General features: G+C 63.2%; 55 protein-coding genes (2 of these 55 running past the window's edge). 37 read left to right on the top strand and 18 right to left on the bottom strand.

Annotated elements, in window-relative coordinates; translation table 11 throughout:
- Positions 1-1002: the 5' portion of a BMP family ABC transporter substrate-binding protein gene (locus AC0L2Y_RS02255; protein WP_473553489.1), read on the bottom strand. It extends 120 nt beyond the left edge of the window; the window shows 1002 of its 1122 coding nt (coding positions 1-1002); it begins with the start codon at positions 1000-1002; its stop codon lies beyond the left edge, outside the window.
- Between the two features lie 27 nt (positions 1003-1029).
- Complete coding sequence (gene add, locus AC0L2Y_RS02260) at positions 1030-2070, bottom strand: adenosine deaminase (RefSeq protein WP_473553490.1); 1041 nt, start codon at positions 2068-2070, stop codon at positions 1030-1032.
- A 223-nt stretch (positions 2071-2293) separates the two neighbouring features.
- Here add and AC0L2Y_RS02265 point away from each other — a divergent pair, with 223 nt between their 5' ends.
- The 21 genes from AC0L2Y_RS02265 (at position 2294) to AC0L2Y_RS02365 (ending at position 25017) form a co-directional block, all read left to right on the top strand.
- Complete coding sequence (locus AC0L2Y_RS02265) at positions 2294-2596, top strand: hypothetical protein (RefSeq protein WP_473553492.1); 303 nt, start codon at positions 2294-2296, stop codon at positions 2594-2596.
- On the top strand, positions 2593-3315 hold the full coding sequence (locus tag AC0L2Y_RS02270; RefSeq protein WP_473553494.1) for a Rieske 2Fe-2S domain-containing protein: 723 nt from the start codon (positions 2593-2595) through the stop codon (positions 3313-3315). Before AC0L2Y_RS02265 ends, AC0L2Y_RS02270 begins: the two co-directional genes overlap by 4 nt.
- Positions 3312-3947 carry a glutathione S-transferase family protein gene (locus tag AC0L2Y_RS02275; RefSeq protein ID WP_473553495.1) on the top strand — a complete coding sequence of 212 codons (636 nt, stop codon included), beginning with the start codon at positions 3312-3314 and terminating at the stop codon, positions 3945-3947. The genes AC0L2Y_RS02270 and AC0L2Y_RS02275 overlap by 4 nt, the downstream gene beginning before the upstream one ends.
- 36 nt (positions 3948-3983) lie before the next feature.
- Entirely contained in the window at positions 3984-5786 is a 1803-nt protein-coding gene (locus tag AC0L2Y_RS02280) for an adenine deaminase (protein ID WP_473553497.1), read from the top strand.
- Positions 5787-6707: a LysR family transcriptional regulator gene (locus AC0L2Y_RS02285; RefSeq protein ID WP_352489696.1), complete on the top strand. Its 921-nt coding sequence runs from the start codon at positions 5787-5789 to the stop codon at positions 6705-6707. It begins immediately after the preceding gene.
- A 90-nt stretch (positions 6708-6797) separates the two neighbouring features.
- Positions 6798-7298, top strand: coding sequence for a thiamine pyrophosphate-binding protein (locus AC0L2Y_RS02290; RefSeq protein ID WP_023674235.1), 501 nt, complete (start codon positions 6798-6800; stop codon positions 7296-7298).
- A complete protein-coding gene (locus tag AC0L2Y_RS02295) occupies positions 7295-7903 on the top strand; it encodes a thiamine pyrophosphate-dependent enzyme (RefSeq protein WP_352565710.1) in 609 nt (202 codons plus the stop codon). The genes AC0L2Y_RS02290 and AC0L2Y_RS02295 overlap by 4 nt, the downstream gene beginning before the upstream one ends.
- A 7-nt stretch (positions 7904-7910) precedes the next feature.
- Positions 7911-9479: a GMC family oxidoreductase gene (locus tag AC0L2Y_RS02300; protein WP_352489698.1), complete on the top strand. Its 1569-nt coding sequence runs from the start codon at positions 7911-7913 to the stop codon at positions 9477-9479.
- Between the two features lie 39 nt (positions 9480-9518).
- Positions 9519-10892 carry an amidohydrolase family protein gene (locus AC0L2Y_RS02305; protein ID WP_352489699.1) on the top strand — a complete coding sequence of 458 codons (1374 nt, stop codon included), beginning with the start codon at positions 9519-9521 and terminating at the stop codon, positions 10890-10892.
- Positions 10893-10906: 14 nt separating this feature from the next.
- Complete coding sequence (locus tag AC0L2Y_RS02310; protein WP_352489761.1) at positions 10907-11773, top strand: aromatic ring-hydroxylating dioxygenase subunit alpha; 867 nt, start codon at positions 10907-10909, stop codon at positions 11771-11773.
- The gene (locus tag AC0L2Y_RS02315) at positions 11770-14919 is read left to right on the top strand and encodes a molybdopterin cofactor-binding domain-containing protein (protein WP_473553500.1); all 3150 of its coding nucleotides are present in this window, start codon (positions 11770-11772) and stop codon (positions 14917-14919) included. The genes AC0L2Y_RS02310 and AC0L2Y_RS02315 overlap by 4 nt, the downstream gene beginning before the upstream one ends.
- Positions 14920-15165: 246 nt before the next feature.
- Positions 15166-15405, top strand: coding sequence for a (2Fe-2S)-binding protein (locus AC0L2Y_RS02320; RefSeq protein WP_473553502.1), 240 nt, complete (start codon positions 15166-15168; stop codon positions 15403-15405).
- Positions 15402-16907 (top strand): aldehyde dehydrogenase family protein, encoded by a 1506-nt coding sequence (locus tag AC0L2Y_RS02325; protein ID WP_473553503.1) that lies wholly within the window; start codon positions 15402-15404, stop codon positions 16905-16907. Before AC0L2Y_RS02320 ends, AC0L2Y_RS02325 begins: the two co-directional genes overlap by 4 nt.
- A gap of 249 nt (positions 16908-17156) precedes the next feature.
- The gene (gene dgoD, locus AC0L2Y_RS02330) at positions 17157-18287 is read left to right on the top strand and encodes a galactonate dehydratase (protein ID WP_473553505.1); all 1131 of its coding nucleotides are present in this window, start codon (positions 17157-17159) and stop codon (positions 18285-18287) included.
- 5 nt (positions 18288-18292) lie between these two features.
- Positions 18293-19069 carry an SDR family oxidoreductase gene (locus tag AC0L2Y_RS02335; protein WP_473553506.1) on the top strand — a complete coding sequence of 259 codons (777 nt, stop codon included), beginning with the start codon at positions 18293-18295 and terminating at the stop codon, positions 19067-19069.
- Between the two features lie 30 nt (positions 19070-19099).
- Positions 19100-20083, top strand: coding sequence for a substrate-binding domain-containing protein (locus AC0L2Y_RS02340; protein ID WP_473553507.1), 984 nt, complete (start codon positions 19100-19102; stop codon positions 20081-20083).
- 97 nt (positions 20084-20180) lie between these two features.
- Complete coding sequence (locus tag AC0L2Y_RS02345; protein ID WP_473553509.1) at positions 20181-21701, top strand: sugar ABC transporter ATP-binding protein; 1521 nt, start codon at positions 20181-20183, stop codon at positions 21699-21701.
- Between the two features lie 53 nt (positions 21702-21754).
- Positions 21755-22699 (top strand): ABC transporter permease, encoded by a 945-nt coding sequence (locus tag AC0L2Y_RS02350; protein ID WP_473553511.1) that lies wholly within the window; start codon positions 21755-21757, stop codon positions 22697-22699.
- A 2-nt stretch (positions 22700-22701) separates the two neighbouring features.
- Positions 22702-23502, top strand: coding sequence for a FadR/GntR family transcriptional regulator (locus tag AC0L2Y_RS02355; protein WP_473553513.1), 801 nt, complete (start codon positions 22702-22704; stop codon positions 23500-23502).
- A gap of 4 nt (positions 23503-23506) precedes the next feature.
- Positions 23507-24382 (top strand): aldose 1-epimerase, encoded by an 876-nt coding sequence (locus tag AC0L2Y_RS02360; protein WP_473553515.1) that lies wholly within the window; start codon positions 23507-23509, stop codon positions 24380-24382.
- A 170-nt stretch (positions 24383-24552) separates the two neighbouring features.
- Positions 24553-25017 carry a cupin domain-containing protein gene (locus tag AC0L2Y_RS02365; protein ID WP_473553517.1) on the top strand — a complete coding sequence of 155 codons (465 nt, stop codon included), beginning with the start codon at positions 24553-24555 and terminating at the stop codon, positions 25015-25017.
- Between the two features lie 65 nt (positions 25018-25082).
- On the opposite strand, the gene AC0L2Y_RS02370 is transcribed toward AC0L2Y_RS02365, so the two are convergent.
- The 6 genes from AC0L2Y_RS02370 to AC0L2Y_RS02395 form a co-directional block, all read right to left on the bottom strand.
- Positions 25083-25586 (bottom strand): sarcosine oxidase subunit gamma, encoded by a 504-nt coding sequence (locus tag AC0L2Y_RS02370; RefSeq protein WP_473553519.1) that lies wholly within the window; start codon positions 25584-25586, stop codon positions 25083-25085.
- Entirely contained in the window at positions 25579-28533 is a 2955-nt protein-coding gene (locus AC0L2Y_RS02375; protein WP_473553521.1) for a sarcosine oxidase subunit alpha family protein, read from the bottom strand. The genes AC0L2Y_RS02370 and AC0L2Y_RS02375 overlap by 8 nt, the downstream gene beginning before the upstream one ends.
- The gene (locus AC0L2Y_RS02380; protein ID WP_473553523.1) at positions 28530-28826 is read right to left on the bottom strand and encodes a sarcosine oxidase subunit delta; all 297 of its coding nucleotides are present in this window, start codon (positions 28824-28826) and stop codon (positions 28530-28532) included. The genes AC0L2Y_RS02375 and AC0L2Y_RS02380 overlap by 4 nt, the downstream gene beginning before the upstream one ends.
- A gap of 14 nt (positions 28827-28840) precedes the next feature.
- Positions 28841-30097 (bottom strand): sarcosine oxidase subunit beta family protein, encoded by a 1257-nt coding sequence (locus tag AC0L2Y_RS02385; RefSeq protein WP_473553525.1) that lies wholly within the window; start codon positions 30095-30097, stop codon positions 28841-28843.
- Positions 30098-30107: 10 nt separating this feature from the next.
- Positions 30108-31256, bottom strand: coding sequence for a M24 family metallopeptidase (locus tag AC0L2Y_RS02390; RefSeq protein WP_473553527.1), 1149 nt, complete (start codon positions 31254-31256; stop codon positions 30108-30110).
- Positions 31257-31329: 73 nt separating this feature from the next.
- On the bottom strand, positions 31330-32520 hold the full coding sequence (locus AC0L2Y_RS02395; protein WP_473553528.1) for a M24 family metallopeptidase: 1191 nt from the start codon (positions 32518-32520) through the stop codon (positions 31330-31332).
- Positions 32521-32761: 241 nt separating this feature from the next.
- On the opposite strand from AC0L2Y_RS02395, the gene ehuB reads away from it, so the two are divergent.
- From ehuB to AC0L2Y_RS02420, 5 genes are read left to right on the top strand one after another with little or no spacing between them, the layout of a single operon-like run.
- Positions 32762-33631 (top strand): ectoine/hydroxyectoine ABC transporter substrate-binding protein EhuB, encoded by an 870-nt coding sequence (gene ehuB, locus AC0L2Y_RS02400; RefSeq protein WP_473553530.1) that lies wholly within the window; start codon positions 32762-32764, stop codon positions 33629-33631.
- Positions 33632-33685: 54 nt separating this feature from the next.
- Entirely contained in the window at positions 33686-34414 is a 729-nt protein-coding gene (gene ehuC, locus AC0L2Y_RS02405) for an ectoine/hydroxyectoine ABC transporter permease subunit EhuC (protein ID WP_352489716.1), read from the top strand.
- Positions 34411-35070 carry an ectoine/hydroxyectoine ABC transporter permease subunit EhuD gene (gene ehuD / locus AC0L2Y_RS02410; protein ID WP_352489717.1) on the top strand — a complete coding sequence of 220 codons (660 nt, stop codon included), beginning with the start codon at positions 34411-34413 and terminating at the stop codon, positions 35068-35070. The genes ehuC and ehuD overlap by 4 nt, the downstream gene beginning before the upstream one ends.
- A complete protein-coding gene (gene ehuA, locus AC0L2Y_RS02415; RefSeq protein ID WP_473553532.1) occupies positions 35067-35846 on the top strand; it encodes an ectoine/hydroxyectoine ABC transporter ATP-binding protein EhuA in 780 nt (259 codons plus the stop codon). Before ehuD ends, ehuA begins: the two co-directional genes overlap by 4 nt.
- Positions 35843-36571, top strand: coding sequence for a GntR family transcriptional regulator (locus AC0L2Y_RS02420; protein ID WP_473553534.1), 729 nt, complete (start codon positions 35843-35845; stop codon positions 36569-36571). Before ehuA ends, AC0L2Y_RS02420 begins: the two co-directional genes overlap by 4 nt.
- A gap of 132 nt (positions 36572-36703) precedes the next feature.
- On the opposite strand, the gene AC0L2Y_RS02425 is transcribed toward AC0L2Y_RS02420, so the two are convergent.
- Positions 36704-37135: a VOC family protein gene (locus tag AC0L2Y_RS02425; RefSeq protein ID WP_473553536.1), complete on the bottom strand. Its 432-nt coding sequence runs from the start codon at positions 37133-37135 to the stop codon at positions 36704-36706.
- 108 nt (positions 37136-37243) lie between these two features.
- On the bottom strand, positions 37244-38095 hold the full coding sequence (locus AC0L2Y_RS02430) for a helix-turn-helix domain-containing protein (protein WP_473553692.1): 852 nt from the start codon (positions 38093-38095) through the stop codon (positions 37244-37246).
- 201 nt (positions 38096-38296) lie between these two features.
- Here AC0L2Y_RS02430 and AC0L2Y_RS02435 point away from each other — a divergent pair, with 201 nt between their 5' ends.
- A complete protein-coding gene (locus AC0L2Y_RS02435; RefSeq protein WP_352489762.1) occupies positions 38297-38662 on the top strand; it encodes a VOC family protein in 366 nt (121 codons plus the stop codon).
- Positions 38663-38681: 19 nt separating this feature from the next.
- On the opposite strand, the gene AC0L2Y_RS02440 is transcribed toward AC0L2Y_RS02435, so the two are convergent.
- Positions 38682-39074, bottom strand: a complete 393-nt coding sequence (locus AC0L2Y_RS02440) for a GFA family protein (RefSeq protein ID WP_352489722.1) — start codon at positions 39072-39074, stop codon at positions 38682-38684.
- 167 nt (positions 39075-39241) lie between these two features.
- On the bottom strand, positions 39242-40090 hold the full coding sequence (locus AC0L2Y_RS02445) for a beta-keto acid cleavage family enzyme (protein WP_352489723.1): 849 nt from the start codon (positions 40088-40090) through the stop codon (positions 39242-39244).
- 96 nt (positions 40091-40186) lie between these two features.
- Here AC0L2Y_RS02445 and AC0L2Y_RS02450 point away from each other — a divergent pair, with 96 nt between their 5' ends.
- The 10 genes from AC0L2Y_RS02450 (at position 40187) to AC0L2Y_RS02495 (ending at position 52230) form a co-directional block, all read left to right on the top strand.
- The gene (locus tag AC0L2Y_RS02450) at positions 40187-41092 is read left to right on the top strand and encodes a MurR/RpiR family transcriptional regulator (protein ID WP_352489724.1); all 906 of its coding nucleotides are present in this window, start codon (positions 40187-40189) and stop codon (positions 41090-41092) included.
- On the top strand, positions 41089-42420 hold the full coding sequence (locus tag AC0L2Y_RS02455) for an aspartate aminotransferase family protein (protein WP_473553538.1): 1332 nt from the start codon (positions 41089-41091) through the stop codon (positions 42418-42420). Before AC0L2Y_RS02450 ends, AC0L2Y_RS02455 begins: the two co-directional genes overlap by 4 nt.
- 94 nt (positions 42421-42514) lie before the next feature.
- The gene (locus AC0L2Y_RS02460; RefSeq protein WP_023674270.1) at positions 42515-43468 is read left to right on the top strand and encodes a TAXI family TRAP transporter solute-binding subunit; all 954 of its coding nucleotides are present in this window, start codon (positions 42515-42517) and stop codon (positions 43466-43468) included.
- A 56-nt stretch (positions 43469-43524) separates the two neighbouring features.
- On the top strand, positions 43525-46125 hold the full coding sequence (locus AC0L2Y_RS02465; protein WP_473553540.1) for a TRAP transporter permease: 2601 nt from the start codon (positions 43525-43527) through the stop codon (positions 46123-46125).
- Positions 46126-46213: 88 nt separating this feature from the next.
- Positions 46214-47119, top strand: a complete 906-nt coding sequence (locus tag AC0L2Y_RS02470) for a DMT family transporter (RefSeq protein WP_473553542.1) — start codon at positions 46214-46216, stop codon at positions 47117-47119.
- Positions 47120-47312: 193 nt separating this feature from the next.
- The gene (locus AC0L2Y_RS02475) at positions 47313-48032 is read left to right on the top strand and encodes a FadR/GntR family transcriptional regulator (RefSeq protein WP_473553544.1); all 720 of its coding nucleotides are present in this window, start codon (positions 47313-47315) and stop codon (positions 48030-48032) included.
- A 51-nt stretch (positions 48033-48083) separates the two neighbouring features.
- The gene (locus AC0L2Y_RS02480; protein WP_473553546.1) at positions 48084-49058 is read left to right on the top strand and encodes a sialic acid TRAP transporter substrate-binding protein SiaP; all 975 of its coding nucleotides are present in this window, start codon (positions 48084-48086) and stop codon (positions 49056-49058) included.
- Between the two features lie 143 nt (positions 49059-49201).
- Entirely contained in the window at positions 49202-49774 is a 573-nt protein-coding gene (locus AC0L2Y_RS02485; protein WP_473553548.1) for a TRAP transporter small permease, read from the top strand.
- Positions 49775-49777: 3 nt separating this feature from the next.
- Positions 49778-51184 carry a TRAP transporter large permease gene (locus AC0L2Y_RS02490; protein ID WP_352452150.1) on the top strand — a complete coding sequence of 469 codons (1407 nt, stop codon included), beginning with the start codon at positions 49778-49780 and terminating at the stop codon, positions 51182-51184.
- The gene (locus AC0L2Y_RS02495) at positions 51181-52230 is read left to right on the top strand and encodes an L-idonate 5-dehydrogenase (RefSeq protein ID WP_473553550.1); all 1050 of its coding nucleotides are present in this window, start codon (positions 51181-51183) and stop codon (positions 52228-52230) included. The genes AC0L2Y_RS02490 and AC0L2Y_RS02495 overlap by 4 nt, the downstream gene beginning before the upstream one ends.
- 123 nt (positions 52231-52353) lie before the next feature.
- On the opposite strand, the gene AC0L2Y_RS02500 is transcribed toward AC0L2Y_RS02495, so the two are convergent.
- From AC0L2Y_RS02500 to AC0L2Y_RS02525, 6 genes are all read right to left on the bottom strand, one after another.
- Positions 52354-54093, bottom strand: coding sequence for a relaxase/mobilization nuclease domain-containing protein (locus AC0L2Y_RS02500; protein ID WP_473553552.1), 1740 nt, complete (start codon positions 54091-54093; stop codon positions 52354-52356).
- Positions 54083-54340: a hypothetical protein gene (locus AC0L2Y_RS02505; protein ID WP_473553554.1), complete on the bottom strand. Its 258-nt coding sequence runs from the start codon at positions 54338-54340 to the stop codon at positions 54083-54085. Before AC0L2Y_RS02505 ends, AC0L2Y_RS02500 begins: the two co-directional genes overlap by 11 nt.
- Positions 54337-55020, bottom strand: a complete 684-nt coding sequence (locus AC0L2Y_RS02510; RefSeq protein ID WP_473553556.1) for a lytic transglycosylase domain-containing protein — start codon at positions 55018-55020, stop codon at positions 54337-54339. Before AC0L2Y_RS02510 ends, AC0L2Y_RS02505 begins: the two co-directional genes overlap by 4 nt.
- Before the next feature lie 382 nt (positions 55021-55402).
- A complete protein-coding gene (locus AC0L2Y_RS02515) occupies positions 55403-55729 on the bottom strand; it encodes a DUF736 domain-containing protein (protein WP_473553558.1) in 327 nt (108 codons plus the stop codon).
- 23 nt (positions 55730-55752) lie between these two features.
- On the bottom strand, positions 55753-56334 hold the full coding sequence (locus AC0L2Y_RS02520; protein WP_473553560.1) for a S26 family signal peptidase: 582 nt from the start codon (positions 56332-56334) through the stop codon (positions 55753-55755).
- A 432-nt stretch (positions 56335-56766) separates the two neighbouring features.
- A protein-coding gene (locus tag AC0L2Y_RS02525; RefSeq protein ID WP_473553562.1) for a helix-turn-helix transcriptional regulator crosses the window boundary here: on the bottom strand, positions 56767-56783 show its 3' portion. Its footprint extends 274 nt past the window's final position; 17 of the gene's 291 nt are visible here — the last part of the coding sequence; the start codon falls outside the window, past its right edge; it ends in the stop codon at positions 56767-56769.

Genomic DNA, 56783 nt, shown 5'->3' on the forward strand with positions numbered 1-56783 from the left:
GAACGGGCTCCAGCCACCGAGAATCTTGTCGCGCACGACATCTGCCTGCTTTGCGACCTCCGGGGGCACCGTCTCGCCCCAGGCATCGCGGTCGATACCGCCGCCCATCGGCAGGATGGTCTGCGAGGGCGTCCACTTGCCTTCGAGCCGCAGGCGCACCTGGTCGACATAGAATTTCTTGAAGTCGATGGCGATCGAGGAGACGTAGGCCTTCGGCCCGTAGCGGCGGATGTCGGTATTCCACATGACGGCCTTCGCGCCGCGCTGCTCGGCCACCTGCAGATAGCCGGCTTCGTCCATGATGCCAAACAGAAGGTCGGCGCCGTTGTCGATTAGCGCGGTGCCGGCCTGGGTGGCCGCCTGCGGATCGAACCACGAGTTGATGACGATGGTCTGCATCGTGGCGTTGGGATTGACCGAACGGGCGCCCATCAGGAAGGCGTTGGTGCCGGAAAAGACCGACGGAACCGGGAAGGAGGCGACGTAGCCGAGCTTGCCGCTCTTGCTCATCAGGCCCGCGGCGACACCGGTGACGTAGGTCGGATACCAGTGGGCAAGGTAATAGGTCGAGAGATTTTCGAGCGGGTTGCGGCCATCGCATTCATAGAAGGCGACGTCCGGCGAACGCTTGGCCACGTCGTAGAGGAAGTCGCCATAGTTGGAAGTGGCAAACACCATGTTGGCACCTTCCGAGACAAACTGGCGGAAAGTGCGGGTCGCGTCGGCCGAGTAGGGGATGCTTTCGACGAACAGCGTCTTCAGCTTCGGGAACGCTTCTTGCACGGCCTTCATGCCCTGGTCGTGGCTCCAGGTCCAGCCTTCATCGGTCACCGGACCGGTGTGGCCGAAGGCGATGACAGCGTTTTCCTCGGCGACGGCGGCGAGCGGCGTTTGTGCATGCGCGGGCGTGATAAGGCCGGATTTCGGCAGGAGCAGCGAGGCGCCGGCTGCGGCGCCCATGTTGAGGAAGCCTCGGCGGGAGAGATTGCGCAGGTCGATCATGCGTCGGTCCTTTGTTCCGTGTTATGTTCAGTTCGGGAGAGACAGTTCGGTTTCCATGAGGCGGTCGATTTCTGCCGACCAGTCGGCCAGCCATGCCTGTTTGATGTCGTCGTCGAGCCATGCGGCGGACACGCCGGCCAGCGCGATCTGCTTCAGTGCTTGCGGCCCGAGCGCAAAATTTTCGGCGATCAGCGCGTATTCGCGGTCGAGCGTCGTGCCGAACATGGGCGGATCGTCGGAGTGGATCGTCACGGTAAGCCCGGCCTCGATCATGCGGCGGATCGCGTGGTCGGGCGCGGAAAGGTCGCGCCAGACAGTGGTGGCCAGCGTCGTACTCGGACAGCAGGTGAAGACGATGCCCATCTCCCTGCACTGTTCCATCAGCGCCGGGTCGTCGACCACGTGGTAGCCGTGGTCGATCCGTCTTAGGCCGAGGACGTCGACGGTATCGCGGACGTAGCCCGCCGGGCCGTCCTCGCCCGCATGGTTGGTGACATTGAGCCCGGCCGCCCGCGCCCGCTCGACGATGCGCGCGAACATCGGCGGCGGGTTCGGGCGTTCCTCGTAATCGAAGCCGATGCCGATCACCTCTGCCGGGCGCTCGGCCAGAACCATGTCGAGGAAGCGCTCGCCACCTGCCGCGCCGAGCGGCTTCGCATGCGCCGGTATCAGCTTTGCTATAAGCCCATAGCGCTCCTTCGCGCGGTGAAAGCCGTCGAGGATGCCTTCGAGCATAGTCGAATAGGCCACGCCATGAGCCAGATGCGCATGCGGGCTGAAGAACAGTTCGACGTAGCGCGCACCGGCCTTCGCGCAGCGCTCCAATGCCTCGAACGTGATGCGAGAGAAATCGTCCGCGGTCCTGATCGAGGCGCAAACCAGATCGTAAATCTTCAGGAAATCCAGCAGGTTGCCGTAGCTGTAGAGCTCCGATGTCGGTCTGCCGTCCGGCAGCGGCACCGCGTTCAGCGCCGCCAGCTCGGCGAATGTCTCTGTGGAGACGGCGCCCTCGAGGTGCAAGTGCAACTCGACCTTGGGTATAAGCTGAATGAAACTTGACAACGACATCGACGCTCACCCGCCCGGACCGGCAATCCCAAGCCGTACCTGGTTTTCTTGGGCGACGGACGGCTGCCGAGTTGTTCGATAATCGCGGCTTTTTCCAACTGTCCGATCACCTGATACGCAACAGATGTCAGGGAAACGGGGCTTGCACAAGCCAAAAAATGATGCCTAACTAGACACATTCTAAAACTGCATAAAAAATGTGCAGGCCGGGAGAAATATAGGCATGAAGCACCTACTGGAAGCGCAGAACCTTGCGCCTCCGCCTCAAACAACGTGCCTGCGCTTCGTCGGCCAACTGGTGTCGTCGAGCTTTAGCGAGTTCGCCGACAGGCGTGCCGCTCGGCTCAATCTCGATCTGCTGGTGCACGAAGCCGCGGACGATCTTTTTGTCGTCCAGGTTTCGGGCCAGCCCGATCTCATCGATGCCTTCGAGATGGCATGTAGCCTGGGACCAATCGACTGTCTGGTGATGGACTGCGAACGGGCCGAAATTCGGGAATATTCCAGAGAGGAAGACGCAGAATGACGATACAGGCTGGATGGCACCCAGTGGCGCTGTCGGGGTCGATCGAACCGGGCAGTTCGGCGGGGGCGCGCCTTTGTGGAAACGAACTGGTGGTGTGGCGCGACAACAGCGGCGCAGCGCATGTGTGGGAGGATCGCTGCCCGCATCGCGGTATGAAGCTGAGCTTCGGTTTTGTCCGCAGCGATCATATTGCCTGTCTTTATCACGGCTGGCAGTACGATGCGGCCGGCCAGTGCCGATACATTCCGGCCCACCCCGATCTCAGGGTGCCGGCGTCCATTACCGTGTCTGCCTACATCTCGGCCGAAGCGGCTGGCATGGTCTGGACGGCGCTGGACCCGGCAGCAGCATTGCCAGAACTGCCTGCCTTGCCAGAGGAGGTGGTGCCGGTCCGCAGCCTGTATCTCGACAGTCCCGCCGCAATGGTGATCGATGTCGTGAAGGCCATGCCGCCTTCGCCCTCCTCCAGCGGATCCGGGGTGGCCGATCTGAAGGTGCTGAGCGGGATGCTGTTCAGCCTGACGGCCGGCGAAGACACGCTGCTTCTTGGCCTGCAGGAGCTGACCGGCAAACGATCGGCCCTGCACGTCGTGATTGACGGACCGGCAGCCAAGTATGCCGGCAGGGGGCAGGAGCACTTCTTCGCTTGGACGAGCGAGCTGCGTCATCATCTCGAGACCGGGCGTACCGGCGCGACCTCGACGACGCGGGCCGCATGATGGCGGGGATCACGCTCTACAACTACGAGCTGGACGAAAACTGCTACAAGGTGCGGCTGGCGCTTTCCATGCTCGGCCTGGAATGGCAGACCGTTGCAGTCGATGCATTTCCGGGGGCGGAGCAGAAGACGCCGCCATTCCTGGCCATGAACCCGGCGGGCAGCCTGCCCATTCTCCGCGACGACGAGGTAACGATGTTCGGCGCCGAGTCCATCGTCGTCCATCTGGCGCGCAGCCACGATTCAACGGGTGCATGGCTGCCGGCGGATGGTGCGGATTTCGCCAAGGTGATGCAGTGGCTTTTCTTCGCGGCCGGCGATCTTGGCGTTGCAGGCGCCGCGCGCCGCCATGCCATGTTCGGTGCCGCCGGCGACGAGGCTACGCTGCGCGCCGGTGCCGCGCACGCGCTCCGCGCCATGGACGACCATATGACCGCGCGGGGTTTCGAGAAGAAAGAATGGTTCGCTGCTGACCGCCCGACCATCGCCGACATCGCACTTTTTCCGGCTTTTGCGCTGAGCCGCGATTTCGGCGTCGACCATGACGAGTATCCGGCGCTGCGCCGCTGGGCGCGGCGCTTCCGCGTGCTTCCCGGCTTCATGACCATGCCGGGCATCCCCGACTACCATTGACGCCCAACATTCAACGAGAACGAGGCTGGCAGCAAAATGACCTTTCTCACGCGCTTTTCCGTCCAGCCGCTCTCGTCCATGACCCGGCGGCTGGCCGGCGTCGCTTCCGGGCGAGCCGATCCCGATCTGGTCATTGCCGGCGCACGCGTGTTGTCGACCTACTCGGAGCGCGTGCTTCCGGGCCGCGAGATCTGGTTGTGGGGAGGGCGGATCGCCGCTGTGAAGCCGGCCGGCACCTATAAGGGCGGTACCGCCAGGATATATGACGCCAGGGGCGGCATCGTCGCCCCCGGCCTGGTCGATCCGCACATCCACATCGAATCCTCGATGGTGACGGCCTGCGCCTATGCCGAGGCGGCGCTGCTCAACGGCACCACGACCCTCTTCTGCGACAGCCACGAGATCGGCAACGTCATGGACGTTGCTGGCATCGAGGCGATGCTGGAGGACGCACGCCTGGCGCCATTGTCCATTTTCCTGACGGTTCCGAGCACCGTCCCGGCAACTTCGCCGTTGCTGGAAACGGCCGGTGGCGACCTGACAGCCGAGAAGGTGGGCGCATTGTTCGACAAATGGCCGGAAGCCGTGGCGCTCGGCGAGAAGATGGATTTCGTGCCAGTGGCTATGGGCGATGAGCGCAGCCATGCCATCCTCGCTGCGGCGCTGAAACGCGGCCGTCCGGTGTCGGGCCACGTCTATGGACGCGAATTCGTGTCGGCCTATGCCGCGTCCGGCGTCACCGATACGCATGAGGCGATCGACCGCGAGATCGCTGACGACATGCTCGAAGCCGGCATCTGGCTGTTCCTGCGTGGCGGCCCGCCGACGACGCCCTGGCACAGCCTGCCCGCAGCGATCAAAACGATCACGGAACTCGGAGCCTCGCACAAGCGCGTCGCGGTCTGCACCGACGACCGCGATGCTGACGACCTGATGCTCTTCGGCCTGGACTGGGTGACGCGCGAGGCGATGAAGGCCGGCATGACGCCGGAGCAGGCCTGGGCGATGGGCTCGCTGCATGGCGCGACGCGCTTTGGTATGGAAGGCGAAATCGGAGGCCTCGGTGGTGGCCGCCGTGCCGACCTGGTGCTGCTCGACGACGGCTTCGATCCCGTCAGCACGTGGTATGGCGGCGAACTCGTCGTCGATGACGGCAAGATCACGCCGCTGCTCGACCAGGCCCTGTCGACCCGCTACCGCTATCCGGACGCGGCCTACCACACAGTGAAGCTGCCGAAGCAGATCAAGCTGACGCCGGACCTGCCAACCGGCAAGGTGGTGGCCCATACCATCCGCACCGAACTGCCGGGGATCACGCTCGGCCACCAGAAGATCACGCTCGATCCGGCCAACGGCTGGCAGAACCATTTCGACCGCCACGGCCTGTGCTTCGTCACTGTGGTCGAGCGCCATGGCAAGTCGGACGGCAACGTCGCCTACGGGCTGCTCAGCAATTTCACGCTGCGACGCGGCGCCGTCGCATCGTCTGTCGGCCACGACAGTCACAACATCATCATCGCCGGCCTCAACGAGGCCGACATGCAGGTGGCGCTGCGGGCCATCGAGGAAACGCAAGGCGGCGTCTGTGTCGTCGTCGACGGCAAAGTGACTGCCATGGTTGAACTGCCGATCGCCGGCCTTTTGTCCGACAAGCGCGTCACCGAGGTCGCGGAGGAGGTGAAGATCCTCAAACGGGAATGGGAGGCGGCCGGCTGCTGCATTCCCTATATGGGCTTCAACCTCATCCCGCTCTCGGTCATCCCCGAAATTCGTATCACCGACAAAGGTCTCGTGCTGGTGCCGGAAATGGAGATCGTCCCCGCCTTTGAGGCCGCCTGAGTGGATCCCTTCCGACTTGGGCTGGTCTCACCGCGCATCCATTATTTCCAAATGGTCGCGCGGCTGGGCTCGGTTCGCCAGACCGCGCAGGCGCTCAACGTGGCGCCATCCTCCATCAGCCGCGTCATCAAGGGCCTGGAGGACGAACTGGGCACGCCGCTCTTCGAGCGTGTGCGCCAGCGACTGAAACTGACCAGCGCAGGCGAGCTTCTGCTCTACCACGCGCGTCAGAGCATCACCGAGTTGGCGCGCGCCTCGTCCGAGATCAACGATCTCAGTGGCCTCAACCGCGGCTCGTTGTCCGTGGCGATCGTGGAGAGCGCGGCGCGCGGGCTGGTGCCGAACGCGCTGAAGGAATTCTGGAAGCGCCACCCGCAGATATCGGTCGATGTGCATGTCGCCGGGTCGCAACGCGCCTGCGATGCGGTTGCCGACGGCGAATGCGATCTGGCGCTTGCTTTCGACGTGCGCGTGCCGCGCAACGTGCGCAAGATCGCGAGCACGCCTCTGCCGCTGGGCGTCGTCGCTCATCCGGACAGCCGCCTTGCCGGCCGCAAGGAAGTGAAGCTGTTCGATCTTGCCGGCGAACAGGTCATCGTCTCGGACAACAGCCTTGCGCTGGGGATTTCGATCGACGATGCGATCGGGCGCTCCATGATCGACCTCACGCGACGGTCACGGACCAACTCGATCGGACTGATGACCGAGATGGTGCGCCTCAACCTCGGCGTGGTGCTTCGCACCAAGCTCGGCATCGAACCGGAAGTGGCTGACGGATCGCTCGTTTTCGTGCCGTTGCGCGATTCTCGCATGAATCCGCACCGGCTGATGCTGCTCGCCCGACTTGAACGCGAAATGTCGGATGCGGCCTCCGCATTCGCGGCGCTGCTGGCCCGCATGGTCGAGGCGTTGCATGATTAGTTGTTGCATTTTGCGCATCGATAGAGAGAGAAATTTGTCTCTATCTCGAACAACTGAGCTTTGCGAGACTTCCCGGCCGAAGGGGATGTCATGAAGCAGAGTGCGGTCGACGCGGTCATTCGGGGGCTGAAACGGGCAGGAGTGAGCATCGTCTGCTACCTGCCCGATTCGCTGTTCAAGGAGCTCTACCCGGCCCTTGATGCCGATCCGGATATCCGCACGATCCGCGTCACCAACGAGGGTGAGGGCGCGGCGATCTGCGGCGGGGTCTTCCTGTCGGGCAAGCGCGCGGCGCTGGTCATGGAAAATTCCGGCTTGCGCGCGTCGGTCGAGCCGCTGGCCCGCATGGGCCTCGGAGCCGGCATCCCGGTCGTGATGCTGATGAGCTATCGCGGCGAGCTCGGAGAGAACAACTGGTGGGCAATTCCGCATGGCATCACCATGGAGCCGGTGCTGAACGCGCTGCGCGTGCCCTACCGGATCGTCACCGAGGAGGCGAAGATCGAGCGCGCCATCGTCGACGCCTATTCCTGGTCCTATGCGTCCTACTACCATTCGGCCGTGGCTCTCGGCGGCGAGGTGGTGCGATGAAACGCTTCGACTGCATGAAGGCTCTTGCCGCGCGGCTGAAGGATGAGCTGGTGATCCTTTCGCTCGGCGGCAGCGTCGACGAGTGGTACAACGCCGCGCCGCATATGCGCGAGGCGAGCCTGTTCCAGCAGCAACTCGGCTGCGTCACGCCGCAGGCCTTCGGGCTCGCCGCCGGGTTGCCGCACCGCCGCGTCGTTTCGCTTGATACGGATGGCGGCCTGCTCTTCAATCTGGGCATCCTGGCCACGCTCGGCAACGAACAACCGAAAAACCTCTTCATCGTGGTCTGGGACAATGAGTGCTACCAGTCGATCGGCGGGCCGCCGACGCATACGGCGCTGGGCCGCGTCGACCTTGCTGCGATCGCGCGCGGCGCCGGTGTCGAGAACGCCCATACAGTGCGCACGGTGGACGAGTTCGACGCGCATTGCGCAAGGGGGCTCGCGATGGAGGCACCCTATATAGTGGTCGCCAAGGTCTCGGGAACGGTCCAGCCGGACATCAAGCGCAAACACAGCGACGGCCGCGAGGACAAGTATATCTTCGTCCGCCACGTCGAGGCGAGCGAAGGCATCGTCATCATGGGCCCGAGCGAGCACAACTGACGAGATCATGGGCATCCTCGGACCTGTCGTCCCCCGACGCGTGTTGAAACGCAGCTACGATTACGTGGTGGTCGGCTCGGGTTCCGGTGGCTGTGCGGTGACGCGGCGACTGGTCGATGCCGGCGCCGACGTCCTCCTGATCGAGGCCGGCCCGACGGGTCTTGGGATCGAAGAGATCGAGGACCCCGGCAAGTGGGTGCCGCTTGGCCGCGGCACCTATGACTGGGGCTATGACTATGCTCCGACACTGAGCATGAACGGGCGTACTATCGGCATCCCGCGCGGGCGCCTGCTTGGCGGCTCAAGCGCCATCAACGCGATGATGTGGTATCGCGGCCATCCGCATGATTACGATGCCTGGGAGGCTGGCGGCGCCAAGGGCTGGAGCTTCGCCGACGTGCTGCCCTATTTCCGGCGCTGCGAGGACTGGCGCGACGGTGCAAGCGAATTTCGCGGAGCGGGCGGTCCGCTCCGTATCGAGCGCCCGGCGGCACTGCACCCGGTCGCGCAGGCGCTGATCGATGGCGCGGCCGAGATCGGCATCCCGGTGATCGACGATCCGAACGGCCCGAGCAACGAGGGGGCGGCGGCCGCGAATTTCAACATCTTCGACGGCAAGCGCTGGAGTTCGGCGACGGGCTATCTCGTGCCGATCCTGGATCACCCGATGCTGACGGTGCTGACCGGATCCGCGGCCATCGGCCTGACGGTCGAAGGCAGCCGATGCGTCGCGATCAAGCACCTCGTCGGCGGCGAAATCCGCGAGACGCGCGCGCAACAGAGCATCGTGCTCGCGGCAGGGGCCATCGACACGCCACGCCTGCTGATGCTGTCGGGCATCGGCGATCCGGTCGAACTGCAGCGGCTTGGTATTGCGGTCATTTGCGCCCTGCCGGGTGTCGGCCGGAATCTTCAGGACCATCCGCTGGCGCAGGCCTGCGTCTTCCGCGCGAAACGACCGATCGGACCGATAGTGGGCAATGGCGGTGGCTCGATGGTCAACTGGAAGTCACGGCCGGACCTGTCGCAGCCCGACCTGCATGCCTTCCCCGTCCAGGGCAACAGCGCCGAACCGGCGATCCGCGCGCGCTACGATACATCCGGCGATGTCTTTTCCTTCGGTGCGGGCCTGATGCGCTCGAAGAGCGTCGGGCACTTGAAGCTGCTCGACGGCACGCCCGGCGGGCGGCTCGAAATCCAACCGAACTTTCTGGCGGAACCGGAAGACCTCGACGCCATGGTCACTGCGGTCGAGATGGTGATGGAGATGGCGGCTGCAAAGGCGAACGCCGGTCTCTTCCGCAACTTTGCCGCACCTGACCGCCGACTGACCCGCACCGAGACCATCGCCTTCATCCGCGAGGCGTGCTCGACGTTCTTCCACACCTGCGGAACCGCCAAGATGGGCGAGGACGCGATGGCCGTCGTAGACAGCCGTCTCGCCGTGCACGGGCTGGACGGCCTGCATGTCGCCGATGCCTCGGTGATCCCGACGATCCCGACCTGCAACACCCACGCGCCCGCCACGATGATCGGCGAGCGCGCCGCCGATTTCCTGCTCGCGGCGGCAGCTTGAGGATGCCATGACCGACGGAACGCACACAGGGTACCCGCGATGACCCCAAGCCTCATCCTTGCTGCCGACACGCTGCTCACCATGGATGAAGATAACCACGTGCTGCCTGACGGCGCCGTGCTGGTCGAGGATGGTCGTATCGCCGCGGTCAGCGCACTCGCAGCATTGCGCGCTGCGTATCCGGCCGTGGCCGTGAAGAAGCTCGACAATGCGGTGCTTCTGCCCGGGCTGGTCAACGCGCATGCGCATTCCGGCTTTCTGCGCGGCACGGCGGAGCACCTGCCGGTCTGGGACTGGCTGACGCTCCATATCAATCCAATGCATCGCGTGCTGCAGCCGCACGAGGCCGAGGCGGCATCGTGGCTCTGCTACGCGGAATCCGTGCTCGGCGGCACGACCACCGTCGTCGACATGTGGCGGTTCATGGAAGGAAGCGCCAGGGCGGCCGAGGCGATCGGCAACCGCCTGGTCGCCGTGCCTTACGTCGGCGAGCATCCCGACTACAACTACTTCGACACGCTCGACATGAACGAGGCGATGATCGAGGGCTGGCATCGCAAGGCGGGCGGCCGCATCAATGTGTGGGTCGGGCTGGAGCATCTGTTTTATGCCGACGAAGCCGGCCAACGCCGGGCTATCGAACTCGCAAGGAAACACGACACCGGCTTCCACACCCATTGCAGCGAGGCCGAGATCGAGATCGCGGAATTTGAGCGGCGCTACGGCAAACGCCCGATGTTCGCGCTGGACGACCTTGGCTTCTTCGAAACGCCGCGCGCCATGATCGCCCACGCCGTCTGGCTCGATCGAGAAGAGATCGAGCTTATTTCCAAGCGCCGCGTTTCGGTGGCCCACAATCCTGTTTCCAACATGAAGCTGGCAAGCGGCATCGCGTTGGTGGCCGAGATGCTGAAGGCCGGCGTGCCTGTCGGGATCGGCACCGACGGCGAGAAGGAGAACAACAATTTCGACATGTTCGAAGAGATGAAGGTGACTTCGCTGCTGGGCAAGCTGAAGGACCTCGACGCCGCCGCCATGGATAGCTGGCAGGTGCTGCGGATGGCCACCATTCTCGGCGCCAGAGCGATCGGCCTCGACCACGAGATCGGCTCGATCGAAGTCGGCAAGCGCGCCGACATCATCGCGGTCCGCACCGATACGCCGCGCATGACGCCCGTCTTCCGCGACGGACCTTATTTCAACTTCCATCACAATCTTGTCCACGCTGTGCGCGGCAGCGACGTGTCTTTGACTATGGTCGATGGCGAAATCCTGGCCGAGGACGGCGCGTTGCGCACCGGCGACCTGCGCGAGATCATCGCCGAAATCCATCGCGTCGCGCCTGGTCTGTTCGCCCGGCGCGCCGCTTTCCTTGCCGAGAATTCCGGCGGCAGCCTGCAATGGACCCAATAGGGCGGGCCTCGGTGATGAAGACGACGGACAGGGCGGCACTGGACGATTGGTACGCGGTGGAGACGGTCGCCGATCTAGATGGCGCGCCGAGCCGCACGCGGCTGCTCGGCCAGGACATCGAACTGGTCCGTGACATCACGGGTGCAATCACGGTTCGGGAGATACTGGACGACGGCAACCGCGGCCCCGCGCTGCCCGTCCGGCAGCGCTACGGCTGCGTCTGGACGACGCTGGGCCGGCCCGGGAAGGAAATCTTCGAGATCGCCGAGGCATCGGAGCCCGACCGCCGATACGTGCCCTGCGGCTGGGTGACGATGCGGGCTTCGGGTTTGCGCGTCGTAGAGAATTTCCTCGACATGGCGCATTTCCCCTTCGTGCATACCGACATTCTCGGTTCGGAGCCGCACACGGAAGTGCCGGCCTATCTGAGCGAGATACGTCGCGAGGTGGACGAGGTCTGGGCGACCAACTGCACGTTCTTCCAGCCGCGCATTGCCGCAACGGAAAGCTCCGGCGCGTTTGTGCATCTGACCTATCGTGTGCCGAGCCCATTCGTTGTGATGCTCTACCGTGTATGCCCCGGAGCGCCCGGTCGGCTCGATGCGATCGCGCTGTTCATCCAGCCCATCGAGGAAGACCTCTGCCGCGCCCAGCCGGTCATGTATCTTGTCGACTCCGCTTCGACGCAGACGGCGTTGCTCAACTTCGAACAGGTCATCTTCCTGCAAGACCGGATCATCGTGGAGAACCAGCGGCCGCTGCGCCTTCCGCTCGAGCCGCGGATGGAAATCCCGACACGCGCCGACGGTTCCTCCATTGCCTATCGCCGCTGGCTGAAGGAAAAAGGCATTCGTTTCGGCACGACCGCGGTAGCCACATGACCGGGCCGGATCTCCAGGTGCTTCGCCCGGCCTCCGTTGCCGAGGCGCTGTCGTTGGCAGGGGAGTGCGCATCGCAACTGGTCGCCGGAGGCACGGCGCTGCAACTCTGCTGGGCCAAGGGCCTGCCAAAGCCGCGGTGCCTCATCGACATCGGCCGTATCGCCGGCCTGAAGGGCATCCAACCGGCCGCCGATGGGTTTCGCATCGGCGCACTGACGACCCTGGGTGCCTTGGAGCGTGACCGGGCAATAGGCGAGAATTTGCCTCTGCTCGCCGCCGCCGTCCGCGCCACGGCGGGACCTGCCGTCCGCAATCTCGGAACTCTGGGCGGCAACGTCGCCGGGCGCATGGGTTGCCTTCTGCCGGCCCTGCTCGCGACCGACGCGCAGCTGGAGATCGTCTCACCGGCCGGGCACGCCGTCGTGTCGCTCGCGCAATGGCTGGCCGCCGCGCCGTCCGCGGGCCTCATCAAGGCGGTGATTGTTCGACCGCAACCAACTGCCGCTCGCTGGACCCATCGCAAAGTCGGCCTGCGCGCCGCCTTTACCCGAAGCGTGGCCGGTATCGCCGGGCTGATCGAAACGGCGCATGATCGCATCATCGTCGCGCGGCTCGCGGCCAGCGGCGGCGGGCAAGCGGCCCGTCTCGACCGCGCTGAAGCGCTGCTTGTCGGCCGGCACCTGCGGGAGATCGATTGGGCCGAGCTGCACGCCGCAATTCTCGAAGAGGCGCCGGCGATCGATGATGCATGGCGGTCCGACCGCTATCGGCGCAGTGTCGTGGCGAATGCGCTGGTCTTCGGGCTCGGCGGAAAGTTGTCCCAAGGAGCACATTCGCCGCGCCGGCGGACCGTACCGTCCGGAGACCCACCTGCCGAAATTCTCGTGTCCCGATCGGAGACCGGTGCACGCTGGTACCAGCGGCCGGACGGTGCGCCGAAAATCGCAGGCAGGCTCGAATACCTGACCGACCATCGCGAGCCCGGCATGCTGGTCGGGCGCATTCGGCGTGCCGGCGTTCCCCATGCAAGGATCGTTTCCATCGATACGAGCGCGGCCGAGGCGCTGCCCGGCGTCGCGGCGGTTGTAACGCACCGCGACATCGCCGGCAGCAATGCCTACGGCATTGTCGTGCAGGATCAGCCTGCACTGTGCTTCGACAAGGTGCGCTATATCGGCGACGCTGTTGCTGCCGTTGCCGCTGTTGACACGAAGACGGCCGAACGCGCGCTTGCTCTCATCAGGGTCGAATACGAGCCGCTGCCAATTGTGAGCGATCCCCAACAGGCACTCGCCGCTGGAGCCGAGCCGGTCCACGTCTCAGGCAATCTGCAGTGCAGCTTCGAGTTCATACGTGGCGATGCCGCCGCGGCTTTTGCCAAGGCGGCTCATATCGTCGAGGCTGTCTACGAAACGCCGAGCCAGATGCACGGCTTTATGGAGACGGAGGGCGGCTACGCTTTCGTAGGTACGGATGGCACCCTGAACGTCTTTGCCGGTGGGCAGCATGGCCGCCGCGACCGCATGCAGCTCTCGCGCATCCTCGGCATGCCGCAAGAGCAGATACGGGTGGTCACCAGCCCGACTGGCGGCGCTTTCGGCGGCAAGGACGAGCTGACCGTGCAGCCGGCCCTGGCCCTGCTGGCACTAAAGACCGGACGCGCCGTGCGGCTGCATCTCGGCCGGGCGGAATCCGTCATCGCGGGTACCAAGCGCAATGCGATGCGCATCCATATGCGCACCGCCTGCGACGCCGAGGGTCGGCTGCTCGCCCAGCAGGTGGATGTGATCGCGGATGCCGGCGCGTATGCGTCGCTCGGCCCGGGCGTTCTTGAGACAGCGCTCGAACACGCCTGCGGGCCATATGTCGTTGCCAACATCCTCAGCTCGGGCCGGCTCGCCTACACCAATAACGGCGTCTGCGGCGCGTTTCGTGGCTTCGGTGCCAACCAGATGGCCTTTGCGGTAGAGTGCCAGCTGGATCGGCTGGCCGAAGCCGCCGGCATCGAGATTATCGAGATACGGCGCCGCAATTTGCGCGAGCCTGGCACGCGAGGCCATCTCGGCCAGCAGGTCGCGCCGTCCGAACGTCTGGCCGAGATGCTGCAAGCCGCCGCTGCTGACCCGATCTGGGCCAAGGCGCGCGGCCCGTCGTTCGACGGCTATGAGACGATCGGCGTCGGCATGGCGATGAACTATCAAGGCAACGGACTCGGCACGCTGCCGCCGGACCCGGCCGGAGGCGCGTTGCGCCTGGCTCCGGATGGCATGATCGAAGCTCTCTACGGCCTGGACGAGATGGGACAGGGCCTGCTCACCTCGGTGAAGGCCGCGGTCGCCGGAGCGCTCGGCTGCGGCCGCGACGATGTCCGGCCGGTCACCGGCGATACGGCGGCGACGCCCGAATCCGGTTCCTCTACCGCCTCGCGCGGCACTCACGTGGCCTGGCGGGTCGCGGCAGTCGCCGCACCACCTTTTACGCGCGACCTGCTGGCCGCAGCGGGCCAGTTGCTTTGCCGCGAAGCCGGGACGCTGGCGCTGGCGCCCGGCGGCATCGTCGAGCGACATTCCAACAGCGGCTCACGGCTCATGAGTTTCGCCGAGCTTGCCAAGGCGTTGCCTCCGGACCGGCTGCCAGCTGCTGCCGTCAGCTTTGAGTTTCCGAAATCGGACTATCTGGAAGGCAATGCACGTCTGATCTTCGCCTTCGGCGCGACACTGGCGCGCGTTGCCGTGAGCCGCATCACTGGGCAGGTACGCGTGCTCGAGCTCCATCAGCACACCGCGGCCGGACCGATGCTCGATGCTGCCGCCTATCTTGGCCAGATCGAAGGCGGCGGCGTCCAGGGGCTGGGCTTCACCCTCACTGAGGACGCGGCGATGCGGGATGGCCGGTATCTTGCCGGCAACCTCGATTTCTACATGCTGCCAGGCATTGCCGACACGCCGGAAAGCCTCGCGACCTTCGCGTTGGAGGATCTGGACGAGAACGACCCGTTCGGTCCGCGCGGAGTTGGTGAGCTTGGCATTGGCGCCGTGACGCCAGCCATCGTCAACGCGATTGCGGATGCCACAGGAGCTTGGCCCGAGCGCATCCCGGTCGATCCTGAATGGGTACTCGACGCCCTGCAGAGGAGTGCAGCGTGAGTGCCGAGATCGAGATTACCTTTAACCTCAACGGCTGCCGCCGGGCGCTGGCCATGCCTGCCGAGTTACGCCTGATCGACCTGCTACGCGACCATTTCGGCATGACTGCCGCCAAGATGGCTTGCGGCATCGGCCGCTGCGGCGCTTGTTCCGTGCTGATGGATGATCGCGCGGTCAATGGCTGTCTGGTCATGTCGTGGCAGCTCGACGGGGCCACCATCATCACCCCGGAAGGTTTCGACGTCGTTGCCGAAGCCGTTGTCCTGCGCCGAGGCTCTGGCGGCCGAAAACGCCTTCCAGTGCGGCTACTGCGCACCCGGCATCACTGTTGCGCTGACCGCTCTGCTGCTGGAGAATCCGGCTCCAGACGTGTCTCAGATCCGCGCTGCGCTCGAAGGCAATATCTGCCGCTGTACCGGCTATCATTCCATCATCCGCGGTGCTCTCGCCGCGGTCGAGGCGCTCGCTTGCGGGATACGGACATGACGATCATCATCCGAAATGATGAAGCCAGACATGCAGGCGTCAAGGCGTTCCTGGCCAAACCCAGAATGCGGCACCTGATCGGCGGCGGCTGGTGCGACGCCAGCGATGGCGCAACCTTGCCCGCGACCGATCCTGCGAATGGCGACACGCTCGCGCTGCTGGCGCAAGGCACAGCCGATGACGCCGGGCGCGCCGTTGCTGCGGCGCGTGCTGCTTTCGAAGGCGAGAGCTGGCGCGACATGACACCGTCGGCACGCGGCAAGCTGCTATGGCGCATCGCCGACCTGATTGAGCGCCATGCCGATGAGCTTGCAGAGCTCGAGACGCTTGACCAGGGAAAGCCGTTGAAGACCTCGCGCTTCGCCGAGATTCCCGCCTCGGCCGAGCAGTTCCGCTATTTTGCCGGTTTTGCCACGAAAATCCTCGGCACGACCATCCCCACCTCCATCAGCTACCAACCGGCGGGCAGCAAGATTTTCGCCTATACGGTGCGCGAGCCGATCGGTGTCGTGGCAGCCATAACGCCATGGAATTCGCCGCTGCTCATGGCCTCGATGAAGCTCGCCCCGGCACTTGCCGCAGGCTGTACGATCGTGCTCAAGCCGGCTGAGGAAACGTCGCTCACCGCGCTCAGGCTCGGCGAACTGATGATCGAAGCCGGCTTGCCGGACGGCGTCGTCAATATCGTGACCGGTCTCGGTGAAACTGTGGGCGCAGCATTGGCTGCAGATTCCGATGTCGATAAGGTCGCCTTCACCGGCTCGACGGAAGTCGGAAAGATGATCGTCTCCGCAGCGCGCGGCAATCTGAAGAAGCTGACGCTCGAACTGGGCGGCAAGTCGCCGGCCATCATCATGCCCGATGCGGACATGGGGCTCGCAATCCCCGGAGTGGCCCGGGGGATCTTCGCCAATGCCGGCCAGGTCTGCGTCGCCGGCTCGCGTGTCTATGCGCATCGCTCGATCTACGACCGTCTGGTGGAGGGTCTGGCGGAAGAGGCGCGAAAGCTGCGTCTCGGACACGGGCTTGACCCGAACACCGACCTTGGTCCGCTGGTCAACGGAACCCAGGCTGCGCGCGTCGCCTCCTATGTCGGCGATGGTGCTTCCAGCGGCGCCGAGATCATCACCGGTGGCCGGCGCTTCGACAACTTCTTCGAGCCGACCGTGGTCACCGGCGTCCGCCCGGACATGCGCATGATGCGCGAGGAAATCTTCGGCCCGGTGGTTGCCGTGACACCGTTCGACGATGTCGCGGAGGCGGTAAGCCATGCGAACGACTCGCCCTACGGCCTCGCCGCAAGCGTCTGGACCCGCGACCTTTCCACTGCGCATCGCCTTGCCGCACGTGTCCGGTCGGGCACCGTCTGGATCAATTGCCATTCCTACTTCTCGCCGGAATTGCCGAAGGGCGGCCACAAGCAATCCGGTTGGGGCTATGAGAACGGCGCACCGGGCCTGGAGAACTATCTCGAGACGAAAACGGTCTGCGCGGTGATCTAGCCGCGCCTTCGCCGCGATGTTCGCGGATCGGCGGCTGACAGCCTTTCCATCCGCGCACAAGGATTGATCGAAAATTGCCAGGACCCTCCTAAGGACCAGTTCCTTGACGGCGCTGGTCCACATCGACGTTGCGCTTGACTCGTCCATATTATTCATAATAAATCATACATATTGCTTCGAAAAAAGACGGCAGGTCTGGGAGGACCAATGAAAATCACGGCCATCAAGGCGCGCGTCTGCAATGCGGAAATGCGCAACTGGGTTTTCGTTCGCGTCGAAACCGACGAGCCCGGCTTGTTTGGCTGGGGTGAGGCTACGCTGGAATGGAAGACCCGAGCCGTCGTTGGGGCGCTTCAGGACCTTGAGGCCCTGCTCATCGGGCAAGATCCGCGCAATGTGGAGCAGTGCTACCAGATACTTACGCGCCACGGCTTTTGGCGCCTCGGCGTCGAGGGAATGTCCGCCGTCAGCGGCATCGAGATCGCGCTCTGGGACATCCTGGGCAAGTCATTGGGCGTCCCCGTCTGGCGCCTTTTGGGCGGTCGGGTCCGCGACTATCTGCGCACCTATACGCATCTCGGCCTCGGGGACATGAAGGCGGTCTATGAGACCGGATCCGCGGATGCCATCGTGGAACGCGGACGCATCGTGACGCAAGCAGGCTACGACGCGGTCAAGGTCGTCTGCATTCCCTACACCCACTACGTATCGCCCGCCAAGGCAGTCGACTCCGTTGCCAATATGGTTGGCTCGCTTCGCGAGGCGGTGGGCCCGGATATCGACATCATGGTCGATTTCCACGGACGCCCTGCATCGGTTAACGCTGCGATGGATTACCTCAAGGCAATCGAACCGGCCCGCATCATGTTCGCGGAAGAGCCCGTTCCACCCGAAGATGTTGCCGGACTGGCGCATATCACGGCGCGATCGGCCGTGCCGATCGCGTCCGGCGAACGGCTGATCGGGCGCCGCGAATTTACGCACTCGATCGCAGCCCGCGCCTTCAACATTGCCCAGCCTGATATTTGCCACACTGGCGGTCTGCTCGAGACAAAGAAGATCGCGGCCATGGCGGAAACCGCAGGCATCGGCCTTGCGCCGCACAACCCGCTCGGTCCGATCGCCGGTGTGGCTGCTCTTCATTTTGGCATATCGACGCCAAACGTTGTCATTCAGGAGGAGATGTCCGGTGCCGTCGCCTGGTACGACGACGTCGTCACCTGGCCAATTCAGCGTAACCCAGGCCGCTGGGATCTGCCCGAACTGCCGGGCCTTGGCGTCACCGTCAATGAGGACGTGATCGCGCGCCACCCCTTCAAGCAGGAAGTGCTGCATGCCCGCAACGCCGTCATGCCGGACGGCACCGTGGTGGACTGGTGAATGCAATGGCAGGTCGGCTGCAAGGAAAGATCGCAATCATCACGGGCGCCGGCCAAGGCATCGGTGCCGCCACCGCCCGCGCCTTTGCAACACATGGGGCAAAGACCGTCATTGCTGAACTGAATGCGGCAAGCGGGAAAGCGGTCGCCGACGAATTGCGTGCCCAGGGCGCGGACGCCCTGTTCATCGAGACGGACGTCACCGACGCATCCGCGGTCGCGGACATGGTCTCCCGGACGATCACGGCCTATGGCGGCGTCGACATTCTGGTCAACAATGCCGGCGCCAACGTCTTTTACGAACCGCTGGCGATGCCGGATGAGGAATGGGAGCGCTGCCTCAAGCTCGACCTCCAGGCCGCGTGGTTCTGCGCCAAGGCGGTTTTGCCGACGATGCTGGCGAACGGCTCAGGCTCTATCGTCAACATAGCGAGCTGTCACGCGTTCCAGATCATTCCCCATACATTTCCATACCCGGTCGCCAAGCATGCGCTTCTGGGCCTGACCCGTTCGCTCGCCATCGAATATGCCGCGCGTGGCATCCGGGTGAACGCGATAGCACCCGGCTATATCGAGACGCCGATCGCGGAAGCCTACTGGAACACATTCCCGAACCCCGCCGAGGAGAAGCGGCGAGCCTACGACCTCCATCCGCCTAAGCGTATTGGCCGGCCGGACGAGGTTGCAATGACGGCGGTTTTCCTCGCCTCGGACGAAGCGCCGTTCATAAATGCCGAGACGATCACCATCGATGGTGGGCGCTCGGTTCTCTACCACGACTAGCAACCACCATTGAGCTCAGGGAGGATCTTCATGAAAACCACAACAAAGGCTTTGGCGACATTTGCGGTACTGGCTGCCGGACTGATGAGTGGCGCAGCAAGCGCAGACGACATCAAGATCGGCTACATCAACAAGATGGGAGACCACCCATGGTTCGTCGCCGAAGTCGGCGGCGCCAAGAAAGCGGCTGAGGCGGCAGGGGCTGCATTCGTGTCACAGGACGTTCAGTTTGACGCCAATTTGACGATCACGACCTTCGATACGATGGTCGGCGATGGCGTGAAAGGCATCGCCATCGTTGTCCCCGACAAGGCGCTGGGACCGGTCATCGCGGAGAAAGCAAGGGCCGCAAAAATTCCCTTGGTGGCGGTGGACGACGATATCTACTACCAGGATGGCACCCAGGTCCCCTATGTCGGCATGAATGCCTACAACATCGGTGCGCGGGTGGGCGAAGAGCTTGCCAAGCTCTACAAGGCTGAAGACTGGGCCGGCAAAGAGGTGCGCATCGCCTCGATCGAGGACCGCAAGGCCGATACCTGCATGCAGCGCAACAAGGGCGCGGAAGAAGCGTTCCTGAAGGCGGTGCCCGATTTCAAGCCGGGCAACATCGTTCGCGTCCCCTACGACAATACGATGGTCAACGCCATCGATGTGATGACCACCACATTGACGGCCAATCCCAGCGTCACGAACTGGATATTCTATTCATGCAACGATGATGGCGTGCTGGGTGGTGCGCGAGCACTGGAGAATGCCGGCTATTCCGCAGACCAGGGCATGGGGATCGGCATCGACGGGAGCCGCGCCTGCGACGCCTTCGGATCGGGAAAGCCATCGGCGTTCCGTGGTACGATGTGGCTCAATTCGGAAAATCATGGCGCGCTGGCGGTGAAGATTCTCTTGGCATCCATCAAGGACGGAACGAAGCTTCCCGTTCAGTCCTTCACTGACCCGGAATACATCACCGCCGACAATTTTGCGTCGGACTACAAAGCCAAGCTCTGCCACTGAACCAGATATGCGTCATGCGCAGCAGGGCGCATGACGCTCTTTGGGCCGGCAGTTCGTCGGCAGGCACACGGGATCGATCCTCGGGAGGGAGCTTTTGATGCAATCGGATTTCTTCTCGCTCGATAGGATTTCGAAGCGCTTCGGCGTCGTGCAGGCGCTCGACAATGTCTCGATTACCTTTCGGCCAGGAGAGGTGCTTGCCCTGGTTGGCGAGAATGGCGCCGGCAAATCGACAATGATGCGAATTCTCGAGGGCGTGTTCGCACCGGACACCGGCACCGTGCTGCATGGCGCCACGCCGATCGTTTTCGGCGAACCGCGCGACAGCCACAGAGCCGGAATACGCGTCATCCATCAGGAGCCGGAGATCGTTCCGAACCTGACCGTGGCCGAGAACATTTTCGTCGGCGAACTGCCGCGGCTGGCAGGCGTCCTGCTCGACTGGCACAGGCTCGAGGAGCAGACCGATCGGGTGCTTGCGACCTTCGGCATGCAGCAGGATATGCGGCCGCGTCAACTCTGCAGCACACTCGGTCCGGCACAGCGCCAGATGATCGAAATCATGCGCGCCATACGTGCCGGCGGCCGGCTGATCGCATTTGATGAGCCAACCTCGTCGCTGACCGACGACGAAGCGCGCCGTCTGTTTTCAGTAATTCGCCGGCTGCGCGAAGAGGGCACTTCGATCGTCTACATCTCTCACAGGCTGAACGAGGTCATCGACCTTGCGGATCGCATTGTCGTTTTGCGGGACGGCCGGCTGGTCGATGATTCCCCCGCGGCCGGTGCCAGCGAGCAGACCATAGCCAAGCTCATGGTCGGCCGCGACATTGCCGATCTGTTTACGCGCGAGACGTGGCAATCGGGGCAACCGTTGCTGGAGGTGACGGGCCTGACCACTGACCACGTCACCGATGTGAGCCTCAAGGTCCGCCATGGCGAGGTCCTCGGCATTGCCGGCCTTATGGGTGCGGGTCGATCCGAGTTGGCAAAGGCGATTGTCGGCTATGACAGGCGTCTCGACGGAAGCATAACGATGAATGGGGTGCCCGTTGGCCCTAACAGTCCGCATGCAGCGATCGTGGCGGGCATCGGCTTTGCCCCGGAAGACCGCAAGCACGAGGCGCTGCTGTTGTTCCGAAGCATTCTTGATAACGCCTCGCTTTGCGTGCCCGACAGAACGTCGACCTTCGGCTTCTTCAACCGGCGCAAGGCACTGGAGATCGTCTCACCACTTGCAGCAAAGATGTCGATCAAGGCGCCCGACCTCGACGAACAGGTTTCCAAACTGTCGGGTGGCAATCAACAGAAGGTCGTTCTCGCGCGCTGGCTTGCGCGGCAGCCGATGCTTCTCATCCTCGACGAGCCGACCCGCGGCATCGACATCGGCGCCAAGGCGGAAATCTATCGCCTGATCGATGAACTCGCCGCCAGCGGCATCGGCATAATCCTGATTTCCTCGGAAATGCCGGAACTGATCGGGCTCGCCGACAGGGTGCTTGTCATGGCTGGAGGTCGGATCACGGCCGAACTTTCCCGCCCTGACATCGACGAGACCACGATCCTGAAATACGCCATGCCGCAATCTGTAGCATCGCTCGGAGGACAAATTCAGTGAACAGCCTTGAGCTCAGGACAGCAACAACACAAACCGGAAAAAGGCGCGCTTCGTTGCGCATCGCAGAGCGCATCGGCATTCACAACATAAGTCTTCTTGTTGCTCTCGTCATTCTCGTGCTCATTTTCGGCACTCTGAGAGGCGACGTGTTCTTCTCGAGCCGAAACCTGCTGAACATCGGTCTGGGCATCACCATCCTGGGCGTCCTGGCGATGAGCCAGACCGTGGTCATCGTCGCCGGCGGGCTTGATATTGCTGTCGGCGCAATTGTCGGTCTGACCACGGTATCGACGGCAATGGCCATCCAGGCCACCGGATCACCCACCGCGGGCATTCTTGCCGGCCTGGTCCTGGGCGGTCTTGCCGGCCTCGTGAACGGCATCATCATCACCTATGGGCGGGTCAACGCTGTCATCGCGACTCTCGGTACGATGGCGATCTTCCGCGGCATCGCTTTCATCATGTCCGATGGGCAATCGATCGCGATTTTCAGCGAGACTTTCCGCTTCATCGGGATCGGACGAATCCTCGGCCTGCCTCTGCTGATCTGGATTCTTTTGCTGACCGCCATCGTGTTCCATCTCTTTCTTGCCCGCTCGATCGTTGGCCGCAACATCTATGCCCTGGGCGGCAATCCCGTTGTCGCACGCTTCTCCGGCATCAACATCAACCGCTACCGCGTCGGCATCTACATCATGAGTGGAGTGGCGGCCGGATTGGCCGGGATTCTGTTGGCTGCCCGTACCGGCTCCGGGCAGCCCGTATCCGGATCCCAAGGCCTGGAACTCGAGGCCATCACAGCGGCCGTTCTGGGTGGCTGCGCCTTGCAGGGCGGCAAGGGCACGATCGTCGGCGCACTGCTGGGCGTCGCCATCATTGGCGTCCTCAACAACGGAATGATACTGACCTCCGTGCCAACCTTCTATCAGCTGCTTGCCAAGGGCTCGCTGCTGATACTTGCTGTGGTAATTGCCGAGTACCACTTGAACAGGACATGACGATGGACGCGGCGATCGTTTCGACTGGCCAAGGCAAGCAGGACATTCCTGCCGCAGATGGCACCACGTCATCGCTCAAGGACCGCATCGCACGCGATCTCGGACAGCGCATCCTCGCCGGCTCCTACGCCCAGCACTCCGTCCTGCCGACGGAAGCCGAACTTTGCGTTATCTACGGGGCGAGCCGCACCGCGCTTCGCGATGCTCTTCTGACGCTTTCGGCGAAAGGATTGATCGAGGCACGCAAGCGGGCCGGGACGCGTGTGCGCGTGTCGAGCGAATGGAACAGGCTGGATGCACAGGTTCTGGAATGGATGCGCGATATCGAGCCTGACCTCGATTTCGTCCGTGGATTGATCGAGGCGCGGCTGGTCATTGAACCCGCTGCCGCCCAACTTGCGGCCAAGATGGCGACGTCAGGCGATCTCGCAGTCATCGAAGCGGCGTATGAAGCCATGCGCATTGCTCCGCAGGACGATCTCGCTGCGTGTCTCGATGCCGATGTCAGGTTTCATACCGCCATCCTTCGTGCCAGCCGCAACCCGGTATTCGCCAATCTCGGCAATATGCTTGCGGCCGCCCTCAGCTTCTCCTTCCGCCTGACCACATCGGCCACCGCTAATTACCAGCAGACGCTGAGCGCGCATGGCGACGTGCTGGAGGCAATCAGGATGCGCAGGGCCGACGACGCTCACGATCAGATGAAGGCGCTCATCGGCATCGCGTCGAACGACCTTCTTGCAGTGGCTCGCAAAGGCCGCCATCAACAGCCGATCGCCGCTGCCAAGGCCGACACCGTCTGAACTGATGGCCCCGACGATCAAGATCAGAAGCGGAGACCTGTCCGCTGAAATCGTCCCGTCGCTTGGGGCAGGTCTTGCGAGACTGGACTATGGGCGCGTGCCGCTCTTCCGGCCGTGGCCGGATGGCGGGAGCAGCAACCCGTTCGACCTTGCCTGCAACCTGCTTTTGCCGTGGTCAAATCGCATCTCGGGCGCCGGGTTCACATTCGACTCCAAATTCCACGAACTGCCTGCCAATGTTGCAGGCGAGCCATTTCCCATTCACGGCAATGGATTTTCGAGCGAGTGGGACGTCGACAGCGTAGCGCAGGACAACGCAAAGCTGTCCCTCATCAGCAATGGACCCGGCCCATACCGATATCGCGCCGAGGTGCGCTACACGCTGACCGGACAGGGGCTCGAGCTGAAGCTTCGCGTCGTCAATCGGGCATCGATCAGGTTGCCGTTCGGGCTTGGCATCCATCCATGGTTCCCGAGAACGGCACGGACCGCGCTTCATGCGCCGGCCTCGCAGGTTTGTCTCGAACTGCCCAACCATCTCCCCGAACGGTTTGTGGATATCAAAACCCGTCCCCATTGGGATTTCGGCGCCCCGGCCGTATTGCCGAGTGGATGGATAAACAATCTGTTTGCTGGTTGGAACGGCGTCGCCACCATATCGTGGCCGGAGCATAGTTGCAGCCTGCGGATTGAAGCTTCATCGCCCTTGAATTTCTACCTGGTCTATTCGCCATCGGACGAGAGCGACTTCTTCTGTTTTGAACCGGTCAGTCATGCTGTCGATGCTCACAATCGTGGTTCGATCGACAAATGGAATGGACTGTCGGTGCTTGGGCCCGGCGAGGCCCTGGCAGCCCGTTGCAGCTTCGCCGTCAGTTAGGCGGATCTCTGCGGCGCCATCGAATTGGCGGACCTTTTGTCCAAACGGAGCTTGGGAAGAGGGAACTCCGGCGACCGGGAACCCGTGAGCCCGTTCGACGTTTGCCGGATGTCGCGGCGCAGTTCGTCTGCTTGACGGCCCCCAAAAATGTGCTTGGCAGGATTGGATCAATGACGGATGTTGAACCAAAAGAATTCGTGCTCGCAGGCATCGTCATGAGGCGACTGGTCTCCGGCGAACAGACGGGAGGCTTGTTGAGTCTCTTCGAAAACAGAAGCGACGGGCACACGAAAACGCCAATCCATGTTCATGCGAATGACGACGAGACGGTCTACGTCATCGAAGGGCAGTTGACCGCAATTGTGGACGGTGTGGTCCGAACGCTCTCGCCCGGCGAGAGCATGTTTTTGAAGCGTGGCATCCCGCACCAGCTTATGAATCCCGGCAATCAGCTCGTTCGCTATATCCTGATAGACACGCCAAGTGTGTTTGAGCAGTTTCTCGCCGAAGGTGGCCATGAACTCGGCAAGGGAGAGGTGGTCGAGCCGCCGACGCCTGCCGATATCGAGCGGCTCAAAGCAGCCGCGCCGAAGTATGGGATTACGCTTCTGCAAGACTGGCCGGCAAGAGAGTAGAAGGCTTCGTGATGGCGGCTTGGATCGCCGCTAAAGCCGGCCCTTGCCCGAGGAACCGGTATTGGCTAGCCGACGGCAATCCAATCCAAGAGGCTGCGGGCAAAACTTCGCGGCGCGATGAGTTCGCAAGCGGTCTCACCGGTGCGCAGGAAGAGCACGGGCACGTGGTGGAAGGATGTTTGCACGGCGCGGCCCGGAGCGGCGGTCGGCGCGTGCCAGTCGACGGCAATGCAGCCGGACAGAAGCCTTGCGATACCAGGGCCGGCCATTTTCAAACGAGCACGGCCTTCCCCAAGGGGAACGGAACAGCCGAGATCGGGGTCGACGACGAGGGCTGGCACTTCTGTGCCTTCGTCGAGAGCCAGCCAAAGGCGGCGAGGTGCAACGCGGATTATTAGAAGCCCCTTGTGGCGAACCGTCTCTCCGACCGAAGCGGGAAGTTTCTTGCCGAGCGACGCCGAGACGCTCTTTTCGAATTGTCTCAGTGTCCCGTCCCAGCCCTCGACCTGGATAAGCGGACAATCTGCCACGGACAGGCTGAAATCCCGAGAAGAGGTCAAGCTAGCCATGCAGCCGTTCTCCCTGCGGATCGACGAATACCGGCGAGACAATGCGGGCGCGAACCGTTTCGGCCTTCATCGGATAGACCGCCACGACCTCGCTTCCTTCTGACGCAACATCCCCGGCAAGGAGTGCCAGACCGACATAATGGCCGCGTTCGGGGCTGAAAGTGACGGAGGTGACGCGACCGCGCCCATGGCCATAGGGTTTCTCATCCGGCAGGAACAGGATGGCGCCGCCGCGCAGGCGTTTTCCGTCCTCGATGCATTCCAGTCCGATCAGGCGCTGCCGGTTGGGCGCCTGGAGGGCAGGGCGCCGTCGCAGGATGTCGCCGACGAAGCCGCTGCGCTTGCCGGCCATGCGGCCGAGGCCGAGATCGTCGAGCGTCGTGCGCCCATCGATCTCCGGTCCGGCGACATGGCCCTTTTCGACGCGTAGCGCGCCAAGCGCCTCAACGCCGTAAGGCTTCAGGTCGAAGGGTCTGCCGGCTTCGAGCAAGCGGCTCCAGAGCTGTTCACCCGCAGTGGCGCCGACATAGACTTCGTAAGCACGCTCGCCGGAATAACTGAGACGCAGGATGCGGAGCCCACGGCCCTCCCACTCGCTTTCGAGTAGCCCCATATGCGGAAGCGCCGCGTCGGAGACGTCGAGACCAGGAAAAGCAGCGCTGAGGATTGCGCGGCTGGCTGGCCCGGCAACCGACATTGCCGCCCATTCATCGCTGACCGAGGTGACGGCCACACGCAAATCCGGCCAGGCCGTGTCGAGCAGGAATTCGAGACGCGACAGCACGTCGGCAGCCTTGGCCGTCGAAGTGGTCATGAAGAACCGGTTTTCCGCCAGCCGCGTCGTGGTGCCGTCGTCGAAGACGATGCCGTCGTCACGCAGCATGACGCCGTAGCGGGCGCGGCCTACCGCCAGTTTGGCAAAGCCGTTGGCGTAGACGCGGTCGAGGAAGATTGCCGCATCCGGGCCCTGGACATCAATCTTGCCAAGGGTGGAAATGTCCATAAGGCCCGCCGCCTGACGTACGGTACGCATTTCGGCGACATAGGCCTCGTTCACGTCGCGCCCCGACTGCCGGTAGAAATAGGGCCGCATCCAGAGCCCGACCTCGAGCATCTCGGCGCCGTTCGCCATGTGCCAGTCGTGCATCGGCGTGCGGCGGATCGGCTTGAAATGATGGCCGATGGCGCGCCCGGCAAGCGCCCCGATGGCAACCGGCGTATAAGGCGGGCGGAAGGTCGTGGTGCCGGTCTCGGGGATCGTTGCGTTGCGCAGCGCTGCCATGGCGGCAAGTGCGGGAAAATTGCTGGTCTTGCCCTGGTCGGTGCCCATGCCGAGCGTGGTGTAGCGTTTCAGGTGCTCGACCGATTCATAGCCCTCGCGATGGGCGAGCTCGATGTCTTTTGTCGTCACATCCATCTGGAAATCGACAAAGGCTTTTCCGCGTCCAGCGGGCAGGACCTCGTAATGCGGGGCCGCGGCGGTCTCGCCGAGATCTAGTTTCGATGGAGTGGGCGCCGGCGCCGACTTGCCGCAGGAGACTGCCGCGTCGATGCCAGCACGATGACCGTCCTCGATGGCTTCGGCAGTTGCATAGGCCCCCAGCATTGCGCCGGCGCCGAACCGGCCGGCCGGAAAAGCGCCCGGCACGAAGCCGCCGATGTCGTCGCGATAGACAGGTTTGACACCGAGGTGTGAGGTGAGATGCACGGTTGGCGACCAGCCGCCGGAGATGCAGACCAGGTCGCAGGCGGCCGAGGACTGGCCCTCCGGCCCGTTGAGCGTTACGTGCCTGACGGCATGGCCGCCGTGCAGGTCGACGATGCGCGTTGCGGCCCGCACCACCACGCCGAGCCGTGCGGCTTCTGCGGCAAGTGCTGCGGGCGGGACGGGGCGCAGATCGGCAACCGTCACCTCCGCGCCGGCTGCGGCATAGTCGAAGGCGGTGCGCCAGGCACCGTCATTGGTGGTGGCGACAATGATTTTCTTGCCCGGCAGGACGGCGAAACGGTTGAGGTAGGTCCGGGCGGCCGAGGCAAGCATGACGCCGGGCCGGTCATTGTTCGAGAACACCATCGGCCGCTCGATGGCGCCGGTGGCAAAAACGATCGAGCGGGCGCGCAGCATGGTGACCGTTTGCCGTGTCTGGCCATTCGGCTGCGGATCGGTTGGATCGCGCTGTTCGACCAGTCCAAGGACATTGCCGTCATAGCTGCCGAAAGCGGTCGTCCGCTTCATCAGCGCGACGGTTTCGAAGCCCTCCAACTCGGCCTCGGCCTGCCTCAGCCATGCGGCCGCTGCGCTGTCGGACGGTTCCGCCAGAAGCTGGCCGCCAAGCAGGAAATCCTGCTCGATCAGCGCGACCCGCGCGCCGGCCGCGGCGGCTGCCCGCGCCGCCGACAATCCCACCGGGCCGCCGCCGACGATGGCGACATCGGCGAAGGCATGACGGACCTCGTAGTGGTCGGGATCCGGGCCGGTGCCGGCCCTGCCCAGACCGGCCGCCTTGCGGATAAAGTGCTCGTAGAACATCCAGGCGCGGCGCGTCGGGCCCATGAAGGTCTTGTAGTAGAAGCCGGCGGACAGAAACGGTGCCAACAGCCCGTTGACGCTTTGCACGTCGAAGGCAAGCGACGGCCAGCGGTTCTGACTCTCCGCGACCATCCCGTCGGCGAGTTCCAGCGTCGTCGCCGGCAGGTTCGGCTCGCGCCTGCCGGCGCTCCCGAGCGTAACCAGCGCATTCGGCTCTTCGGGCCCGGCGGAAAAAATGCCGCGCGGGCGATGATATTTGAAGCTGCGACCGACCAGCGTGACGCCATTGGCGAGCAGCGCGGAGGCAAGCGTGTCGCCGCGATATCCAGCCAGCTTGCGGCCGTCGAAGGTAAACTCGACCGGCTGCTCGCGGACGATGCGGCCACCCACCGACAGCCGTTTGCGGTTCGCACTCATGCCGGTGATTTCCTGAGAGTTGATCTCCTGGCCGGCAATTTTCTGGCGAAGTCGACGGCTGCGATGACGTGGTTGCGTGTGTCGCGTTCGACCACCAGCCATTGCCGGCAACCGGTCACGTGCTGCCAGTATTCACGGTGCGGGCCGGCCGGGTTTTTCCTGACATAGACATAACGGTACCAGGCCTCCGGATCGGGGTCGGCATGGGCCGGACGCGTGACCGAGGCATCGCCGCCATAGCGGAACTCGTCATGGTCGCGCGGGCCGCAGCAGGGGCATTCGATAAGCAGCATTTTGTTTCCGCCTCCTATTGCAGCCAGGCCGAAGGGCCGACGCCGGCTTCGTCGAGCGTGTGGCCGGTGCGGAAACGATCGAGCCCGTAGACCGCGATCAAGGGATGCGGCTTGCCGGTGGCGATCGTATGGGCGAAGCACCAGCCGGAAGCCGGCGTCGCCTTGAAGCCGCCATAGCACCAGCCGCCGTTGAGATAGAGGCCGTCGATCGGCGTCGGGCAGATGATCGGGCTGGCATCGGGGGTCATGTCCATGACGCCGCCCCAGTGGCGCAGCAGGCGGACGCGCGAAATGCACGGCATCAGCGCAATGGCCGCCTCCGCCACTTCGCGCACGACGCCGAGATTGCCGCGCTGGGCGTATGAATTGTAGCCGTCGAGATTGCCGCCGAAGACCAACCCCCCCTTGTCGGACTGGCTGACGTAGAAATGGTCGGCGCCATAGGCGACGACGTGATCTACCAGCGGCTTCAGCGGCTCGGTTACGAAAGCTTGCAGAACATGGCTTTCGATCGGCAGTTCAAGCCCGGCCCTGGCGCCGAGCACGGACGTATGACCGGCAACAGCGAGGCCGATCTTGCCGGCGCCGATCCGGCCTTTCGTCGTTTCGACGCCGACGATGCTGTCGCCGTCGCGGACGAAGCCTGTCACCTCGCAGTTCTGGATGATGTCGACGCCATGGCCGTCGGCGGCGCGCGCATACCCCCACGCCACGGCGTCGTGACGCGCCGTGCCGGCGCGGCCCTGAAAGATGGCGCCATGGATAGGAAAGCGGGCGGTGTCGGAAAAATCGAGATAGGGCACCAGCCTGCGCACTTCTTCCCGGTCGAGGATATCGGCATCGATGCCGTTCAGCCGCATGACATTGGCCCGGTGGCTGAAGCTGTCGAGCTGATCGGCCGAATGCGCTGTGACGAGCTGGCCGCGCTGGGAAAACATGACGTTGAAGTTCAGCGCCCGCGACATGCCCTCCCAGAGCTTCATCGAGAATTCGTAGAACTGGGTGTTGCCGTCGAGCAGGTAGTTGGAGCGGATGACGGTGGTGTTGCGGCCGACATTGCCGCCGCCGACATAACCCTTTTCGAGCACCGCGACGTTGCGGATACCGTGGTTCTCGGCAAGGTAGAAGGCGGTGGCGAGGCCGTGTCCACCGCCGCCGATGACGATCACGTCATAGGACGGTTTTGGTTCCGCCGCACGCCAGGCGCGCTGCCAGTTCTTCTGGCCGGACAGCGCGTTGCGTAAAATCGAAAATGCCGAATAGCGCGCCATGCGTGCGGGCCTATCGAACGATCGGGCGGGCCGGCGTACAGGTGAGCACTTCGGCACCCGCATCGGTCAACAGCACCGTGTTCGAGACGAAGTCATTGCCGCGGCCCGTTCCCATCAGCCACGACAGGATGTGGAAGCTCATCCCGGTCTCGATCTCGAGGTCGGAATCGTGCCTCAAGCCGGTCACCGAATTGCCGCCGGTCCATGACGGCGGCTGGCCGGCGCCGACGAGATAACCGCAGTGATGGCGGCGATAGTGGGAAAGACCGGCCTCGTCGGCGACGGCCTGCCAGGCGGCGTAGACATCGCGCGCCTTGGCGCCCGGCCGCAGCGCCTCAACGACCGCGTGGAACGCCTTGGCGGTCACCTCCGCCATTGCGGCGTCTTCGTCGCTGATGTGGCCGATGCGAACAAGCCGGCCGAGCGGCGCGTGGTAGCGCGAGATGCACCCGGACAGTTCGACAAAGACCGGCTCGCCGTTGCGGTAGATCCCGTCGCCCCAGGTCGTGTGCTCTTCACCCAGGCGCGCGGCCGGGCGGATGAACGGTCCGAAGCCCGGCGCATGACCGCCGGCGAGGATCATTGCCGCAACACATTGGGCGGCGACCTCCTGTTCGGAAGCGCCATCCGAGATCGCGGCGATCGCGGCACCGGCGGCGGCGTCCGTCACCTTTGCGGCACGCCGCATCAGCGCCTGTTCTTCGGCGCTCTTCACCCGCCGCATCTTGTCGATCAGACCGGAGACATCGCTCCACTTTGCATCGGCTTGCATCTGGAGTGCCACGGCAAGTCCGTGGCTAAGGCCGGCCGTCCAGTATTCGAGGCCGATCCGCTTGCCGGACAGGCCGAGCTCTGCAAGCACCCGCGCGGCAAGGTCGGCCGCGGTTTCGCTGTCGGAGTGGCCACGGAATTCCGCTGCCTTCACCTGCTTCTCGATTGTCACCTTCTCCATCGAGCGGGTGACCAGAACAGGTTTTCCCCGGAGCGGCACGATCAGCAGGTGAGGGGCAAAATACCCCCAGTGATCAAGCCCGGTGAGATAGAAGACGTTCTCCGGCGAGGCAAACACCGCTGCGTCGAGCTCGCGCTCAACCAGTGCAGTACGGACCTTTGCCAGGCGGCCGGCGATTTCGGCTTCGGAAAACGGATTGCGGTCCATCGGGCGTCCTCGTGCTTGTTGCCGGCTTGGTGGCGGGCTGGTCTTTTCGGCAGCCGGTTTCCCGGCGGCCATGTCAGTCGATGACGATGACTTCGCGCGCCACATCGCAGAGGCGTTCGCCGCCGCGTTCCGTGACGACGAACGATTCCGAGATGGCGATGCCGAAATCGTCGAGCCAGACGCCGGCCATGAAATGGAAGCACATCCCAGGCTGCATCTCGGTGGTATCGCCGGGACGAAGGCTTGCGGTGCGCTCGCCCCAATCGGGCGGGTATGCGAGCCCGACCGGATAGCCGACGCGGCTGTCCTTCTTCAGCCCGTTCCGTCGCAGGACTGCCTGCCAGGCGGCTTCCACCTCTTCGGCGGTGTTGCCGGGGCGCGCTTTCTCGAGGCCAGCGTCGACGCCCTCGACGATCGCCTTGGCCATGTCGAGGATGGCTTGCCGCGGCTTGCCGAAGTGTACCGTCCGGGTCAGCGCCGCATGATAGCGGCGCCGCACGCCGGCGATCTCCAGAATGGCGAGGCCGCTGTCCGGCAGCGGCGCGTCGGACCACGTCAGATGCGGCGTGCTGGTGCCCTCGCCAACGGGCATCAGCGGACAGATCGCGGCATAGTCGCCGCCCGCTCCAGGCACGCCCATGATCTGTGCGTGATAGATTTCCGCAATGACATGGTTCTGAGGCACACCGGGCCGCATTTTCTCGATGGCGCGGTTCATGGCATGCGTGCAGATCGCACCCGCCTCGCGGATCAGCACCAGCTCGGCTTCGGATTTGACCAGCCGCGCCCAGTTGACGAGATCGTGGTTGTTGGCGAAGTGCGCGTCGGGCAGCCCCTCGACAAGGTGGGCGTGGCAGCGCGCAGTGTAATAATGCGCGTCCATCTCGACGCCGATGCGGGCCTTTCCCCAGCTGCGCGACCGGATCAGTTGGGCGAGTTCGTCATAGGGGTGTTCGACCGGCTGCTGCACCAGCCGTTCCGAGAACGGCACGATGTTTGTCTCGGGCAGGCCGGTGGTTAGGCGTGCACTCTTGGCGTCCTGCGCCCTGCCGAACCAGATCGGCCGATCCTCCTCCAGATGGACGAGGACGCACTGCGGAACGTAGAACGACCATCCGTCATAGCCGGTCAGCCAGCACATGTTGGCTGGATCCTGACAGACGATGAGATCGAAGCCGGCTTTTTGCATGCGTGTCTTCACGCCGGCGAGGCGCTGCCCATACTCCGCTTGCGTGAACGTCCCGAACCCGTTCGCAGTCGCCACCGAAATCCTGCCTTCCAGCTACGCCGCATGCCCTTTGATCAACATGGGCAAACAGGCCAAATTGTGCACAACTCGACGTCAATTTGTTGGCTAGCTACGAATTATCGCCGAATTTTCATGGCTTCTATATCTCTGCTTGCGAAATGTCTAGGGCAGTTGTATACGTCTTATCAAGCAGGCGTCGACCTCGAAGAAGGCCGCGCCCTGGGAACCATCCACAGTTGTCCAATGGGAGAAAAGCATGTTCAAATCATCGATATCGCGCCGCATGGTCGTGAAAGCGGCTGCCTGCATCGCGCTGGCCGCGACGTCATTGACCTCGCTGTCCGCTCACGCGGAAACCACTCTCGAACGGGCCAAGAAGGACGGCTACATCCGCGTCGGTTTCGCCAACGAGGCGCCGTTCGGTTACGCCACGCCAGACGGCAAGCTGACCGGCGAGGCGCCGGAAGTCGCCAAGGCGGTGCTCGCCAAGATGAGCATACCGCAGGTCGACGGTGTTCTGACCGAATTCGGCTCGCTCATCCCGGGTCTCAAGGCCGGCCGCTTCGACATCATCGCTGCCGGCATGTTCATCACTCCGAAGCGCTGCGCCGAGATCAACTACTCCGAGCCGTCCTACGGCATCGGCGAGGCTATGCTGGTGGCTAAAGGCAATCCGAAAGGCATCAAGGATTTTTCCAGCATCAAGGACAATCCGGATCTCAAGCTTGCCGTGATGGCCGGCGCCGTCGAAGGCGGCTTCGCCAAGGATGCGGGCGTTGCCGGTGGGCAGATCGTCTCCTTGCCCGACCAGTCAAGCCTGGTCGCCGCCGTCCAGTCGGGCCGCGCCGATGCTGCCGCGCTGACCGCTCTTTCGATCGCCGACATGGCCAAGAAAGCCGACGGCGTCGAATCGACCAAGCCCTTCGGCGAGGTCGGCGGCAAATCGGTGAAAGGCCATGGTGGGTTCGGCTTCCGCAAGGAAGACACGGACCTGCTGGAGGCGTTCAACGCCGAGCTGAAGAAGTTCATCGGTTCGCCAGAGCACATCGCGCTGGTCGAGCCACTCGGCTTCGGCAAGGATTATCTCCCCAACAAGACCACCGCGGAGCTCTGCGCTGGCAAATAGGTTCCCAACTGCTGGCGGCGCGAAAGCGCCGCCCTTTTTTCCCGGGGGAATCGCATGGGAATCCGTACGCTCATTGCCATGTTGGTCATCGCGCTCGTCGTGATCGGCGCGTTGGCAACACAGGAAAGCTATAGCGTTTTCATGCCGGGGCTGCTGCAAGGCGCGGTCCTGACGGTCGAGATCGCCGTCCTCGGCAGCCTGCTCGCAATTGTCATGGGCGTACTTGCAGCACTTGCAAGGATGTATGGCCCGACGCCGCTCAGATGGCTGGCCACGGTTTACGTCGAGATCTTCCGCGGAACGTCGGCACTGGTGCAATTGTTCTGGCTGTTTTTCGTGCTCCCGCAATTCGGCGTCACGATCAACGCATTCGTTGTGGCGGTGCTCGCGCTCGGCCTGAATGTCGGCGCCTACGGATCGGAGTGCGTGCGCGGCGCGATCCTGTCCGTCGCCCGCGGGCAGTGGGAAGCGTGTACGGCATTGAACATGACCCGCCCGCAGATGTTGCGCCGGATCATCCTGCCGCAGGCCTTTGTCGCGATGATCCCGCCCTGGGGCAATCTGTTCATCGAGCTTCTGAAATCGACAGCGCTGGTCTCGCTGATCACGCTTTCGGATCTCGCCTTCAAGGCCCAGCAAATGAACCAAAACACTTTCAAGACCATTCCGATCTTCACCCTCGTGCTTTTGATGTACCTGGCAATGTCGCTGGTCGTGACCATCGGCATGCGGCTTCTCGAAAGGCGGGCTTCGCTCGGATTGGCGCGGGGGAAGGCAGCATGATCTGGGACTGGGCATTTGCTTTTGAAATCCTGCCGGTGCTCGCCCGCGCTGCCATCGTTTCCATCGAGGCGACGCTGATCGGGTTTGCGCTTGCCGCCTCGCTTGGCCTGGTGCTGGCGGTCGTCCGCATCGCCGTGCCGTGGACCGGCTGGACGATTTCGGTGCTGGTCGAACTGATCCGGTCGACCCCGCTGCTGATCCAGATATTCTTTCTTTATTTCGTCTTTCCGAAATTCGGTGTCGTGCTCGACGCCTTCACCGCCGGGGTGCTTGCCATCGGCATCCACTACGCTGCCTATTGTTCCGAGGTCTATCGCGCCGGTTTCGACAACATCCATCGTGGCCAATGGGAAGCCGCGGTCGCACTCAATCTGTCAGCCTGGACGACGTTCCGCGACATCATCATTCCGCAGGCGATCCCGCCGATCGTTCCGGCGCTCGGCAACTATCTGGTTGCCTTGTTCAAGGAGACGCCATTGCTTTCCGCAATCGCCGTGCTGGAGCTGATGCAGACGGCCAAGATCATCGGCTCCGAAACCTTCCGCTACACTGAGCCGATGACTCTGGTCGGCCTGTTCTTCCTTGCCATGAGCCTGGTTTCTGCCGCGCTCATTCGCTCCCTCGAAGGCCTGCTCAACCGGAGGACGATGCGATGACGGAACAACCGATGGTCCGCTTCGACAATGTTTCGAAACGCTACGGCGCGCTGACCGTTCTCGACGGGCTCAATCTGGAAATAGCACGCGGCGAGAAGGTCTCCATCATCGGGCCGTCCGGCTCCGGCAAGACCACGGTGCTGCGCATGCTGATGACGCTGGAGACGATCAATGACGGCGTCATCTGGGTCGAAGGCGAGCCGCTCACCCACATGCAGAGGAACGGCAAGCTTGTTCCCGCCGATCTCGCACACATCCGCAAGATCCGCGCCAAGATCGGCATGGTGTTCCAGTCGTTCAACCTGTTCCCGCACATGACGGCGATCCAGAACTGCATCGAGGCCCCGATAACCGTGCTCGGCATGAAGCGGCCCGATGCCGAGGCGCGTGCTGCCGAGCTGCTCGACATGGTCGGTTTGTCGGAGAAGAAGGACCACTATCCATCGCAGCTTTCCGGCGGCCAGCAGCAGCGTGTCGCCATCGCCCGCGCCTGCGCCATGCGGCCCAAGATCATGCTGTTCGACGAAGTGACCTCGGCACTCGACCCCGAACTCGTCGGCGAAGTGCTTGAAGTCATCCGAAAACTCGGTAGGGAACATGACCTCACCATGCTGATGGTCACCCACCAGATGGGATTTGCCAGGGAATTCTCCGATCGCGTCTGCTTTTTCCATGCCGGCAAGATCTGCGAGCAGGGGCCGCCAAGCGAGTTGTTCGGCGCCCCCAAGAACGAGCGGACGCGGCAGTTCCTGCACGCTGTCCTGGAGGCTGGATGACGCTTGAGACGGATGCCACGCCCCTGGCCGCGACCGCCGCACCGCCGCGCCCGCTCTCGGCGCGGGAACGGTTCGAGCGTATCTACCGGATACTGCGCGACCGCATCTGCCTGCTTGACTACGCGCCGGGTAGCCATCTCTCCGAGGAAGAGCTTGCCCAGGAATTCCAGATCAGCCGCACGCCGGTTCGCCGTGTCCTGGCGCGCCTCGAATCCGAGGGTCTGGTTCAATCCGTCCATGGTGTCGGCACGATCGTCACCGATGTCGACATCGAGGAATTGCAGCAGGTCTATCACTTGCGCCTGGAGTTGGCGCTCCTCGTCGGCAAGCTTTCGCCGATCCCGCGCACGGCGGACGACCTCGACCGGATACGGGCGCTCATCGCGCGCTGCGATGCCGATATACTCAATCCCGACCAGCGCGCTTTCCTGCGCCTCAACATGGATTTTTTCTACGAGCTCACGGCGATGACCGGCAACCAGCCGCTGCGCGAGATCAGTGAGCGCCTGTATTTTCAGGTCGCGCGCGTCGTCCTGAAGCTGATGCCCCAATTGGGCCTTGTCGAGGAGTTCACCGCGTTCCGCCGCGAAATGGAAGAGGTCCTTGCCGCCGCCGAGATCGGCGACTGGGAGTCCATAGGGCACATAAGGCGGGCGCATATCTCGATGAGCTTTCGCCGCATGATGCGTCATGCAGGCGAGGCGAACCTGGATCGAGCTACATAGTCAGCCCCTCACGGTTGTGCTGGTCGCCTGCCGCCGAACTGGCTTCGATGCCCGAAGCCCCGCCCGGTACCGACAGGATTTGCCAGCACCGGGATGACTGACGCGGTTCGATGCTGCAGGCCCGTGCCGCGCTTAAAGAGGATCCTCGCTCGGTATGTTGGCGGGGTTCCAGACGACCTCCCACAGATGTCCGTTCGGGTCGCGGAAGTATCCGGCATATCCGCCAAAGAACGTGTCCCGGGCAGGCCTGATGATCTCGGCTCCGGCGCGGGCGGCCTCATCCATCACTTGATCGACTTCTTCGCGGCGCACGACGTTGTGGCCGATTGTGAACGAGGTCGAGGTAATCGGCGCCTCGGGCAGGCCGGTGTCGTAGGCGAGGTCGTCCTGAGCCCAGATCGCGAGCTTCAACCCGCCGGACAGCCTGAAGAACGCGACGGCGCCATGCTCGAACTCGCGGCCGATGATCCCTTCCGTCGGTAAGCCGAGACCGTCGCGGTAGAACGCAAGAGAACTCTCGAGGTCGGCGACGCCGATAGTCAAAACCGAAATGCGCGGTTTCATGGCAGTCTCCTCTGGTTGTCGGAGACACCAGGATAAGGTCGGGCGACAGTGAGGACTTGAACAAAACGGCCAAAGGCGTGCCGCCAAGTCGAAGGACGCGCTGAGGTCTCACTCGTTGTGCAGCAGGTGATGAATCTGTCGCGGGGTGCTTCCTGTCAGGCGGCGGCTCTCGCGGACAAGATGCGCCTGATCGGAATAGCCCGCCTCGGCTGCCAGCATGGCGGCGGAGCTGTTGGGGTGGCTCGAAAGCCGCAGAAAGCGCTGGTAACGGAGGATACGGTCAAGCGTCTTGGGGCCATAGCCGAAGCTCTCGTCGAAGCGCCGACGCAACGTCCTTTCGCTCATCTCGAGCGCGCGCATCAACCAAGGGACGAGCGGCGCGTCGGGTGGCGGCCCGCGCTCGATCAAGCGATATGCCGCCTGCATGGGAACGTCTGGCGCGCGGGAGGCCACCTCCTCGGCGACGACCTGTTGGAGCGAGCAGGCCAGATCCTCGAGATTATCGCTGGCGCGCACGCGGCTGGCGAGGCGGCGAGCTCGCGCCCCCCACAAATCGTCGAGCGACAGCCTCTTGCCGACCAGCTCGACTTGCGGCACACCGAGCCATGCCGTCGCCGCGGCAGGATGGAAGCGCAAGCCGATCACGACCTCGTCTGCTGCAAGAACCTCGGTCTGCGGCTCCTTGTCGGGGCCGGCAATTCGGAAGCTGCCTCCGATCCATTGCAGATCGATCGTTGCGTCGGGCATGACGACGATTGGCGGTGAGCCCGCCGGGTCCATCCGATGCACCCACACCGAAGCAAAGCTCCCGCGAAGCCGCGCCGACGCTGGACGTTGCTGAAATGAACCCGTTGCCTGCGCTGGGACGGGATCGCTCATCTCGCTCCCCTTCGGATTAGCGGCGGTGAACCTACGGCGCAGCGGCTGCGCCCGGCCGTCGCTCGAGGCAACAATCTGCACGACCGACAACGTCTTCCAATCGAGAACGGTTGCAAGAATCGGTCGTTTTCTTCCGGCCGGGAACGAAGAGGGCGGGTGATGCCACTTGCATCGCCATCGGCAGCGCCGTGTGCGGCTCATATGTCGATGGCCGTTTTGTTCAATCCGGCAAGGGAGAGGCGTGCTTATCTTTCCGCGTCGTACATCACATGAGAGGTATGCATCATGAGCAACAACAACGACCAACGGATCGACTACGTCGAATTCAATGTGAAAGACATTCAGCGGTCACGCGACTTCTACGGAAAGGCGTTCGGCTGGACCTTCACCGACTACGGCCCGCAATATTGCGAGTTCAACGACGGGCGCTTGTCCGGTGGCTTTGCTGCTGGCCCAGCGAGGTCCGGAGGAGGCCCGCTCGTCATTCTCTATGCCGATGATTTGCCGGGAACGGTCAAGCGTGTCGAACAGGCGGGAGGCAAGATCGTCAGGCCGATCTATGGCTTCCCCGGCGGCCGGCGCTTCCATTTCGCTGACCCGGATGGTTACGAGCTTGCGGTTTACACCGAGGACGGCAGCAAGGAATGAGCCGCACCGTTCGTCCGGCCTACTCCTCGAAGCGACCCGTGGCGTCACGATCGCGCTCGTATCGTCTCTTGAACGGAAACGGCGGCAACCAGGACTCGCGACGGATGATCCAGCTTTCGTAGGTTGGCATCAGTTGGTCAGGCGCATCCAGGGACCCCAGGTTCACTTCGATTTCGTCTGCGGTGCGTGCGAAAATGGAGGAGCCGCAGCGGGGACAGAAAAACCGACCGGCGTAGTCGCGTGTTTCGCCGTCGATCGTCACCGCATCCTCAGGAAATATCGCGGAAGCGTGAAAAAGGGCGCCATGATGCTTGCGGCAGTCGAGACAGTGACAAAGGCCGACCCGGTATGGGCGCCCCGACGCGACAATTCGGACGTTGCCGCACAGGCAACCGCCGGTGAATCGGTCCATGCTGCGTCTCCTCCAAAATCAAGCGGCCGGAATGGTTACAACGACCGGCACTGTTGTTGCAATCGCCGCGCCGCGGGCGGGGACGCGTCGTTCTTCCGTGGCGATGACATTGCAGCCGCCTCTCTATGCCTTATGCGAGCTTGCCGCCGAAAATAGGCTTTGGTTTGTCATATGGAACGAAACGGCGCGTTCCATTGAGCGGCCAACTCGGCGGCCGAGGCGATCTTGACGCCGCAGTCGGCGAGTATGCGTGCGACCGTCGCTACCGGTTCGGCGTTGGACGAGGCTATGCTGCCGTTCGGAAGGAAAAGATTGTTTTCGAAGCCGACCCGGACATGGCCGCCAAGCAATGCGGCGGCGGTCACGCACGCCGCTTCGTAGCGGCCGAAGGCGCAGACGCTCCAATGGTCGAAGTGCGGTATGTTCGCCGCGAGGAATGGCAGGAGATCGGCAGGAACGGACGTCTGTCCCGGCGTGTAGCGGCCCAGCACGTAGAGAACCGGTATGCTTGCCCAGGGGATCAGTCCGCGCTGCTTTATGTCCGCAAGCCTGACGGCCTCCTCGGGCGAATAGAGGATGATCTGCGGCGCAACCCCCTCGGTGTGCAGCCAGGCCATGAAGCGCGCGAAGGCGAGTTCCGATCCGGCATCAGGAACGATTTCGCGAAGCGCCAGCGAGACAGCTTGCGGCTTCACATCTTGTACGACGGCCATCTGTTGGGCCGGCGAATAGATGCCGAGCGCTTCGGAGGTGATCTGGATTACCAAGCGGTCGCCGGCAGCACCGCGGATGGCGGCGATCGCCTGGCGGTAGGCGTCGGCGTCGAGCAGATGATTGCCGCTTCTGTCGCGGACATGGACGTGGATCATAGCCGCACCGGCATCGGCGCATTCCGCGGCCGTCCTTGCAAGTTCGGCTGGTGTCAGCGGAATCGCCGGATGGTCGGCCTTGCTGCGACGTCCCCCGTTCGGCGCGACGGTTATGGCGATGCGGTCGAGAGCATGGGCCGGCTTCATGGGGACGTTCTGTGAGTGACAAGATTCATATGAATCAATCTTTGACCACACTGAAACAGACGTTGCAATCGCTGGTCTGGCGAGCTAGCAATATCCATGGACCAGGGAGAGCTTGCTGGACAGATCGTCATTGCCTTCGACGGCATGTCGGCGCAGCTTCGGTCCGCCGCGCGCTATGTCCTTGATAAGCCGTATGATGTCGCGCTGTTGTCGATGCGTGAGCAGGCCCGGCACGCAGGAGTGCAGCCGGCGACGATGACGCGGCTGGCCCAGCATCTCGGCCTTGATGGCTACGAGGCGGTACGCGATATCTACGCCGCCGCGATCCGGGACGGCGAAATCGGTTTCGCCGGCAAGGCGGGTCTTCAGGTGGCCAGCCAAAAGCTCAAGGGCGACCACGCGCTGGCGGCCGATATTCTGGATTCGATTTCCAGCCAGCTTGCCCATCTCGCCGAAGGCAGATCGATCGACCGTCTGGTCGAGACGGCCAGGGCGCTGAGTGCGGCAAGGCGCGTCTATTGCCTCGGCCTGCGCTCGAGCCACGCAGTCGCCTGGCATCTGCATTACATCCTGTCGCTGATCGGCGAGAAGTCGGTGCTGCTGCACGGCATCGGCGGAACCGACGGCGACGCTCTCGCCCACGCGACCAAGGACGACGTGCTGATCGCCGCCAGCGTCCTGCCCTACACGCGCTTCACCATCGAGCTTGTCGAGTACGCTGCCGGCCGCGGCGTACCGGTCATTGCGATCACCGACAGCGGGGTGGCGCCCTTGGCGCTGCTTGCCGATCACCTGGTCATCGTGCCGACGGGCAGCCCGTCCTTTTTCCACACCATGACGCCAGCTTTCATCGTTGCGGAGGTCCTCGGTGCTCTTGTCGCAGGGCAGGCAGGCGAGGGCGCTGTTCAGTCGCTGCGACGTTTCGATGAGCAGGGCGCCGCCCTCAAGACCCATCTGAACCAACGTCCGTCGAAGAAAATGCCCATGAGGGACCGTCGATGACACACATTCTTCATCGAACCATCCACTCGACGCTGCCGGTCGCCGTTCGCGGCCAAGGCATCGAACTGTTCGATGCCGAGGGCAAGTCCTATATCGACGCTTCGGGCGGAGCCGCCGTGTCCTGTCTCGGCCACGGCCATCCCGACGTGATCGCTGCACTGCACACCCAGCTTGACCGCATCGCCTACGCCCACACCAGCTTCTTCACCACCGAGGTGGCGGAGCGCCTGGCGGATCGGCTGGTCGAGGACGCGCCGAAAGGGTTGGACCACGTCTATCTGGTCAGCGGCGGCTCGGAGGCGGTCGAGGCCGCGCTCAAGATGGCCAGGCAATATTTTGTCGAGAAAGGCGAGCCGCAACGGCGCCATCTCATCGCACGCCGGCAGAGCTATCACGGCAATACGCTCGGCGCTCTCGCCTCCGGCGGCAATGAATGGCGGCGCGCCCAGTTCAGGCCGTTGCTGATCGAGACCCACCATATCGACCCCTGTTACGCCTATCGCTATCAAAAGCATGGCGAAAGCGACGAAGCCTATGCGGCGCGCGCCGCCCAGCAGCTCGAAGACAAGATCCTCGAACTCGGCCCGGACGAGGTCATCGCCTTTGTCGCCGAGCCGGTGGTGGGTGCGACGCTCGGCGCCGTGCCGTCGGTCGCCGATTATTTCAAGCACATTCGCGCGATCTGTGACCGCTACGGCGTGCTGCTCATCCTCGACGAAGTGATGTGCGGCATGGGCCGTACCGGCACGCTGCATGCGTGCGAGCAGGACGGCATCGCTCCCGACCTGCTGACAATCGCCAAGGGGCTCGGCGGCGGCTACCAGCCGATTGGCGCGGTGCTGCTCGGCCGGCATGTCTTCGACGCCTTTGCCCAAGGCTCGGGCTTCTTCCAGCATGGACATACCTATATGGGGCATCCAATGGCAGCGGCGGCCGGCCTTGCCGTGCAGGAGGTCATCCGGCGTGACCGTCTGCTCGACAACGTCAGCGCAATGGGCGCGCAGCTGGACGAACGCCTGCACCAACGCTTCGATAACCACCATCACGTCGGCGACATTCGCGGGCGGGGCCTGTTCAGGGGAATCGAGCTGGTGGTTGATCGCGCCAGCAAGGAACCGTTCGACCACAGGCTTGAACTCAACGCCCGCATCAAGCGCGAAGCAATGGCCCGCGGCCTGATGATTTATCCGATGGCCGGGACGATTGACGGTGTGCGCGGCGTTCACGTGCTTGTGGCGCCGCCTTTCATCATTTCCAAACAGGATATCGATCGGATCGTCGAACGGCTCGGTGAGGCAATCGACGCTGCGATTGCTTCAGCGGCCTGACCCGCACGACGCGGACCGCCTCAAACCAGTTCCAACGCGTCATCGGCGACGGGCCGGGACACCCACCAGAGAGGTAGCAACCATGTACAGTTCGATGAAAACCCTGATCGGCGCGGCAGCCTGCATGCTGCTGGCGCTGCCATCCGTCGGAGCCGAGCAGCGCTTCGTCACGGTCGGCACCGGCGGGGTCACCGGCGTCTACTACGCCGTCGGCGGCGCCATTTGCCGACTGATGAACAAGGACCGGCAGAAAACCGGCATCCGATGCTCGACGGAGTCGACCGGCGGTTCAGTCTTCAATGTCAACTCCATCCAGACCGGCGATCTCGATTTCGGCTTGACCCAATCGGACGTCCAGTACCAGGCCTATGAGGGGACCGGAAATTTCGACGGCAAGCCGTTCAAGGATCTGCGGGCCGTGTTCTCCGTCCATCCCGAGCCGTTTACCGTGCTGGCGCGGCCGGATGCCGGCGTCACCAAATTCGAAGATTTCAAAGGCAAACGCTTCAACGTCGGCAATCCCGGGTCAGGCACCCGCTCGTCCATGGAGGAGTTGCTCAAGCAGATGGGCTGGACGCTCGGCGATTTCTCGCTTGCCGCGGAGCTGAAGGCGGACGAGCAGGGCAGCGCGCTGTGCGACAACAAGATCGACGGGTTCTTCTACGGCGTCGGTCATCCTTCCGCCGCGATCCAGGATCCGACCACGGCCTGTGGCGCCAAACTCATCCCGCTGACCGGTCCGGCAGTGGATGCGCTGTTGGCAGCTCATCCGTACTATTCGGTCGCCACCATCAAGGGCGGCATGTACGCCAATAATCCGGACGACGTGACGACATTCGGCGTCCGCGCGACAGTGGTGACGAATGCCAGCACGCCCGATGAGGTGGTCTACGAACTGGTGAAGTCGGTCTTCGAAAATTTCGACGACTTCAAGAAACTGCATCCGGCTTTCGCCAATCTCGATCCCAAGGAGATGATCAAGACCGGTCTGTCGGCGCCAATGCATCCGGGCGCGGAGCGCTATTACAAGGAGAAGGGTTGGCTCTGAGGCCTTCAATGCGAGGCGTCAAGGGCGCCTCGCATCGCAAATAATTGTGGGGAACGATGACAGATCAAAGCCAGCGGGCGGCAGCGCCTGACCAACCCGTTATCGACATCGACAAGCTCAGCGAGATCGTCGCCGAGGCCGACACCGGTGGGCGCAAGCCGACCGGCCGCACTGCGAAACTGATCCTCGGCGTATCGCTGGCATGGTCGCTGTTCCAGCTCTGGTATGCCTCGCCCCTTCCGTTCATGCTCAATTTCGGCGTCGTCAGCGACGGCATCGCCCGCTCCATCCATCTGGCCTTCGCCCTGTTTCTGGCGATGCTGACGTTTCCGGCCTTCAAGACCTCGTCGCGCAGCCGCGTGCCGCTGCCCGACTGGGTGCTAGGCATCGCCGGGGCGGCGTCCGCCCTCTATCTGTTGGTCTTTTACAGCGATATCGCCCATCGGCCGGGTCTTCCTACTACGGCTGACCTTGTCGTCTCGATCGCCGGCGTCCTCATCCTGCTCGAGGCCGCGCGTCGCGCCGTCGGGCCTGCCATCACCGTCATCGCGGCGATCATGCTGATCTATATCTTCGCCGGGCCTCACCTACCTGGCCTGCTCGGCCACAAGGGCGCGACGCTGTCGCGCGCAGCCTCGCAGATGTGGCTGACGTCAGAGGGGGTCTTCGGTGTTGCCCTCGGTGTGTCCACCAACGTCGTCTTCATGTTCGTTCTGTTCGGAACATTGCTGGAGCGCGCCGGCGCCGGCGGCTTTTTCATCCAGCTTGCCTTCTCGCTGCTTGGCAAATACCGCGGCGGTCCGGCCAAGGCCGGTGTCGTGGCTTCCGGCCTGACCGGCATGATTTCCGGGTCGTCGATCGCCAATGTCGTGACCACCGGAACCTTCACCATCCCGTTGATGCGCCGGGTCGGATATTCTGCGGTGAAGGCGGGCGCCATCGAATGCGCGGCCGGCGTCAATGGTCAGCTGATGCCTCCGGTGATGGGCGCGGCCGCGTTCCTGATCGCGGAATATGTCGGCATCTCCTATGCCGAGGTGGTGAAGCACGCCTTCTACCCAGCGCTGCTGACCTACGGCTCGTTGTTCTATATCGTCGATATCGAGGCGATGAAAACGGGGATGAAGGGCCTGCCGTCACGCAGCACGCACTCCGCATTTCAGGGTGCGCTGCGCGGGCTGATGGGCATATGCGGCTTCATCGTCCTCGCAGGGCTTGTCTATTACGGCATTGGCTGGACGAAGATCGTTTTCGGCGCGGCCGCGACCTGGATGATCACTGCCGCGCTGATCGCCGTTTACATCGGCCTTGTCGCCTACCGGGCGCGCTATCCCGACCTGCCGCTGGAGGATCTGGAGGGCGAGATCGTCAGGATTCCGCACTTCGGCGAGACGGCGCGCACCGGCCTGCATTTTCTGCTGCCGGTGATCCTGCTGATCTGGTGCCTGATGGTGGAGGAGTTGTCGCCCGGCCTGTCGGCATTCTGGGGCGCTGTCGCCCTGATGGCGCTGATCGTGACACAGCGGCCGCTCACCGCCTTTTTCCGCAAGGACCGCGCGCTGGCACGGCATTGGCTTCACGGTTTCGACGATCTGGTCGGTGGCCTGTCCGCCGCCGCACGCAACATGACGACGGTCGGCATTGCCACTGCGACGGCCGGCATCATCGTCGGCACGGTTCTGCTCACCGGCATCGGGCTGGTGATGACCGAGCTGGTCGAATTCATCTCGGGCGGCAGCTTCATCGTCATGCTTTTGTTCACCGCTGTGATCTGCATCATTCTCGGCATGGGCATGCCGACCACTGCAAGCTATGTCGTCGTAGCCACCTTGATGGCGCCGGTCATTGTCGATTTGGCGGCGCAGAACGATCTTGCCGTGCCGCTGGTCGCCGTCCACATGTTCGTTTTCTATTTCGGGCTGATGGCGGACGTGACGCCGCCAGTGGGGCTGGCGGCTTATGCTGCTGCGGCAATTTCCGGCGCCGATCCGGTGAAGACCGGCATTCAGGGTTTCAAATACGAGATCCGTACCGGCCTCTTGCCGTTCATCTTCATCTTCAACACCGGACTGCTGATGATCGATCTCGAAGGTCCGTTCGACTTCGTCGCGATGGTGGCGACATCGACGCTGGCCATGGTCTCGTTTGTAGCAGCGACGCAGAATTGGATGCTCGTGCGCAACCGCTGGTACGAGACGATTGCGTTGCTACTGGCCTGTTTCATCTTGTTCAGGCCGGGATTGTTGCTCGATCAGGTGAGCGAACCCTATCGGGCAGTGCCGGCCTCCGAACTCAGCCGCATCGTCGACGAGACGGCCGAGGGAGGCGCGGTTCGCTTGCGCCTGACGACACTGAACCTCAACGGCGATGAGATATCGAAGCTGGTGCGGCTACAGCTCGGGCCCGGAAATTCATCGGCCGAACGCCTGAGGGCCGCGGGCCTGGACGTCAGTGCGCTTGGCGACAGCGTGACGATCGGCGTCGTGCGACTGGGCAGCCAGGCGGCCAAATTCGGCCTGCAGCCCGGCGACGAAATCAACCAGGTGCTAGTCCCTGCGGAACGGCCGTCACGCTATTGGTTCGCGGTTCCAGCCCTGCTGTTGCTCGGTCTCATCTTCTGGGTTCAGAAGCGGCGAAGGCGGACAGTGGGTCTATAAGTGTCTTATGAGCGGAAGAGTCTTGGCCAACATGTCGGTAACAAGAGAACCAAACGGCGCCGCGGAACCGGCTAACGCGGAAATGCGCATGACGACGCGCGACCGCCCCTTCGAACCCGTCGACTACGGGCTCTACGCGCTGACGGTCATTGCCTGGAGCGCATCGTGGTTCGCGATCGAACTTCAGGTCGGCAGCGGCGTGTCGAACGAGGTCAATCTGGTCTGGCGCTTCGCCATCGCCACGCTGCTGATGTTTGCCTGGGCGGGTTTTTCCGGTCGGCGGCTCCGCTTTCCGATTCCCGATCATTTGCGCTTTGCTGTGCTCGGCATCCTCATCTTCTCGTCGAACTTCCTGTTTTTCTATTACGGCGCCGGCTATCTCGTCAGCGGCTTGCTCTCGGTCGTCTTCTCGCTCGCCTCGGTCATCAACATGCTGCTCGGTGCCTTGGTCATCGGCGAGCGCCCGGCGCCGCGCGTTCTCGCCGGCGGCATCATCGGCTTCGCCGGAATAGCGCTGATGTTCTTTCCCGAAATCGCCGCGAACGGGCTTTCCGGCGGCACGTTGGTGGGCCTTCTTCTGTGCCTCTGCGGCACGTTGAGCTTCTGTGCCGGCAATCTTGTCTCCGTCGCAAACCAGCGCCGCGGCCTGCCGCTCGTTTCAACCAGCGCCTGGGGCATGCTTTATGGCACTCTGTGGTCGGCGTTCCTGGCCTTCCTGCTCGGTGAGCCGTTCGTGTTCGCGACGACCGCCTCTTATATCGGCTCGCTGGTCTTCCTCGCCGTCATATCGACCGTCATGGCTTTCGCCGCCTACCTGGCGCTGCTCGGACGCATCGGCGGCGCCCGCGCCGGCTATGCGACCGTCATATTTCCCGTCTTTGCGCTTTTGATCTCCACGGCGCTGGAAGGCTATGCCTGGACCGCTTACGCGATCATCGGGCTCGTCCTCGTCGCCGCCGGAAACGTCCTGGTCATTCGCGGCGGACGGCGCTGACGCATGTTTCGCAATGCGCCGCCTTCCGCGGCGCGCCCCGGTGAGTGGTCCGAGACATAGGTGTACTGGATGGATGGGGCAGGCGCCTCTTCTGCCTTTTTATCCAGCTTGACTCTCTTGGTCGTCCGTTTAGGCTGCGGTCAATGGGTCAGACCAATGTACCAGGGGATGGCCCGGGAGGAAGCAAACGCCCATGCCGATCCAGGCCGTTGAACCACGCCGGCTTTACCGACAGGTCGCCGATCAGCTCAGGCAGCTGATCGATGCCGGCGAGTTTTCCGTCGGCGACCGTCTGCCGACCGAGCGGGATCTGGCCGACCAGCTCGGAATTTCCCGCCCGACGGTCCGTGAAGCGCTGATAGCGCTGGAGGTCGAAGGCCGCATACGCATCCGCGTCGGTTCGGGTATCTACGTCACCGATCCGCCGAGCGCCGCCGCCTCCGAACCCGAAGTCGAGGAAGGCCCGTTCGAGCTGTTGCGCGCGCGCGAATTCGTCGAAGGCGCGATCGCCGCCGAAGCGGCCCTTCACGTGCGGCCTGCAGATATCGAACGGCTCGACGACGTGCTGCGCCGGATGGAGGCCATGCGTCACCCCAACAAGATGACCATTGCGCTCGACCGGGAATTCCATACCGCTGTCGCCGGCATTCTCGAGAATGCGGTGCTGGTGCGCTTCATCGGCGAGCTTTTCGACCAGCGCATGAATCCGTACTTCGAACGCCTGTCGATCTATTTCGAGACCAGCGATTCCTGGCAGGTCGCGGCAAAGGAACATCGTGCCGTGCGCGATGCAATTGCCGCGCGCGACCCCGAGCGGGCCAAGGCCGCCATGCAGCAGCACCTGCGCCAATCGCAAATCAGATTCTCACGCAATTTCGATGAGAGAGCCGCAGCCAGGGAGGTTGCGGAATAGCAGTTGGCCGGGGGGAGATCCGGCCGTCAAGTTCAACCAGGGAGGAATTAGATGCTGAGAAAATACGCAGTTCTGCTCGGTGCGATCGCCGCAATTGCCATACCCATGGCGTCGGCCTCGGCGGAAACGGTCCTGAAATGGGCACATGTCTACGAGACGACGGAGCCCTTCCACACCGAGTCCGTGTGGGCTGCCGACGAGATCAAGAAGCGCACCCAGGGCCGCTATGCCATCGACGTCTATCCGGCCTCGCAGCTTGGCAAGGAAGCAGACATCAACCAGGGCCTGATGCTCGGCACCGTCGACATCATCATTTCCGGATCGAGCTTCGCGGCGCGCGAATATCCGCCGATCGGCGTCACCTATTTCCCATACACTTTCCGCGATGCCGACCATCTGCTGAAATACACCAAAAGCGACGTCTACAAGGCCCTGACCAAGGGCTATGAGGACAAGACCGGCAATCATATCGCCGCCACCACCTATTACGGGACGCGGCAGACCACCTCGAACCGGCCGATCGCCAAGTGCTCCGACATGCAGGGCTTGAAGATGCGCGTTCCCGACGTGCCGGCCTATCTGGCCATGCCGCGTGCCTGCGGCGCCAACACCGCGCCGATTGCCTTCGCCGAGGTCTATCTGGCCCTGCAGAACGGCACGGTCGAGGCCCAGGAGAACCCGCTGACCACCATCGAGGCGAAGAAATTCTACGAGGTGCAGAAGAACATCGTGCTCACTGGCCATATCGTCGATCATCTCAACACCATCATATCGGCGTCGCGCTGGGCCTCGCTGTCCGACGAGGACAAGAAGATCTTTACCGAGGTGATGCAGGAGGCTGCCGCCCGCGCCACGGCGAAGATCGTCGCCCGCGAAAAGGAACTGGTGCAGGTATTCAAGGACCGCGGCATCACCGTAACCGATGTCGACCGTGCCGATTTCGAGAAGAATGTGCTGGAAAAGGTCACCTTCGAGGAGTTCGGCTACAACAAGGCCGATTGGGAAGCGATCCGCGCCATCAAGTAGAGCATCGGAAACCGGATGCTCAATCAAGAGGATAGGGCGGCGATCGGATTCGCCGCTTTAACCTGCCCATCCGTCCGGCTTCAAATTGCGCCGGACGGCCTTTCCAATCCTTGACGATCCACTAGCTTTGGGAGTCCGCGCCAATGGCCGAGGAACACCACACCGAGATCACCGTCGAAGAGATCGCGCACGCATTCGAGGAGGTGCCGGTACACGTCGACCTGTCGGACCACGGTATCGAGGACTGGGTCACGCTTGCCGTGTTCTGGGGCATGGTCGTCTGTGTCTTCCTGCAGTTCTTCACCCGCTATGCGCTGAACAACAGCTTTGCCTGGACCGAGGAGATCGCCATCAACGCGCTCGTCGTCGTTGTCTTTCTTGGCGCCGCCATGTGCGTGCGCCTGTCGCGCCATATCCACGTCGACGTGCTTTACCACTATCTGCCGGAGCGTGTCGGCCGCTGGCTGGCGCTCGCCGTCGATATTATCCGCATCGCATTCTTCGCCTACGGAACATGGCTGATGTGGCGCTATGTCATGATCGTGGCGCATGAGCGCATGGTCACCGTCAACCTGCCGCGGCGCTGGTTCTTCTACGCCGTACTGGCCGGCTTCGTGCTGATGCTTCTGCGCTCGATCCAGGTCTTCATCGGCAATTACCGGCGCGGCTATTCGGTGCTCGAGCGTCCCGGTGCGTTCGAGACGGCGGGGGTCTGAGCGATGCTGCTTCTGGTAGGGGGCTTTCTTGTCCTGATGCTCATCGGCGTGCCGGTCGCTGTTTCGATGGCGGCCGCCTCGATCCTTTACCTCGTCATCTACGGCGTGGCGCCCGATATCATCGCAGCCCAGCGCATGATCGCCGGTGTGGAAAGCTTTCCGCTGCTCGCCGTGCCCTTCTTCATCCTGGCCGGCAACCTCATGAACATCGCCGGCGTCACCGGGCGCATCTATTCCTTCGCCCTCGCCCTGGTCGGCTGGATGAAGGGCGGCCTGGCGCAGGTCAACATCATCGGATCGGTGATCTTTTCCGGGATGTCGGGCACCGCGCTCGCCGACGCTGCCGGCATTGGCACCATCGAGATCAAGGCGATGAAGGACCACGGCTATCCGATCGACGCCGCGGTCGGCGTCACCGCCGCTTCCGCCACGCTCGGGCCGATCTTTCCGCCCTCGCTGCCCTTCGTCATCTACGGCATGATGGCCAATGTCTCGATCGGCGCGCTGTTCATGGCCGGCATCCTGCCCGGCGTGGTCATGACCGTGCTGATGATGATTACGGTCGCCATCTTTGCCTACAGTCGCGGCTGGGGCTCCGACACACCTTTCGAGCTTCGGCGGCTCGCCGAAGCAGCGGGCGAGGTGCTGGTGGTGGCTGCCTTTCCGATTGGCTGTTACGTGCTTGTGCAACTTGGCCTGTCGATCAACATCGCGGTCGGCATCGCGCTGCTGGTGCTGATCGCAGCTGACTGGTATTTCGATTTCTCCGCGGTCATGGCGCTGATGACGCCGGTCATCCTGATCGGCGGCATGACAATGGGCTGGTTCACGCCAACCGAAGCGGCGATGGCGGCTGTGATCTGGTCGCTTTTCCTCGGGCTGGTGCGCTACCGCACGATGACGCTGCGTTTGCTTGCCAAGGCCAGCTTCGACACGATCGAGACGACCGCCTCGGTGCTCTTCATCGTTACCGCCGCATCGATCTTCGCCTGGCTGCTCACCGTCAGCCAGGCGGCACAGCTGTTTTCGAACTTCATTTTCGCGCTCACCGAAAACAAGTGGGTCTTCCTGATCCTGGTCAACATCCTGATGCTGGTGGTCGGCTGCTTCCTCGATACGATCGCCGCGATCACGATTCTGGTGCCGATCCTGCTGCCGGTCGCCGCCGTCTACGGCATCAACCCGGTGCATTTCGGGCTGATCATGACGCTCAACCTGATGATCGGCCTTTTGCACCCGCCGCTCGGCATGGTGCTGTTCGTGCTGTCACGCGTCGCCAAGCTTTCTGTCGAGCGCACCACCATGGCGATCCTGCCGTGGCTGGTGCCGCTTATCGTGGCGCTGCTTCTGATCACCTTCATACCCGCCATCACGCTCTGGCTGCCGACAGAGATGGGTTTGATCCGGTGAGTGGCCAGGTGATTGCCGCGACGCTGTTCGGCGCGCAGGACCTGCGCGTCGTGGAGCGTCCGCTCGAACCGCTGGCACCAGGCATGGTGCGGGTGCGCTTCGGGGCAGGGGGCATCTGCGGCTCCGACCTGCATTATTTCCGCCATGCCCGTACCGGCGACTTCGTGGTGACCTCGCCGCTTGTCCTCGGCCACGAAATCTCAGGCGAAATCGTCGAGATCAACGGCGCGGCACCCGGCCTGGGCGTCGGCGACCATATCGCGGTCAATCCGTCGCGCTGGTGCGGGCATTGCGCGCGATGCCTGGAGGGGCGCGCCAATCTCTGCGAAAACATCTACTTCATGGGCTCGGCATCGAAGACACCGCACATGAAGGGCGGCTTCGCCAGTCTGTTCGACGCCACGCCCGCGCAATGCTTCAAGGTTCCATCTGATGTGGCCTACCAGGCGGCGGCACTTGCCGAACCCCTGGCGGTCAGCCTGCACGCCGTCGCGCGGGCCGGCGACATCAGGGGCCGCAACGTCATCCTGTTCGGTGCCGGCCCCATCGGTCTCTTGACCATGCTCGCGGCCAGGCTTGCCGGCTGCGCTGAACTGACCGTCGTCGATATCGCCGCCGCTCCGCTTGCCTTCGCCCGCAGGTTGGGCGCCGACAGGACGATCGACATTTCCGGCGGCGACGCCGAGCTCCGGGCGCTCGCGGCGGGTGGTTCGCTTGATGTGGCGTTCGAGATTTCAGGCAGCGCGGCCGGCCTTGCGGCTGCGATCGCCAGCGTCCGGCGCGGTGGCACTGTGGTCCAGGTCGGCAACCTTCCCGGTGGCCAGATCCCACTGCCTGCCAATGCGGTGATGGCCAAGGAGATCGACCTCAGAGGCACCTTCCGCTTCGGCACAGAGTTCGGCCAGGCAGTTGATCTCATCGTGTCGGGTGAGGTCAACGTCCTGAAGCTGGTGACAGCGGAGCGGACGCTTTCTTCGGCCCCCGATGCGTTCCGTCTTGCCGCCGACCGTTCACAAAGCGTCAAGGTCGTGCTGACCGCGGACTAATCGAGAATTTGCAGGCCTGTTTTGAAAAAGGCCATGGCGTCGGCTGGGGAGGTACATGCAGATGTGAAACGCCCGGTGCTGGCTTCCTGAGAACAGCATCAGACAGAATCTGCGCGTGTCGTCTCACAACCCGATGCCGCGCTTCTTTCCCAAGCTCCAATCCACGCCTCCTGTATCCGGACACACGACTCCGGAAACCTGATTGCCAAAGCGCTGTTCGAGCGATGGCGACCAGGGCACGAGCCTGAAGTCCAGCCCATTGTCGATCATAGCGAACCGGCCGGAAGCCAGCGAGAAGCGCTGCCGGTAAATCCCAGCCACATGATCGCCGTTGGCAGCGTTTCTGAATGACAGGCCGGTCTCGGCGGCGAGGCGGGCACCGAGCGATTCCACCTCATGATCGTGTAGCGTATCGATCAGATTGGGCGCTAGAACAACGCGCTGTCCCTCGCGCCTGGCCAGATCGCGCCTGACAAGCTCGTCGACCCGATCTTCCAGTGCCTGTCTTACCTCCCCGCCAAAGCCGCCGTCGCGGAGTTCGGCTGGCTTGCGCGCAACAAGTTGCCGATCGAGCCAGGTCGCGCCGGAAGCATGGACCTGCTGTTCGATCGAAAGATCAGAGCGGACCTCGAGACTGACCCTGCCAGAGCCAGTTGCACCAGAATCGCGGCACAACTCCACAACCGATCCTGGGTCCGAGTCCCCGGCCGCGTCAGGGTCATAGAAGCGAATGTGGTGCGGGCGACCGTCGATGCCGTCGACGATGGCGTAGGCCGAGCCGCGCAGTTCGTCGAGGCCGCGTTCGAGCAGTCGCCCGATCACCGGCGCATCAATCTTTTCGGCCGCGAGCACATAGCCGGTTGTCCCTCTTTCTAGCCCCCGCGCGGTGAGGCTGCGGTGCACGCGCTTGATGATGTCGCCGCGTTCGCCGAGGGCGCGCAAAGTCAGCTCGGCTTCTTCGGCCATTATCCATTGGCCCCGATGAATCTCATAAGCGAGGCCTAGGCGTTCCAGCTGCCGGAGCCGGCCGACCTTGAGCCCCAGGAATTCGTCGGGCTGGCCATCAGGATGTGGTGCCACTTCAATGACGCCATGACGGTTGATGTCGCGAACAAGCTGGCGATCGAGCTGCGTCCAGCGCTCAGTGTCGACCTGCCGCTCGATGGCCTGGCGGACGTCGAGGTCGGTACGGAGCCCCAGCGTCTGGGTGAGAATGTCGCTCGCCCGATCGCGCATGCCCTGGCGGATATAGTCGCGAGAGATGACAAGATTCTCGCCATCGTCGGCAATGCCGCGAACGAGGATGTGAACGTGGGGATGTTCTGTGTTCCAGTGATCGACGGCAATCCAGTCGAGCCTCGTGCCGAGGTCACGTTCCATGTCTACCATTAGTTCACGAGCGAAGTTCTTGAGGTCACCGAGTTCCATTGCATCGTCGGGCGAAACGATGAGACGGAAGTGATGCCGATCGTCCTTGCAGCGGTCGGAGAAGGCGTCATCATCTGCCTCTTCGGTGTCGGGGCCGAACATCCTCGCCTTCTCGCCATCACGTGTAACACCTTCGCGCCGAAGGTACTTGAGATAGGTGGCGAGTGGTGGAGACCCCCTGAACTGCCGCACCACACGGGTCTTGACGACGGCGCCTCGTGAGCGCTCAGAGACGAGGTGACTGGCGCGGATGGCCGCCGACCTGCCGCGGCCAAACGTTGAAGCTCGTGGGGAGGTGATCCGGCCCTTGCTTGTAAGGTGACCGCCAGCGCGCTGCGTGGCCGCAAGCGCCTGGAAGATGAAGGGTCGCGCGCGCTGGCCGGCGCGGGAGCGGATGCGACCAGGGCGGACGCGAAAGCTATCGTCACGTTTCATGCCAGGCGGCCACGAGGTGCGGTTTCCGATGGAAAGACCGAAAAAAGGGAATAGCGCACATCGCCGTTTGTGCCAGCACATCGCGAATCGAGTTGAAACTCACAAGGAAAACAAACGGCCGATCGAGCCGCACCTCGCGGCCCTTTATCCTGCCAATCTCTGCCCCCTTATCTGCGGCCAGCCCTTCCAGCGCAAATTCGGCGACGGAACAGGCCGGAATGCAATCCAGGAGGAATCTGCCGATCATCGCAAGGCCGGTGAAGCGCGCTGGGCGAATAGCCCTCGAACAGCGGGGTTCGGCCAGAAACGGCTCTCACCTGGCCATGGCTCGATCGCGGTCAGGTCAGCAACAGAATTGCCCGTTAGCGACTGCATTGTGGACGAATGAATCGCCGCAAAGGTGGTCTCTGCATAGCCATTGCCATTCAATGCAGCGGCGTTCCGAATGTAATGGGTATGCGCAAAAAGCGCGGTACTGCGTGAGGTGCCTCTGTCTCTTCCTTGCTGTGCACACCCCGGACTGGGAACTGAGTCATTGATAAGCGGCGCGAGTTTCCTGACGTAGTCGACCGTCTCGCGTGGCAGCGGACGGCCGGTGGACAAATGTTCCTTGTACCGTCCAGGGCCGGCATTGTAAGCGGCAAGAAAGCCGCGGCGCCCGAAGGTGTCGAGCATTTCGCGAAGATACGCAGCGCCTGCAAGGATGTTGTCACGCGGCTGATAGGGATCGTGGCCGAGTCGGTGCTTGATGCGCAGTTCTTCCCAGGTCGCCGGCATTATCTGCATCAGCCCCATTGCGCCCTTTCTTGAACGCGCTCGAACATCGCCGACGCTCTCGACATGCATGACGCCGGTAAGCAAACGCTCCGGAATGGCGAACCGTTTAGCCGCTTGCCGGATATGCCGCGACCACTGGCCAGCCGACAAGATCGTGCTCTCGGAGTGAGCCGACCGTTCACCATGAGAGCATGCGTTTGCAACAGCTTCCGGAGTCGCGAAGGCGAGCACGATGCATGTGGCAATCCTTGTCACACCGCTGTGGACGGCATCCCGCCGACCCCGGAACCGATGAGCTGCCAGCCCGCTACGGTGTTCACTTCCGTTAAGCGCGACGCCTCGCTGGCCCGACCAGCTTTGCCAAAACGCTGATGAAATCGGCCTCTGGAGTGACAAGCAAGTGTCCGGCCGCCTCTGATGGTCGTCGCGCGCTGCTGCCGGACTGGCGATCCTCTCCAAGGCTTTGGCCGGCGTCCGATCGGTCAAAGGCGTTGACGAGCAAGATTCATCGAAGGGCTCAAACAGCATCTGTTCAGCCTCGCCCCTCGCGCTTCGGTGACCGGCTCCAGTGCAGGCTCCAGACGCGGTTCTCGGCGTCGGACCGGAATAGCTTCGCGCGGATAGGCTGCGTAAAGGACGGGTCGTCAATTGAGATGGAGATATAGTCCCCAGCCTTGTCTCCGGTGCGGTCCCACGCCGCGCCGACCGCCATTCCCTCGCAATAGACGAGGTGGTCGGGCGCGTTTTCGGTTTTGGATTTCTCAGCAGGCAGAATGGCAATCTTCGCCTCGATCGTCAGCGTTGAGAGATTGCCGAAGAAGCCGTCATCATTGCGTGTGAAGGTGCCGATCTGGGGCATAGCAGTGCTCCTTTCATGAGGGTTTAGTGAGCGTTGAGCCGAGACGTAACGGTTCGCCGGGAAAAGCCGTTGGTGACATCCAGCGCCGGAGTGGCGCGTTCCGCGGTCCAGACGGGAACCGCGCGAGCAACAATCAATGAGAGCGGGAGCGGACCGAAATAGCGGCTGTCAAAACTTCCAGTAGCGTCCGGGTTCATGAGGAAGACCTCGCCGTCGGCGATCTCACGGCAGCCCCGCCAACTGGGCAGGGGTCGACCGCGGCTGTCACGCTCGCGTGCATGCCCATAGGTCCTGCCGTTGACGATGATCGCTGTACCTTCGCGGCAGACTGTCGCGCCCCCGAGTGCCAAAACCTGCTTCAGGAGCGGCACGTTTTTCGGCAGATATCCGCGTCTTGCCATGAAGGCCGCCAATGGCTCTGGCGGCACGATGACGGCGATGCTGGCAACACGGATTTTGTCGGCCGGCAGGGTGCGATAGAGCCCGATGGGGACGCTCGCGGACGCGTTCCAGATAGCCAGCGGCGGATGACTAATCCACGGCGGCGCCGCGGCGAGCACCGAGCCGCCAACCATCGCGGCGATGATCTTCATGCGCTTGCTCATGACTCGATCCTGGGGCGCAACAGGGAAACGTTACGACGCTTGTGTCTGTGGAGACTCGGGCGCTCGCATGCGGCCATCCAGCTGTGGACGCGTTGGCCAGGCCACATCAAGGCCGGCGTTTGGTGCCGTTTCGTCGCGATCAGGCGCGGCGGCAATCTCCTGGCATGGGCGTGGATGGTTTGCGGCGCGGCCCAGACCGGGATGTCAGCGTTCCAAATCGTCATGCCATGCACATTCGCCGCCTCAACGCAGAACGATTCCCTGTCCGCATGAGAGTGGATCGCTGTCAGGCAGCGAGATTTCACCAACAAGACGAGCAGCCACGCCACATGATCCTGAGTACCGCGTGGAGCGAAGCCAGATGGGTAAGCGTGAGGCAGCGCAAGCTGCTGCTGAATAGTCTCGGGATACTGCATTTCATTGTGCCAGAGATCAGGAGCAGCGGTCGC

It is taken from the genome of Mesorhizobium sp. WSM4830, assembly GCF_055811495.1.

Excerpts from the sequence above, each read along its gene's own strand:
- add (WP_473553490.1), bottom strand. The coding sequence starts at position 2,070 with ATGTCGTTGTCAAGTTTCATTCAGCTTATACCCAAGGTCGAGTTGCAC.
- AC0L2Y_RS02265 (WP_473553492.1), top strand. The coding sequence starts at position 2,294 with ATGAAGCACCTACTGGAAGCGCAGAACCTTGCGCCTCCGCCTCAAACA.
- AC0L2Y_RS02270 (WP_473553494.1), top strand. The coding sequence starts at position 2,593 with ATGACGATACAGGCTGGATGGCACCCAGTGGCGCTGTCGGGGTCGATC.
- AC0L2Y_RS02275 (WP_473553495.1), top strand. The coding sequence starts at position 3,312 with ATGATGGCGGGGATCACGCTCTACAACTACGAGCTGGACGAAAACTGC.
- AC0L2Y_RS02280 (WP_473553497.1), top strand. The coding sequence starts at position 3,984 with ATGACCTTTCTCACGCGCTTTTCCGTCCAGCCGCTCTCGTCCATGACC.
- AC0L2Y_RS02290 (WP_023674235.1), top strand. The coding sequence starts at position 6,798 with ATGAAGCAGAGTGCGGTCGACGCGGTCATTCGGGGGCTGAAACGGGCA.
- AC0L2Y_RS02295 (WP_352565710.1), top strand. The coding sequence starts at position 7,295 with ATGAAACGCTTCGACTGCATGAAGGCTCTTGCCGCGCGGCTGAAGGAT.
- AC0L2Y_RS02300 (WP_352489698.1), top strand. The coding sequence starts at position 7,911 with ATGGGCATCCTCGGACCTGTCGTCCCCCGACGCGTGTTGAAACGCAGC.
- AC0L2Y_RS02305 (WP_352489699.1), top strand. The coding sequence starts at position 9,519 with ATGACCCCAAGCCTCATCCTTGCTGCCGACACGCTGCTCACCATGGAT.
- AC0L2Y_RS02310 (WP_352489761.1), top strand. The coding sequence starts at position 10,907 with ATGAAGACGACGGACAGGGCGGCACTGGACGATTGGTACGCGGTGGAG.
- AC0L2Y_RS02315 (WP_473553500.1), top strand. The coding sequence starts at position 11,770 with ATGACCGGGCCGGATCTCCAGGTGCTTCGCCCGGCCTCCGTTGCCGAG.
- AC0L2Y_RS02325 (WP_473553503.1), top strand. The coding sequence starts at position 15,402 with ATGACGATCATCATCCGAAATGATGAAGCCAGACATGCAGGCGTCAAG.
- dgoD (WP_473553505.1), top strand. The coding sequence starts at position 17,157 with ATGCGCAACTGGGTTTTCGTTCGCGTCGAAACCGACGAGCCCGGCTTG.
- AC0L2Y_RS02335 (WP_473553506.1), top strand. The coding sequence starts at position 18,293 with ATGGCAGGTCGGCTGCAAGGAAAGATCGCAATCATCACGGGCGCCGGC.
- AC0L2Y_RS02340 (WP_473553507.1), top strand. The coding sequence starts at position 19,100 with ATGAAAACCACAACAAAGGCTTTGGCGACATTTGCGGTACTGGCTGCC.
- AC0L2Y_RS02345 (WP_473553509.1), top strand. The coding sequence starts at position 20,181 with ATGCAATCGGATTTCTTCTCGCTCGATAGGATTTCGAAGCGCTTCGGC.
- AC0L2Y_RS02355 (WP_473553513.1), top strand. The coding sequence starts at position 22,702 with ATGGACGCGGCGATCGTTTCGACTGGCCAAGGCAAGCAGGACATTCCT.
- AC0L2Y_RS02360 (WP_473553515.1), top strand. The coding sequence starts at position 23,507 with ATGGCCCCGACGATCAAGATCAGAAGCGGAGACCTGTCCGCTGAAATC.
- AC0L2Y_RS02365 (WP_473553517.1), top strand. The coding sequence starts at position 24,553 with ATGACGGATGTTGAACCAAAAGAATTCGTGCTCGCAGGCATCGTCATG.
- AC0L2Y_RS02370 (WP_473553519.1), bottom strand. The coding sequence starts at position 25,586 with ATGGCTAGCTTGACCTCTTCTCGGGATTTCAGCCTGTCCGTGGCAGAT.
- AC0L2Y_RS02375 (WP_473553521.1), bottom strand. The coding sequence starts at position 28,533 with ATGAGTGCGAACCGCAAACGGCTGTCGGTGGGTGGCCGCATCGTCCGC.
- AC0L2Y_RS02380 (WP_473553523.1), bottom strand. The coding sequence starts at position 28,826 with ATGCTGCTTATCGAATGCCCCTGCTGCGGCCCGCGCGACCATGACGAG.
- AC0L2Y_RS02385 (WP_473553525.1), bottom strand. The coding sequence starts at position 30,097 with ATGGCGCGCTATTCGGCATTTTCGATTTTACGCAACGCGCTGTCCGGC.
- AC0L2Y_RS02390 (WP_473553527.1), bottom strand. The coding sequence starts at position 31,256 with ATGGACCGCAATCCGTTTTCCGAAGCCGAAATCGCCGGCCGCCTGGCA.
- ehuB (WP_473553530.1), top strand. The coding sequence starts at position 32,762 with ATGTTCAAATCATCGATATCGCGCCGCATGGTCGTGAAAGCGGCTGCC.
- ehuC (WP_352489716.1), top strand. The coding sequence starts at position 33,686 with ATGGGAATCCGTACGCTCATTGCCATGTTGGTCATCGCGCTCGTCGTG.
- ehuD (WP_352489717.1), top strand. The coding sequence starts at position 34,411 with ATGATCTGGGACTGGGCATTTGCTTTTGAAATCCTGCCGGTGCTCGCC.
- ehuA (WP_473553532.1), top strand. The coding sequence starts at position 35,067 with ATGACGGAACAACCGATGGTCCGCTTCGACAATGTTTCGAAACGCTAC.
- AC0L2Y_RS02420 (WP_473553534.1), top strand. The coding sequence starts at position 35,843 with ATGACGCTTGAGACGGATGCCACGCCCCTGGCCGCGACCGCCGCACCG.
- AC0L2Y_RS02425 (WP_473553536.1), bottom strand. The coding sequence starts at position 37,135 with ATGAAACCGCGCATTTCGGTTTTGACTATCGGCGTCGCCGACCTCGAG.
- AC0L2Y_RS02440 (WP_352489722.1), bottom strand. The coding sequence starts at position 39,074 with ATGGACCGATTCACCGGCGGTTGCCTGTGCGGCAACGTCCGAATTGTC.
- AC0L2Y_RS02445 (WP_352489723.1), bottom strand. The coding sequence starts at position 40,090 with ATGAAGCCGGCCCATGCTCTCGACCGCATCGCCATAACCGTCGCGCCG.
- AC0L2Y_RS02450 (WP_352489724.1), top strand. The coding sequence starts at position 40,187 with ATGGACCAGGGAGAGCTTGCTGGACAGATCGTCATTGCCTTCGACGGC.
- AC0L2Y_RS02455 (WP_473553538.1), top strand. The coding sequence starts at position 41,089 with ATGACACACATTCTTCATCGAACCATCCACTCGACGCTGCCGGTCGCC.
- AC0L2Y_RS02460 (WP_023674270.1), top strand. The coding sequence starts at position 42,515 with ATGAAAACCCTGATCGGCGCGGCAGCCTGCATGCTGCTGGCGCTGCCA.
- AC0L2Y_RS02465 (WP_473553540.1), top strand. The coding sequence starts at position 43,525 with ATGACAGATCAAAGCCAGCGGGCGGCAGCGCCTGACCAACCCGTTATC.
- AC0L2Y_RS02470 (WP_473553542.1), top strand. The coding sequence starts at position 46,214 with ATGACGACGCGCGACCGCCCCTTCGAACCCGTCGACTACGGGCTCTAC.
- AC0L2Y_RS02475 (WP_473553544.1), top strand. The coding sequence starts at position 47,313 with ATGCCGATCCAGGCCGTTGAACCACGCCGGCTTTACCGACAGGTCGCC.
- AC0L2Y_RS02480 (WP_473553546.1), top strand. The coding sequence starts at position 48,084 with ATGCTGAGAAAATACGCAGTTCTGCTCGGTGCGATCGCCGCAATTGCC.
- AC0L2Y_RS02485 (WP_473553548.1), top strand. The coding sequence starts at position 49,202 with ATGGCCGAGGAACACCACACCGAGATCACCGTCGAAGAGATCGCGCAC.
- AC0L2Y_RS02490 (WP_352452150.1), top strand. The coding sequence starts at position 49,778 with ATGCTGCTTCTGGTAGGGGGCTTTCTTGTCCTGATGCTCATCGGCGTG.
- AC0L2Y_RS02500 (WP_473553552.1), bottom strand. The coding sequence starts at position 54,093 with ATGAAACGTGACGATAGCTTTCGCGTCCGCCCTGGTCGCATCCGCTCC.
- AC0L2Y_RS02505 (WP_473553554.1), bottom strand. The coding sequence starts at position 54,340 with ATGATCGGCAGATTCCTCCTGGATTGCATTCCGGCCTGTTCCGTCGCC.
- AC0L2Y_RS02515 (WP_473553558.1), bottom strand. The coding sequence starts at position 55,729 with ATGCCCCAGATCGGCACCTTCACACGCAATGATGACGGCTTCTTCGGC.
- AC0L2Y_RS02520 (WP_473553560.1), bottom strand. The coding sequence starts at position 56,334 with ATGAGCAAGCGCATGAAGATCATCGCCGCGATGGTTGGCGGCTCGGTG.